49 protein-coding genes (2 of these 49 running past the window's edge) are annotated in these 57,671 nt (G+C 40.7%); 19 read left to right on the plus strand and 30 right to left on the minus strand.

Features of this window, described 5'->3' with window-relative positions; all coding sequences use genetic code 11:
* The 7 genes from MHM87_RS04770 to MHM87_RS04800 form a co-directional block, all read left to right on the plus strand.
* Positions 1-410 carry the end of a DegT/DnrJ/EryC1/StrS family aminotransferase gene (locus MHM87_RS04770; RefSeq protein ID WP_239257898.1) on the plus strand. Its footprint begins 673 nt before the window's first position, so 410 of the gene's 1,083 nt are visible here — the last part of the coding sequence; its start codon lies beyond the left edge, outside the window; it ends in the stop codon at positions 408-410.
* A gap of 59 nt (positions 411-469) precedes the next feature.
* On the plus strand, positions 470-1,159 hold the full coding sequence (locus MHM87_RS04775; protein ID WP_239257899.1) for a WbqC family protein: 690 nt from the start codon (positions 470-472) through the stop codon (positions 1,157-1,159).
* The gene (locus MHM87_RS04780; protein WP_239257900.1) at positions 1,160-2,134 is read left to right on the plus strand and encodes a hypothetical protein; all 975 of its coding nucleotides are present in this window, start codon (positions 1,160-1,162) and stop codon (positions 2,132-2,134) included.
* Positions 2,131-3,096, plus strand: coding sequence for a sulfotransferase (locus MHM87_RS04785; protein WP_239257901.1), 966 nt, complete (start codon positions 2,131-2,133; stop codon positions 3,094-3,096). Before MHM87_RS04780 ends, MHM87_RS04785 begins: the two co-directional genes overlap by 4 nt.
* Before the next feature lie 224 nt (positions 3,097-3,320).
* Positions 3,321-4,766, plus strand: coding sequence for a lipopolysaccharide biosynthesis protein (locus MHM87_RS04790; protein ID WP_239257902.1), 1,446 nt, complete (start codon positions 3,321-3,323; stop codon positions 4,764-4,766).
* Positions 4,767-4,770: 4 nt separating this feature from the next.
* A complete protein-coding gene (locus MHM87_RS04795) occupies positions 4,771-5,823 on the plus strand; it encodes a glycosyltransferase (RefSeq protein WP_239257903.1) in 1,053 nt (350 codons plus the stop codon).
* A gap of 179 nt (positions 5,824-6,002) precedes the next feature.
* Positions 6,003-7,949 (plus strand): acyltransferase family protein, encoded by a 1,947-nt coding sequence (locus MHM87_RS04800; RefSeq protein WP_239257904.1) that lies wholly within the window; start codon positions 6,003-6,005, stop codon positions 7,947-7,949.
* Between the two features lie 356 nt (positions 7,950-8,305).
* Here MHM87_RS04800 and MHM87_RS04805 read toward each other — a convergent pair whose 3' ends face one another.
* The 3 genes from MHM87_RS04805 to MHM87_RS04815 are packed head-to-tail and all read right to left on the minus strand — an operon-like array spanning position 8,306 to position 11,758.
* Positions 8,306-9,349 carry a hypothetical protein gene (locus tag MHM87_RS04805; RefSeq protein ID WP_239257905.1) on the minus strand — a complete coding sequence of 348 codons (1,044 nt, stop codon included), beginning with the start codon at positions 9,347-9,349 and terminating at the stop codon, positions 8,306-8,308.
* Complete coding sequence (locus tag MHM87_RS04810; protein ID WP_239257906.1) at positions 9,346-10,398, minus strand: hypothetical protein; 1,053 nt, start codon at positions 10,396-10,398, stop codon at positions 9,346-9,348. Before MHM87_RS04810 ends, MHM87_RS04805 begins: the two co-directional genes overlap by 4 nt.
* 1 nt (position 10,399) lies before the next feature.
* The gene (locus tag MHM87_RS04815) at positions 10,400-11,758 is read right to left on the minus strand and encodes an MBOAT family O-acyltransferase (protein WP_239257907.1); all 1,359 of its coding nucleotides are present in this window, start codon (positions 11,756-11,758) and stop codon (positions 10,400-10,402) included.
* A 202-nt stretch (positions 11,759-11,960) separates the two neighbouring features.
* Here MHM87_RS04815 and MHM87_RS04820 point away from each other — a divergent pair, with 202 nt between their 5' ends.
* The 6 genes from MHM87_RS04820 (at position 11,961) to MHM87_RS04845 (ending at position 21,644) form a co-directional block, all read left to right on the plus strand.
* Positions 11,961-14,513, plus strand: a complete 2,553-nt coding sequence (locus MHM87_RS04820) for a PHP domain-containing protein (RefSeq protein WP_239257908.1) — start codon at positions 11,961-11,963, stop codon at positions 14,511-14,513.
* A gap of 731 nt (positions 14,514-15,244) precedes the next feature.
* The gene (locus MHM87_RS04825) at positions 15,245-16,933 is read left to right on the plus strand and encodes a hypothetical protein (protein WP_239257909.1); all 1,689 of its coding nucleotides are present in this window, start codon (positions 15,245-15,247) and stop codon (positions 16,931-16,933) included.
* 248 nt (positions 16,934-17,181) lie between these two features.
* Positions 17,182-17,715, plus strand: coding sequence for a hypothetical protein (locus MHM87_RS04830; protein ID WP_239257910.1), 534 nt, complete (start codon positions 17,182-17,184; stop codon positions 17,713-17,715).
* Positions 17,712-19,589, plus strand: a complete 1,878-nt coding sequence (locus MHM87_RS04835) for an acyltransferase family protein (RefSeq protein ID WP_239257911.1) — start codon at positions 17,712-17,714, stop codon at positions 19,587-19,589. Before MHM87_RS04830 ends, MHM87_RS04835 begins: the two co-directional genes overlap by 4 nt.
* A 17-nt stretch (positions 19,590-19,606) precedes the next feature.
* A complete protein-coding gene (locus MHM87_RS04840; RefSeq protein WP_239257912.1) occupies positions 19,607-20,758 on the plus strand; it encodes a glycosyltransferase in 1,152 nt (383 codons plus the stop codon).
* 25 nt (positions 20,759-20,783) lie between these two features.
* Positions 20,784-21,644: a hypothetical protein gene (locus tag MHM87_RS04845; protein WP_239257913.1), complete on the plus strand. Its 861-nt coding sequence runs from the start codon at positions 20,784-20,786 to the stop codon at positions 21,642-21,644.
* On the opposite strand, the gene MHM87_RS04850 is transcribed toward MHM87_RS04845, so the two are convergent.
* The 20 genes from MHM87_RS04850 to MHM87_RS04945 form a co-directional block, all read right to left on the minus strand.
* Positions 21,641-22,657, minus strand: a complete 1,017-nt coding sequence (locus MHM87_RS04850) for an acyltransferase (protein WP_239257914.1) — start codon at positions 22,655-22,657, stop codon at positions 21,641-21,643. The genes MHM87_RS04845 and MHM87_RS04850 overlap by 4 nt on opposite strands.
* Positions 22,657-23,331, minus strand: a complete 675-nt coding sequence (locus MHM87_RS04855) for a GDSL-type esterase/lipase family protein (protein WP_239257915.1) — start codon at positions 23,329-23,331, stop codon at positions 22,657-22,659. Before MHM87_RS04855 ends, MHM87_RS04850 begins: the two co-directional genes overlap by 1 nt.
* Positions 23,324-24,802: a lipopolysaccharide biosynthesis protein gene (locus tag MHM87_RS04860; protein WP_239257916.1), complete on the minus strand. Its 1,479-nt coding sequence runs from the start codon at positions 24,800-24,802 to the stop codon at positions 23,324-23,326. The genes MHM87_RS04855 and MHM87_RS04860 overlap by 8 nt, the downstream gene beginning before the upstream one ends.
* Positions 24,802-25,692 carry a glycosyltransferase family 2 protein gene (locus MHM87_RS04865; RefSeq protein ID WP_239257917.1) on the minus strand — a complete coding sequence of 297 codons (891 nt, stop codon included), beginning with the start codon at positions 25,690-25,692 and terminating at the stop codon, positions 24,802-24,804. Before MHM87_RS04865 ends, MHM87_RS04860 begins: the two co-directional genes overlap by 1 nt.
* A gap of 2 nt (positions 25,693-25,694) precedes the next feature.
* Positions 25,695-26,780 carry a glycosyltransferase family 4 protein gene (locus MHM87_RS04870; protein WP_343213313.1) on the minus strand — a complete coding sequence of 362 codons (1,086 nt, stop codon included), beginning with the start codon at positions 26,778-26,780 and terminating at the stop codon, positions 25,695-25,697.
* Positions 26,755-28,107 (minus strand): putative O-glycosylation ligase, exosortase A system-associated, encoded by a 1,353-nt coding sequence (locus MHM87_RS04875; RefSeq protein WP_239257918.1) that lies wholly within the window; start codon positions 28,105-28,107, stop codon positions 26,755-26,757. Before MHM87_RS04875 ends, MHM87_RS04870 begins: the two co-directional genes overlap by 26 nt.
* Positions 28,108-28,197: 90 nt before the next feature.
* On the minus strand, positions 28,198-29,142 hold the full coding sequence (locus tag MHM87_RS04880) for a hypothetical protein (protein ID WP_239257919.1): 945 nt from the start codon (positions 29,140-29,142) through the stop codon (positions 28,198-28,200).
* A complete protein-coding gene (locus MHM87_RS04885; RefSeq protein WP_239257920.1) occupies positions 29,139-30,290 on the minus strand; it encodes a glycosyltransferase family 4 protein in 1,152 nt (383 codons plus the stop codon). Before MHM87_RS04885 ends, MHM87_RS04880 begins: the two co-directional genes overlap by 4 nt.
* A complete protein-coding gene (locus MHM87_RS04890) occupies positions 30,287-31,489 on the minus strand; it encodes a hypothetical protein (RefSeq protein WP_239257921.1) in 1,203 nt (400 codons plus the stop codon). The genes MHM87_RS04885 and MHM87_RS04890 overlap by 4 nt, the downstream gene beginning before the upstream one ends.
* The gene (locus tag MHM87_RS04895) at positions 31,486-32,679 is read right to left on the minus strand and encodes a glycosyltransferase family 4 protein (protein WP_239257922.1); all 1,194 of its coding nucleotides are present in this window, start codon (positions 32,677-32,679) and stop codon (positions 31,486-31,488) included. Before MHM87_RS04895 ends, MHM87_RS04890 begins: the two co-directional genes overlap by 4 nt.
* Before the next feature lie 11 nt (positions 32,680-32,690).
* Positions 32,691-33,413, minus strand: a complete 723-nt coding sequence (locus MHM87_RS04900; protein WP_239257923.1) for a sugar phosphate nucleotidyltransferase — start codon at positions 33,411-33,413, stop codon at positions 32,691-32,693.
* A gap of 2 nt (positions 33,414-33,415) precedes the next feature.
* Positions 33,416-34,012, minus strand: coding sequence for a D-sedoheptulose 7-phosphate isomerase (locus MHM87_RS04905; protein WP_239257924.1), 597 nt, complete (start codon positions 34,010-34,012; stop codon positions 33,416-33,418).
* On the minus strand, positions 33,991-35,025 hold the full coding sequence (locus MHM87_RS04910) for a dehydrogenase (protein WP_239257925.1): 1,035 nt from the start codon (positions 35,023-35,025) through the stop codon (positions 33,991-33,993). The genes MHM87_RS04905 and MHM87_RS04910 overlap by 22 nt, the downstream gene beginning before the upstream one ends.
* Positions 35,022-36,248, minus strand: coding sequence for a TIGR03087 family PEP-CTERM/XrtA system glycosyltransferase (locus MHM87_RS04915; protein ID WP_239257926.1), 1,227 nt, complete (start codon positions 36,246-36,248; stop codon positions 35,022-35,024). The genes MHM87_RS04910 and MHM87_RS04915 overlap by 4 nt, the downstream gene beginning before the upstream one ends.
* An 11-nt stretch (positions 36,249-36,259) precedes the next feature.
* Positions 36,260-38,149, minus strand: a complete 1,890-nt coding sequence (locus tag MHM87_RS04920) for an XrtA/PEP-CTERM system amidotransferase (RefSeq protein ID WP_275443161.1) — start codon at positions 38,147-38,149, stop codon at positions 36,260-36,262.
* A 9-nt stretch (positions 38,150-38,158) separates the two neighbouring features.
* On the minus strand, positions 38,159-39,244 hold the full coding sequence (locus MHM87_RS04925; protein ID WP_239257928.1) for a glycosyltransferase: 1,086 nt from the start codon (positions 39,242-39,244) through the stop codon (positions 38,159-38,161).
* Entirely contained in the window at positions 39,237-40,721 is a 1,485-nt protein-coding gene (xrtA, locus tag MHM87_RS04930) for an exosortase A (protein WP_239257929.1), read from the minus strand. Before xrtA ends, MHM87_RS04925 begins: the two co-directional genes overlap by 8 nt.
* Before the next feature lie 4 nt (positions 40,722-40,725).
* Positions 40,726-41,769: a FemAB family XrtA/PEP-CTERM system-associated protein gene (locus MHM87_RS04935; RefSeq protein WP_239257930.1), complete on the minus strand. Its 1,044-nt coding sequence runs from the start codon at positions 41,767-41,769 to the stop codon at positions 40,726-40,728.
* Positions 41,745-42,590: an XrtA system polysaccharide deacetylase gene (locus MHM87_RS04940; protein WP_239257931.1), complete on the minus strand. Its 846-nt coding sequence runs from the start codon at positions 42,588-42,590 to the stop codon at positions 41,745-41,747. The genes MHM87_RS04935 and MHM87_RS04940 overlap by 25 nt, the downstream gene beginning before the upstream one ends.
* A 36-nt stretch (positions 42,591-42,626) precedes the next feature.
* On the minus strand, positions 42,627-44,039 hold the full coding sequence (locus MHM87_RS04945; RefSeq protein WP_239257932.1) for a TIGR03013 family XrtA/PEP-CTERM system glycosyltransferase: 1,413 nt from the start codon (positions 44,037-44,039) through the stop codon (positions 42,627-42,629).
* A gap of 299 nt (positions 44,040-44,338) precedes the next feature.
* On the opposite strand from MHM87_RS04945, the gene MHM87_RS04950 reads away from it, so the two are divergent.
* From MHM87_RS04950 to MHM87_RS04965, 4 genes are read left to right on the plus strand one after another with little or no spacing between them, the layout of a single operon-like run.
* On the plus strand, positions 44,339-44,917 hold the full coding sequence (locus MHM87_RS04950; protein ID WP_239257992.1) for an XrtA/PEP-CTERM system exopolysaccharide export protein: 579 nt from the start codon (positions 44,339-44,341) through the stop codon (positions 44,915-44,917).
* 15 nt (positions 44,918-44,932) lie between these two features.
* On the plus strand, positions 44,933-46,480 hold the full coding sequence (locus MHM87_RS04955) for an XrtA system polysaccharide chain length determinant (RefSeq protein ID WP_239257933.1): 1,548 nt from the start codon (positions 44,933-44,935) through the stop codon (positions 46,478-46,480).
* Positions 46,477-47,382 (plus strand): XrtA-associated tyrosine autokinase, encoded by a 906-nt coding sequence (locus MHM87_RS04960; RefSeq protein WP_239257934.1) that lies wholly within the window; start codon positions 46,477-46,479, stop codon positions 47,380-47,382. The genes MHM87_RS04955 and MHM87_RS04960 overlap by 4 nt, the downstream gene beginning before the upstream one ends.
* A 3-nt stretch (positions 47,383-47,385) precedes the next feature.
* Entirely contained in the window at positions 47,386-49,002 is a 1,617-nt protein-coding gene (locus tag MHM87_RS04965) for a hypothetical protein (RefSeq protein ID WP_239257935.1), read from the plus strand.
* Positions 49,003-49,104: 102 nt separating this feature from the next.
* Here the strand turns inward: MHM87_RS04965 and MHM87_RS04970 are convergent, their stop codons facing one another.
* Complete coding sequence (locus tag MHM87_RS04970) at positions 49,105-50,169, minus strand: XrtA/PEP-CTERM system-associated ATPase (RefSeq protein ID WP_014999112.1); 1,065 nt, start codon at positions 50,167-50,169, stop codon at positions 49,105-49,107.
* A 188-nt stretch (positions 50,170-50,357) separates the two neighbouring features.
* Between MHM87_RS04970 and MHM87_RS04975 the strand changes: the two genes are divergently transcribed.
* Positions 50,358-50,705, plus strand: a complete 348-nt coding sequence (locus MHM87_RS04975; RefSeq protein ID WP_014999113.1) for a GIY-YIG nuclease family protein — start codon at positions 50,358-50,360, stop codon at positions 50,703-50,705.
* Positions 50,706-50,740: 35 nt separating this feature from the next.
* Here MHM87_RS04975 and MHM87_RS04980 read toward each other — a convergent pair whose 3' ends face one another.
* Positions 50,741-51,646: a DUF350 domain-containing protein gene (locus MHM87_RS04980; protein WP_014999114.1), complete on the minus strand. Its 906-nt coding sequence runs from the start codon at positions 51,644-51,646 to the stop codon at positions 50,741-50,743.
* Positions 51,647-51,960: 314 nt separating this feature from the next.
* Here MHM87_RS04980 and glnE point away from each other — a divergent pair, with 314 nt between their 5' ends.
* Positions 51,961-54,894, plus strand: coding sequence for a bifunctional [glutamate--ammonia ligase]-adenylyl-L-tyrosine phosphorylase/[glutamate--ammonia-ligase] adenylyltransferase (gene glnE / locus MHM87_RS04985; RefSeq protein ID WP_239257936.1), 2,934 nt, complete (start codon positions 51,961-51,963; stop codon positions 54,892-54,894).
* 10 nt (positions 54,895-54,904) lie between these two features.
* Here the strand turns inward: glnE and MHM87_RS04990 are convergent, their stop codons facing one another.
* The 5 genes from MHM87_RS04990 to MHM87_RS05010 form a co-directional block, all read right to left on the minus strand.
* Positions 54,905-55,522: a TcpQ domain-containing protein gene (locus tag MHM87_RS04990; protein WP_014999116.1), complete on the minus strand. Its 618-nt coding sequence runs from the start codon at positions 55,520-55,522 to the stop codon at positions 54,905-54,907.
* Positions 55,523-55,675: 153 nt separating this feature from the next.
* Positions 55,676-56,611: an LpxL/LpxP family Kdo(2)-lipid IV(A) lauroyl/palmitoleoyl acyltransferase gene (gene lpxL / locus MHM87_RS04995; protein WP_239257937.1), complete on the minus strand. Its 936-nt coding sequence runs from the start codon at positions 56,609-56,611 to the stop codon at positions 55,676-55,678.
* A gap of 173 nt (positions 56,612-56,784) precedes the next feature.
* Positions 56,785-57,042 carry a DUF3081 domain-containing protein gene (locus MHM87_RS05000; protein ID WP_014999118.1) on the minus strand — a complete coding sequence of 86 codons (258 nt, stop codon included), beginning with the start codon at positions 57,040-57,042 and terminating at the stop codon, positions 56,785-56,787.
* Between the two features lie 72 nt (positions 57,043-57,114).
* Positions 57,115-57,645 carry a hypothetical protein gene (locus MHM87_RS05005; RefSeq protein ID WP_239257938.1) on the minus strand — a complete coding sequence of 177 codons (531 nt, stop codon included), beginning with the start codon at positions 57,643-57,645 and terminating at the stop codon, positions 57,115-57,117.
* Positions 57,646-57,658: 13 nt separating this feature from the next.
* On the minus strand, positions 57,659-57,671 hold the 3' end of the coding sequence (locus MHM87_RS05010; protein WP_239257939.1) for a hypothetical protein. Its footprint extends 1,172 nt past the window's final position; 13 of the gene's 1,185 nt are visible here — the last part of the coding sequence; the start codon falls outside the window, past its right edge — the gene reads right to left on this strand; it ends in the stop codon at positions 57,659-57,661.

Consider the following 57,671-nt stretch of genomic DNA (forward strand, 5'->3'; position numbering starts at 1 on the left):
AGCTAAGTGAATACCAAGCCGCTGTAGGTTTAGTAAACTTAGATAAAATGGACAATGTTTTGGAGCATAGGGCCGAGCTTTTTCAGCTATACTCCTTTGGCTTGAAAGACTTGATGGAATTACCAACATGGCATTCTAATGCTAACTTTAACGGCGCTTACATGCCTGTGAAACTAGAAAATCGCAAGAAAGCCAAGCAGCTAATTAGCAAATTAGCAGAGGAAGGTATTCAAAGCAGAGCGTATTTTTCACCTTCCTTGGATTCTGTTTTTTCTAATTGCAAAAATCACGGCACCGAGAATTCAGATGAAGTTGTAAATGGTATTCTTTGTTTACCCTTACATTTTCACATGACTAAAAAAAACATCAGCAGTGTAATTGAAGCTATTAAACGGTCAGGGACCATATAGGCCGCTGGAACGATGATTACATACAAACCCGCTTTTAGTTTAGAGATGTTGATAGCTTTATGATACTAGCAGTTATGCAACCCTACCTTTTTCCTTACTTGGGATATTACCAACTCACGAAACATTGCGATAAATTTGTTTTCTACGATGATGTCAATTTTATAAAAGGTGGATACATTAATCGAAACAACATACTAGCCAATAATAAGAAACAGCTATTTACTATCCCCGTAGAGAAAGCGTCGAGCAATAGTAAAATTAAAGATTTACACTTTGTAACTAATCGCAAGAAAATAATTAAGACCATTGAGCAAAATTACAGCAAAGCTCCCCTCTTCTCAGAGGTTATGCCAATTTTGGACAATGTATTTAACTCTCAAGAAACCCATGTTGCAAGACTATGCATGGCCTCAGTAACAAGCGTGTTTGACTATCTTGGCATAGAATTAGACTGCTGTTTATCTAGCGAATTGGATTACAATAAACACGTAAACGCTGCCGAAAAACTCTATTCCATGTGTGATTTTTTTGGTGCTGGTACATACTGCAATATGGAAAATGGCAGAGCTTTATACAGTAAAAATGAATTTAAGCGTCGTAACATAGATTTGCAGTTCTTAGCCATGGAGGAATTTAGCTATCCTCAAGGCACTCATGATTTCGTTAGCCATCTTTCAATAATAGACGTCCTGATGTGGAATTCAAAAAAAGATATTCTCAGATTATTAGATAGGTACCGGATTTCCTGAATGACTCAGTTCGCAAATGGCATAGGTGGTTATGGAGAACTTGAATTACCTTTCTATAATCACCCCTTACACGAAGAAGCTTATTCATTTCAATCAGCAAGAGCAGCTCTATTTTGTTTTCTTAAGCACACCCCTGTTGAAACAGTGCTGTTACCTGATTACATCTGTGACAGTCTTTACCCAATATTTGAGAATTTACAAATCAAAGTAAATTCCTATGCTATCAATGAAGCGCTTACCGCCCCTACTAACATCTCAGTAGGTTCTAATGAAATGATGCTAATTGTTAACTATTTTGGTATTTGTAGAGAGGCCATAAATAGGTTTCTGAGAGATAGCGGAATTCCTACAGAAAAAATAATAGTTGATAATTCGCAAGCTCTATTTGAGCCCGTTGGAAGATGTGCCGCGACAATTTATTCACCGCGTAAGTTTTTAGGTATCCCTGACGGCGCTTTTTTATATACAGATTCAGATATAACAACTCCAAGTGAGACTTTCCAAGCAACGGATTATGTAGGTCACCTTTTAGAGAGGAGCGCTGGAAAAATATATTCGGGTTATCAAAAATTTCTTGAAGCTGAACATTCTTTGACCGACTTTTTACCCAAAAAAATGTCTGATGTTTCAAAAAGGCTTATTCAATCTTATGACTTAGAGAGCGTTAAGGCGAAAAGGTTGCATCACTTCAATCAACTACAATGTGCCTTTCAAGATATTAACTTAAATCCAGTTTTCAAACTAGAAAGCGAAATTCCGTTGTGTTTTCCACTTAAAATCGACAAATGCGTAACAAGAATGTGCCAAGAGCTCATTAAATCTAACATCTATTTACCTAGATATTGGCCCAACTTGAACGCCAAGGCTCAGGCAAGCCTATGGTTTTCAAACACTTTATTTTTACCTGTAGACCACAGATTAGATGAGACTAAGCTAAACTTCCTTATTCTGAAAGTACGTGAATTACTAAAATGAAATTGACAGAACTAGAACTAATTACAGAATTAAACAGGGTGCTGGAAAAGGTACAAATTGATATCAACAAAGAATCTCCCACCTCGTGCTTGCCTAAAACCTTCATAGTCGGTTGCCCTCGAAGTGGCACAACTGCTCTACTGCAGTATCTAGCAAACACCGGCACATGGACTTATCCCACCAATTTTCTAACGAGATTCGTCCACTCGACATACGTAGGTTCGCTTGTTCAAGAGGTGTTATTTAACTCCAAACATGGCCTTATTGAACAAGACAAAGCTATCGATTTTAAGTCAGACTATGGAAGGAGTTCGGGTGTATTAAATGCAAATGAGTTTTTTCATTTCTTTAGGCGATTTTTCCCAACAATCGAAATACGACACTTAGACGAAGAAAATTTACGACAGGTTGATATAAACTCGTTAACAAACGAAATAGAAACTCTTTGCCAGCTAACTCAGAAGCCGTTTCTCGCTAAGGGGCTAATGTTTCAGTACAATTTGTCATACTTTCACCAGTACCTTCCAAATAGTGTATTTGTTTACGTTAAGAGAGAAGATGAGTTTGTAATGCAATCAATATACAAAGCCCGTGTTCAAGAGTTGGGAAACCTCAACCAGTGGTGGTCAGCAAAACCGGCAGAATACGCTTGGCTAAAGAATAAAACCCCTGAAGAACAGATCGCAGGTCAGGTTCACTTTACAAATCAAGCTATTGAAATGGGGCTGAAAGATATTCCATTGGCCAACAAGCTAGAAATTAAATATGAAGACTTTGTATCAAACCCGCGTCAAGTATATGTCAATTTACTGAGTAAATACCACGCACTGGGGAATCCAATTACAGAAAGCGACTTGCCACAAGGTTCTTCGCTAGTCAATGCAAACAAAAGGTCGTTGAGTAAAGAAACATTAGACAAAATGCTAGGGTATCTAGAGTTGTTTAAGGGCTTAAATGTGTAGAAATATATTAGGAAATGAAAACAAAAACTCTTTACAAAAAAGCATACTGCTTTGCAACGACCCAAGCGTTTATAAGCTTCGTTGCATAAATTTACTGCGCGCGTCCAATGACTAACTAAAACGTTAAATTAACTGATATTGCCGTCTTGATGAAGCTCAACTATAGAACTTCCATGTTTTTAGATTAAGTCAGGATTTCCATAGTTTGGTACACAGGAGTTAAATTGAGCAACCTTAAAAAGCAAGGACTCAGAGCACTAATTTGGGACTTAGTGGGAAAGCTTTCTAGTCAGGGCGTGAGTTTTATAGTTACTATTGTGCTCGCGCGTCTATTAGATCCAAGTGATTTTGGTTTGATAGCAATGATTATGGTAGTTGTGGGCATGGCGCAAGTGTTCACTGATATAGGGCTAGGGGGAGCACTAATACAGAAAAATGATGTCAGCCAGACGCATTATTCATCAGTATTTTTTTTCAATTTATCTGTCGCAAGCCTTCTCTCGCTATTAATGTTCATATTTGCCGAGAACATTGCAACCTTCTATAATTTAGAGCAATTGCTAACACTAATTAAAGTTGTTTGCGTTATTTTCATCTTTAACGCACTAGGCAGTGTACAAATAGCAAGACTACGAAAACAACTTAATTATGCTTTGATAGCTAAAGCAGGTGTTATTTCATCAGTTTTTAGCGGTTTCGTGGGCATAGCAATGGCTACCTACGAGTTTGGGGTTTGGAGTTTGGTTGCTCAAATCCTTTCCCAAAGTTTGCTTAACAGTATGTTGCTTTGGTTATTTTCACGTTGGCGCCCTGCATATAGTTTTTCGATTCAAAGTCTGAAAGAGCTTTGGACCTTTGGATTCAGGATGTTCTTATCAGGCCTGCTAGATGCTATCTATAGTCGCCTTGATTACTTAATTATTGGTAAGATATTTCCCCCAGTAACATTAGGCTATTTTCAGCGCGCTAAGCAATTCAATTCATTAATAATTCAATACACTTCCGGAAGCTTAATGTCTGTTTTGTTTCCTGTTTTAAGTCAAATTAAGAATAACTTACCTAGATTTCAGGTCGTTATTTTGAATGCACTGCACGTACTAAGCTTTGTTACTTTTCTTTTGTTGGGTGGCCTATATTTATTAGCTGAAGAAGTAGTTTTGTTTTTATTTACAGAGAAGTGGCTCCCCACAGTTCATTACATGAAACTTTTACTACTTAGTGGCTTTGGATACCCTTTGGGCGCTTTGCTGGTCAACATACTTAGCAGTAGAGGAAACTCAAAAGCATTTTTGAAGCTGGAACTTATAAAAAAAGCAGTGCACACAATTAACTTTATCAACGCAATTTACTTCGGTTTAAATTCTTATTTATATGGACTTGTCATAACAACCATCATTGGTATTTCACTGAATGTGACATTTGCGGCACGCGAGATCCAGCTGCCAAGCCTAAGCTTTTTTAAACCCATAATAGTTCAAATGGCGGTATGCTGTGTGGGAGTAACTGCCACGCTTTTTGTCAACGATTTTGTTGCCAAGGGGTATTTAATAGCATTTTTTTTAAAGGGCTTTACATTTTTCATACTGTTCTTGGGGTTAAACTTTATTTTTAGGACTAAAAGCTATGAAGTCATTTGTGAAAAAGTTTCAACAATTATCATAAGGAACTAAAACGTTGTTAGACATCAACACCGTAAAGCTTCGTAAAGAAAGCGAAATCATTGCGAGCTGGGAAAACAAGGACAACCCATTAGTTTCCATCGTTTGCCATTCATTCCAACATGAGCCTTACATCGAAACTGCGATCATTGGCTTTTTAATGCAAGAAACTACATTTGCATTTGAGATAATCATTCATGATGACGCCTCGACTGACGACTCGCCAAACATCATCCAAAAGTACAAGAGTCTATATCCCAATATTGTTTTTCCAATACTGCAGAGCGAGAACCAATACAGCAAAAACAGAAAACCATCAAGTTTTACATTTAGAAGGGCAAATGGCAGATATGTTGCTCTTTGTGAAGGCGACGACTACTGGATCGACCCAAATAAACTACAGAGCCAATACGAAGCACTTGAAAAAAATAATCAAGTTAATCTGAGCATACATGACGCATTTTCTATAAACCAGGAGAGTGGGGGGTTGGTAAATAAGTTCCCTTCACGTAAAGCCGAAGAGTACATAATCCCTTTTAAGGATGTATTCACTACAACAGGGCAATTCTCACCAACAGCTTCAATGATGATGAGAACCGAGTTTGTAAAAAACCTTCCAGATTTCTTTTTTGAGGCACCGATTGGAGACTTTTTTCTTGAAGTGTTATGCGGCCGAGAAGGCATTCTTTATCTACCTCAAAAAATGAGCGTATACAGGTGCGCTGCTGTTGGTTCTTGGTCCAATAATGTACTAGAGATTGTCGACAAAAGAATAAACATGTATAAAAAGTATCTGCAATCATTACAAGCATTAGAGGCATATTTAAGTGAAAGCGAGAGAAAATTAGTGAAGTATAAAAAGCAAATAATCTATCACAACTTAGCTTTATCTTATGCGAACAGGAAGAACACAGGCTTAGCAATACAGTGCTTTGTCAAATCATTTCAAGGCCAGACTCGAATTAGCTTTAAGTTTTTCTTTATACTTGAGTTACTCGGCCTTGGTAAAGATAAGAGAAAAGCTACAAGGGGACATCTAAATTCGTTGCTCAAACGTCTAAAAAAATGACTCTTATAACAAAAAGGCCGCTGTTATTAGCTGGTGTTCATACAGAAAAACTCTTTCAGTAACCAGCTTGAAAAAACTTGTTAGGTATTCAGAATACTCTTGAAATTTAGATTGTATGAACATCGATCATAAAAAATACAAAGTCCATCATTACTTATAGAAACAAAACAGGAATTAAATTGAAGTACCGAGCTGAAATAGATGGTTTACGCGCCATCGCGGTAATACCGGTTATTCTTTTTCACGCTGGACTACATACATTCAGCGGAGGGTTTGTAGGCGTTGATGTTTTCTTTGTAATTAGCGGCTATCTCATTACTACCATCATTCTTTCAGAAAAAGACAAAAACTGTTTTAGCATAGTCAATTTTTACGAGCGCAGAGCAAGGCGTATTTTACCCGCCATTTTTTTTGTGATTGCACTCAGTCTTCCATTTGCTTACTTCTTACTCCTTCCTGAAGACCTTAAAGATTTTTCGCAAAGTTTAATGTCAATCGCGTTATTTTCATCGAACATTCTTTTTTGGCAGGAAACTGGCTACTGGGGCACTGAGAATGAGCTAAAACCCATGTTGCACACATGGAGCCTGGCCGTAGAAGAACAATATTATGTCGTTTTTCCATTACTACTTGCCGCTTTAGGTAGGTTCAGACAAGTGCTTCTATTGCCCATGTTGCTAGCATTAATAGCGCTAAGTTTTTTTGCTAGTATCATTCTGACCGAAAAAGCGCCAAGTGCGAACTTTTTTCTTCTACCAACACGGGCATGGGAGCTGGGAATTGGTGCCATTATTGCGTATGTGTGTCTATACCACTCATCAAACATAAACAAAACCATTAAGCCAATAATCGCTCAATTATTTAGTATTGTTGGGTTATTTCTGATAGCACTTAGCGTTTTTGGCTTCAATGAGTCCACGCCGTTTCCTGGTATTTACGCCCTTGTCCCCACACTGGGGACCGCTTTGATAATTTTGTGTGCGTCACCCAAGAACGCAGTCGGAAAGCTGTTAAGTTCTCGCGTGCTGGTGGGAATTGGACTTATTAGTTACAGCGCTTACCTTTGGCACCAGCCACTTTTCGCATTTGCGCGACATTACAGTTTAAAAGGTTTATCTATTAACGTCTATCTGGCGCTATCAATGTTGAGCTTAGTTCTAGCATATCTCACATGGAAATATGTGGAGGTACCTTTTAGGAGTCGCGCTAGGGTCAAAAGGCAAAAGGTTTTTCTGTTTGCCGTTATTGGTACATCGCTCCTACTGTTGATTGGAACTGCAGGCCATATAACCTTCGGTTTTACAACCAAACCTAATGAGTCCACCGAAAAGTTCTTCGAAGCTAAAAACCGGCTAGCACCTAATACAGGGTTAAATGAAGAATGCGAAGGTACTTTTACTTTAACAAGTAAATGTAGAACAGGTAATAAACCAATTGTTGTACTTTGGGGCGATTCGTACGCAATGCACTTGGCCGGTGCTATTCAGTTTCCATCTCAAGATATAGGGATGATCCAATTTACAAAATCTACATGTGGTCCTTTTTTAGGCATTGCTCCGTTTAACGCAAAATACTCGCAAACATGGGCTCAGAGCTGCATTACGTTTAACAAAAAAGTGGCTGAGTGGTTAAAGAACAACAGAACAGTAAAACATGTAGTAATGGCATCACCCTTCGAAAAATATTTAGATGAAGGCAATAGTTTGCTTTTTGAAAACGGTAACGTTGTAAGAGCAAACAAACAAAAAGCATTAGAAGCATTTCAATCAACGTTAGCGTTTATAGAGCGGTTAGGCATTAAGCCAATCATTGTCGCCCCACCTCCCTCAGATGGCAGTAACCTGGGCAGGTGTTTAGCCAAAGCCAGTCACCGAAACCTACCTCTTTCTGTTTGCGATTACAAAGTTGAAGAGATCGCAAAAAAGAAAGTTCAGGCCTACGAATTTTTGTCTGAATTAGAAACGCAATATAAAGTAATTAGGCTTGACGACTACCTATGTAAAGAGAACATATGTATCACTTCACTCAATAACAAGTGGCTTTACAGAGATAGTGGCCACCTCTCAAAAGAAGGGTCCCATGCATTAGGCAAGCATTTAAACTTCTATCAATTATTGATTGACTAGCAGCGTTGGCAGATAGGCATCAATGTTTAGTCACCTTTATCATTGCCTCCTTAAATATCGGGGTAAGATACTTATTACCAAATTCGCTTAAATGATTATCGTCAAAGTAAAGCGGCCCCCGTTTTCAGAGCCTTTACAAGCGCCTTCTGTGCAGAGCATCTTTTCTATGTTAAGAACATGAGCATTACATTGTCTTGCACTTTCATTGATTAGTTTGATTGCATAAGCATTCCGCTCTAAGTGGGCCGATAATGGAACAGAGTAATCACTAAAGTCTCGATAAATGAGCCCTTCAATAGTTTTTTATGTTATTTGTACCACTCATTACAATTACTATCGCCTATTACATGTGTTAATTAGTAAGAATCTTCGCCATTATTAAGCTCATGAACCGAGTAACAGTTTTTGTTTTCCAATATACACGCGAGCTCTCCCCCGACAAACTCAGACATTAATCTTGCTCCCTCGGCATTGAGATGCCCAAGATCATTAAAGTAAGCGGGGTTTTGATAAAACTGAAAATCCGGATAAATCATATCTTCCCAGTTCTCTATGTAGATATTTCTAAGTGGAAATTCTTTAGTTCCATAATCAGGCAAATACAAGTAAAAAACATCAACACCCTTTTGGGCAGCTAAATTTTGAATGCGTTTAACATAGGTATTGTTAGCATTAAAAAATAGCAGCGATTTCAAGTCTGAAACTTCGTTGTATTTGTAAGGTGCCGCCCTGTTTTCATTTTGTCGCTCTTCATCAAGTTTTTGCTTGCCTGGAGAGAGTGGTCTGGTTCGATCGTCAGGAAAATCCAACGCATAGTTTTTGTGGTTAGGCACCGCGCTCGCGTCTTTTTCAAACTCAAATGGAGACAACCACGGAAATAATGAGTTTAGCGCTACTTTAAAGTTACGGCTTGGTTGACGAATTAAATTTCCGGCATAACGCAAGTTCACCAAAAGTGGCGCATAAATTAGCGAAGATGAGTCAGCTATGTAATGCGTGCCCGGGTGCATATCTCTTGCTTCCGACTCTCTTACTTCTAATATTATGGCCTGCGGCTTGTGTTCAGATAACAGCATATCTATAAGGGTGTAGTGCATATCTCTGCCAAGGTGTGGAATTGCAAAGTTTACCACATGGCGCTTTGTGTTAGCGTTATCGTTTAAACGGCGCTGCACTAATTCACTGTCTATACCGTTTAATGTATGAGAAGTGCCAATAAAAGCAATATCGATGGGCGTGTTGCTGAAGTGCGCACGTTCGTAAATCCATTTAGCCTTTGCATAAACACCTATATCAAGCAGCTGATAGCGAACATATTTATTGTGCGGTAAAAAGAAAAACAACATTAAACATGTGATGGCAGTAAATAACGCCACCTGCCAAAACCGAGCCAGTGTCATGGCGCTACCTCTTTCGTTGTTATACGTGCTATTTCTTGAGCAATAGCACGTTGGCCTGCTGCGCCAATGTGCCCATTGTAATCATAAAAATAAATAGGTTGTTCTTGGGCAGCAGCTTTCAAAGCAGGAAGCGTATCTATAACGGTTATACCAACGTGTTTAAGCTGGCTCTTCAAATAGCTGCTGAGTGTTTTTTCTAGTTGAATACTGTGCTGCCATGCTCTAACTGCTGCATTTTCGTCATTGTTGTCATCATGGCGCTCTGACGTATCATTCTTAGGAATATAGGCTTGCAGTACAGCGGCTTTGGTGGGTATTAGCACCACTGTTAGTTTCACCCTTTTAGAAGCACTCACTATATTTTCAAGCAACTGCTCAACACCTTGCTTTACGTTTGGTCTATTGATGTCTAAAAGCGTATCTCTTGCGCCAACTAGAATAGACGTGCAAGTTTTTAAATTACATAACTCTAACGTTACTTGCTTTGCTGTATTTAGGGAAAGGGAAGTTTTAACTTTGCGCACTATATCGCCTGGCCAATGATAAAATAGCCAGTTAAACAAGAAGCTATTTGCTTCCATCCATGTTTTAAAATCAGCTTCTAATGGTTGATATTCATTTGTTGAATAAGGCGCTGCATCATCGCCAAGAAATACTCCCCAAAGAACATGCTTTGCGCCTAATTCGTTAATCGCTTTACCAGTGAGTGCCTTGTACTGCTGGCTCCCGTAACCGCCTATTGCCATATTGTATACTGACTTAGAAAGCTCGCCCTCCAACTGAGCAGGCCAACTGTCTCCTCGCGGGGTGATAATGCTATAGGTTTGAGAGTCTCCTATGGCCACTATCGGTATTTTCTTGAACTCGCGATTTCTAAAACCTAAAGCGTCGTGGCCCGATGCATTTGGTGCTATCGCGTATTGCAACTCTGCGTCTGCAATAAAGCTGGGACGCAGCAGATCCACTCTATGGTAAAAAATGCGTAACGTTCCTTCGAAAAGAAATATTGGCGCAATTATTACAACAACACTAATCCATGCTTTTTTCATATTAGAAATTGAAGTAGATAAAAACCGTAGGCTCAGGCATAAACATAATAGCTAGCCCGATGCTTAAGCCAATAAGCAATGCGCTTATACGGCTTACCTGTATTGCGCTCCAACGTGCTGATATTTGTTCATCTGCAGTCTCTGGTCCCTGATAATTAAGCAACTGGCTAACATTTGGCAATGCAAATACGACGAACAAACCTATTGCAATAAAAACCCAGTGATACAGTTGAGCAAACTTATTAGGTTCTGTACCTGATAAAGCAAACATGCCGCTCAGCACGTTAAACGCCCCTTCAATTGATACTGCTCTAAAAAACACCCACGCGCAAACCACAGCAAAGAAAGTAATCGCTACACTTACCGCTTTTGGCATGGCGCGGGTAACCCCTAAAAAGCGGAAAAAATGATTAATAATAAGGTAAAGCCCGTGCAGTGCGCCCCATATGATAAAGCCCCACCCTGCACCGTGCCACAAACCACCAAGCAGCATGGTGATGAACAAGTTCACATACTTCAATAATTTGCCTTTGCGATTGCCGCCAAGCGCAATGTAAAGGTAGTCTCTTAAAAACGTAGAAAGGGTGATATGCCATCGACGCCAAAACTCCACAATAGAGGGCGCTTTGTAAGGTGAGAAAAAATTTAAGGGTAGCTTTACGCCAAACATGAACGCTAACCCTATTGCCATTTCGGAATACGCTGAAAAATCAAAATACAGCTGTAATGTATACCCTAGTGAACCAGACCAGCTATCAGCCAACGATAATGCAAAACCTTTGTCTGCATGATTAAAAACAGGGTTGGCAATTTTGGCAAAGTTGTCAGCAAGAATAATCTTCTTAAAAACGCCTACAACCAGCCATACAAGACCAATATTAAACAAGCTCCAGTTGAATGGCTTTTTATGTATAGCCTCTATCTGGGGCATTACCTGACTGTGATGTACTATCGGCCCCGCGATAAGTTGCGGGAAAAAAGTAACAAATAACGCATAATCTTTTAGGCGATAAGCCGTATTTCGATAACGGAATGTATCAACAAGAAAAGCGATTTGCTGAAAAGTATAAAACGAGATGCCAACAGGCAAAACGTGTTGGCTGAACGAAAGCTGAGTATCCAGAAGTCCATTTAAAACCTGGGTTCCAAAAAAAGCATATTTGTAATAGCCAATAACACCCAGATTGAATGTTACGCCAACAGTAAGTAGCCACCTCCCAGTGCCCTGTGGTAATCGTAACAGCCAGCGCGCAATAAAAAAATTTACTAGCACGGAACTTACAATAATGTAAGCGTGCTCCCAATTTGGCAGTAAATAAAAAACGAGTGATGCGGTGAGTAACACGGCAACTTGCGACACCCACCCTCTTTTAATTGTGAGCCAGAAAAATATGACAAACGTGAGCGGCAGGAAAACAAACAGGAAACTAAATGTAGGGAAGAGCATTCCGTTTACTCTAAATAAATCACTTCGATAATATTGTGATAAGCTAACGTAAACCGTTACCTGAGTAAAGCGGCAACACTTACCCGTCCGCAGTCAGCACATAAGAGCACGTTTCATGAAATGGGTGTCTAAGCTAATTAAAAAACTACTTATCCGCTTTGGGGTTATTGCGATTATTTGCGTATTACTTTTTTCACTAACACCTATTGTCGCGCCAAAAGGAAACGTGTCTCCACAGCAAGTCCAAAGTGCAAAAAACGTGGTGAAAAAAGTGTGGGAGCAGTTGGCTTCAAATCAAACACAAGCTAAATTCACACTCAACCAAGAAGAGCTTAACGATTTAACCGCTATTGCAGGGCATACACTAAAAGGCTCGTCTTTTGCTATTAATGTAAGCAGTTTCGGGGTGAATATTGCCAGCAGCTTACGTATTCCCATATTGTCCAACGCGCTTTTTATCAACGGCTATTGCCTTTATGGCAACGAGCTTTCCGGTTTTGCTATGGTTGGGTGTAAACTTGGTAAAGTGCCTATCCCTGCTTTTATCGCAGAGCTAATACTAAACGCTGGGTTGTGGTTAGTTTTTGGCGATGAAATAAAGCAGAATGTGAACGCACTTATTGCCTCTGCAAAACCAAATGGCGATACCATTTCATTTGATGCAAAGAAGAGCGCCAATTTTAAAGATGCTGTTAAAGCTTCTTTATCAACCGCATCTCAACTTGCTAGTGCCGTGACCCCATCTCAAACGGCTAAGCCAGTGCTTGTAAAAGCTTACATCGATCATATTCTTGCAACGTCGCAAACTAATAAATCATTAAGCTTCTTCATAGGCCAAGTTTTTGCAAAAGCCCAGCTAGCGTCGTTAGATGGCGCCGACCCCGTTGAGGAAAACCGCGCTGCCCTATGGGCGCTTGCTATTGTTTTTGGCAGCGAGCGTTTTGCCGTTCTATCAGATATCGATATATCAATTAATGCCAATTATAGAGCTGTTACAACCTTAAATGGGAGAGGAGATTTAAGCCTTCACTTCTTGTATTCTTCAATACTAGAACAAGTCGGAAAAGAAAATATCGGGCTAAGCATAGGTGAATTAAAAGAGCTGCTTGATTCTAACGAAGGGGGCAGCGGCTATAGTTTCGCTGACTTAGCAGCCGACAAAGCGGGTATGGCATTTTCCAAGTTCGTTACCAGCAACGATGAATCAGCAATTTACGCACAGGACTTGCTGGCATACCAAACAAAAGAAGAACTGTTTTTACCTGCTATTCACGATTTACCAGAGGGCTTTCGAGGCGAGGAATTTAATGAGATAATTGGTTACGTTGGCTCGAGTGTTTATAACGAAATCGAGTCGCGAATAGATAAACGAATTATATCACTACCACTGTATTCTTCGGGTGAAAACAAGCGCCGTTTAAGTAATGAAAAACACCATATTCCCAAACAAAATATAAACGGTAGCTATGCAAACGGTATTTGGCTAAATATAGATACGCATATCCATACTCGCTATTCTGATGGAAACAAAAGCGTATCTGAAATAGCAGAAAGAGCAAGCCAATTTGGTTGCGATGCCATTGCTATTACTGACCATGGCGACTACAACTTGAAAGACGTTGCCTCAACAACCTATTTTGATGATATTACACAGGTAAACGACCTATATCCTCATCTAACAGTAATGCCAGGGTTGGAATGGAATGTCCCCCCTTTTATGGGGCGAGAACACGCTACCGTGTTGCTACCAGAATCTCCAGATTTGCAAACAAACCTTGAGGAATTCAAATCTCGTTTCGATAGTTACGGTAGACGAAAAAAAGAGCAGCTTTCGATATCATCCGCAGCCGAGTGGCTAAACAATATTGGGCATTACGGAACAGTTAACCCCGTGGTCATTTATAACCATCCAAACAGAAAAGACGTTTTGCAAAATGAGAATACCTATGACTTGGCTGAGTGGATGGATAGAAGCGATAGCTTTATTGGTTTTGCTGGCGCTCCCGGTCATCAGAAAATGGCTGGCACAAATAACGGGGCCTATTCATTCCGACAAAAAACGATTCATAGGTGGGATCCAGCAGTTCAACCCGGCAATACGTGGGACACCTTACTACAACAAGGATATGATGTATGGGGAGCTCGCGCAGGTTCAGACTTTCATAGCACTGATGGAGACTATTGGCCGTGTGAGTTTTCCACAACCCATTTATTTAGCCGTTCAAACAGTCACAACGACATATTACAGGCCCTTAGAAGTGGAAACACTTGGGCACAGCATGGAAAGTTTGTTAACCAGCTAAATTTTTATATAAAAATACCTGATAAGACAGCCACAATGGGCGAGACTGTCGCTGTAGACGCTAAAGACGCCATTGAAATTAATGCGTTAATAACGTTAAACGAAAAAGATTGGCAAGGGTATTCCGCTAGGCTAGATGAGCTTGAACTTATAATCATTGAACAAAATGATATACAGGTTGTTCCGTTTGAGCCTGCTCTTTTGAAGTCAGAAGTTGTAGGGCAACTTACACAGCTTCACATGCAATACCGCTACAGAACGCAATCAAAAAACACTGTCTTTAGGTTAAGAGGCAGGAGTATTCAACCTGAACAGCATCACTATATGTTTTACTCAAATCCGATAAGAGTGATGCCACTTGATTAAATCAAAGTCATGAAAATTTTAGCTTAAACTTCACTTTCTTTTTTAAGCAAGCAATTGTTAAGAGAAGTTATTTTTAGTTATATATTAAATTGTAAAGCGACATGGTTCGCTATTACAAACAAAAACATCAAATGATGAATGGTTAACTAAAGAGCTAGCATAATGCAGATAGGAGCCCCTCTCTTTGTTAATTGTGCGATTGTGCAGCGTAGAAGAGACTAATAGAGTAAGAGTGTTCGCCAAGCCTAAGCAATATCTAATTTTCCATTTAATTTTATATCATTTATTTGTAAGCTTAGGAGAATAAAATTACAAACGGACTTACTTTATCAATGTCAGCCAGCAAGTACGGCACACAGTTGTTTGAATTCACATTTACTTTTTTATTTTTTCTTGTGTCTTTTACGAGTTTTGTTCTGTGGCCACTTCAAAATATTGGCATTTCTTTTTATGAATTTACTCTAATATTTCCAGTTATCACTTTAGCTTCTTTGTTCCTGATTTTTCCCTTTAAGTTATACCTTTTTCGCTGCTCATTGATGTATTCTGCTCCATCAAGCCCTCATGTTAAAGCTTGCACAAAAAGCCCCTTATTTGGGCTTGCTTTAGTTACTTTTACTTTTGTTCTAGTCAGTATACTTTTGAAGCTCGATGAAAGTTTTAGTTATGCTTGGCTACTTGGTGCTTTCGGTTGTTCAGGGCTTTTGTTTTTTACTGAAAAAAAAATAAAAGTGCAGGAATTAAAAACTAAGGAAATGCCCCCCGCCCACGTATTTGCGCTTTCGGTAACGAGCGCAACACTCATCCTTCTATATTTATTAAGTACCGCCACCAATGCCGACGATACCCATTTTGTGTCTTACATTGCAGGGCTACTAAAGCACCCAGACGCGCCACTTTTTTCTGTTGATGTGATTTTTAATCAGTCGCTTCCAAACCACATATTCTCGCTAAACCTTGGGCAGAGCTGGGAACTAATCATTGCCACTATGTCGTATTACACTGGCACCAATCACCTCTTTTGGTACTACACCCTAGCCCCTTGTGTATTAATAGCGTTCGTGCCATGGGTAACGTACGCCTTTATTAGCCAGTTGTCTCCTCGATATGCACTTATCGGCACCCTCTTCTCATTGTGTTTTTTAGTGTTGTGGTCCACTCACAACCACATGCATGGCTTTTTCTTTATCCCCAGATTTTTTCAAGGTAAGGCGTTGCTTTTAATGTTGTTTGTTCCACTTACATGCTATTTGGTGTTTTTGTGGTGCAGAACAAATCTCCTTCGTTACTTGCTGGCAACTGGTACAGCCATGATCGCGTGTGGCGGTGTATCTAGCACAGGTTTCTACATAAGCGGGATAGCTGCAGGTGTATCAGTTCTCGCCTTTAGCTCTTGGCGAATTCAAACAGTAATTAAAAATCTCACTTTACTCGCCATCGTGAGTTTACCCAACTTAACAATGTTAATTGTGGTAAAAAATGCCATCGCAAATGTTGAAGCATATTCGCCCACTCTTTCAATTGAAGGTCTGAACTATTTAAGCAACAACCTCTCATATCTTAACCAAATTCCCCTATCCGAACCTGTGAAGCGCCCAATTTCTTCAATGTATTGGCTTTTTGGTGATCATTACTCGTTATTTATTATATTGGTCTTACTCTTTAGCGCTCTTTTGTTCACCTACACGTCGAAAAGCTCAACACGCCAGCTGTCTCTTCGCTGGCTATGTCTTATTTTTATACTGTGCTTTAGTCATCCTTTAGCAAGCTTCTTAGGTAGTACCGTTGGCCCTGGAAATTTAATTTGGCGTTTCCATTGGAGTATTCCGTTGTCTCTAGTCCTCGGAGTAAGTGCAGCACTTATAATTCAACATTCCAGCGCATTCTTTAATTTTATATTTTCTTCTGACTTAATCGCCAAAAAATATGCAAAAGTGCTTTCATATACGGTACTTCTTGGCATTACCGCCCTCATGATGGTTTTAAACAGTGGTTTACTTCAACAAAAGTACTCCACGAGAGTTTCGCCGCAAAAAGTGCCTTCTTATGCCATGAATGCCGCAAGCGAAGCGGTAAAAATGACGTCGCCGAATGACATTATTATTGCATCTTATCTTGTCGCACAAATGCTACCCATGCTGCCGAGAGAGGCGACATTGATAGCATCGAGACCCTTGTATTGGCAACAACCTTATTTCACTTCAGACGAGACTATGTTTAGGAAACAGCTTCAGGCTCTCACAGACAACATTCAACTGCTAACTCCTGAACAGCTTAATGATTACAAAACGTCGCTCAAGTTAGCTGGTGTTACGGTACTAATTACAACACCTTTATCTAAAGAAACTGAGGAACTTCTTTCACTGAAAGCATTGCGTTCGCTAGAAGCCTATACAATTTATAAAGTAACGGAATATTAAAAGTTATGTCGTATGTTCAAGCGCTTAAGTCTGCAATACGGTCACCTTCCATTCTTTGCACAAAAAAGCATGTTTTTCTGCTGAGCCACATGCGTGCAAATACTAGTTTAGTGGGGCATGTACTGGGTAGTCATCCTCAAATAAACGGATACTATGAGATGCACATAGGATACTACAGTGAAAGGAGTTTGTTGCGTCAAAAAATGTTGTACTGCCAACATCACAGTCTTAAAAAACATAGTAATTACATGTTCGACAAGTTGCTTCACAATGAACATCACATTAGTGACATCATCCTCGAACATCCAAATACTCTGCTCATAATGGGTATTCGGGCGCCGGAATACACTATTCCAAGCATAGTATCACTGTATAAAAAAGCGCACCCTGAGCATGAGTTTACGCAACCTCAAAAGGCAGCTGCCTATTATTGTCAACGTTTAAACTTACTAGCAAAAATCGCATTGATGGGTACCGTCACCTATCTGTATTTTGATGCTGATGCAGTTAAAGTGACCCCTTCGTCTACACTCAATACCTTTTCAAAATTTCTTGAACTGCAAACTCCGCTATCACCACAATATGAAAAAATGCGCAACACAGGTAAGGCAAAAGCGGGAGACTCGTCAAGTTCCTTAATGAAAGGGGAGATAATTCAATCACAACTCACGTCAACTAACTTGCCTTACCAGCGCTCAGAGTTTTTTAAAGAATGTGAGAAAACTTATCAAAATGTGCGCAGCATTTTGATAGCGAACGCGAAAGAAAGCGTAATTTTATGACATCCTTTCACCTCCCCCATTACAGGCACGACATAACTGGTTTAAGAGCCATTGCCGCGCTAGCAATTCTCATATTCCATATTGACCCACGATTTAGTGGTGGTTTTATAGGGGTCGATATTTTTTTTGTTATTTCGGGCTATTTAATAACTCGCAATATATGGCCTGCACTAGCAAATAAAAACTTCGAATTTTCTTCATTTTATGCAAAACGTTTCAGAAGGCTGTTTCCTGCCTATGCATCTGTGTTGGCGTGTAGCTTCATAGCAATTGTATTTTTTGGTTTAAATACCGAAATTACACACTTTGGCGTAAGCGCAATTAGTTCACTATTTTACATTTCTAATATCTATTTCTATTCTGTAAGTGATTATTTCGCACCACAAATGCAGCTTAACCCGTTGCTACATACTTGGTCTTTATCCGTCGAAGAGCAGTTTTACCTAGTATTTCCAGCTTTTCTTTTAGTTTGCTCCAAATTAAAAAATAAAGGCGTTCATCTTTTCCTAGCAGTAGCAGCAGTCTCTTTTTTGCTTAGTCAGCTTTTGCTCGAACACTTTCCCTCAGCATCTTTTTACATGTCTCCAAGCCGCTTTTGGCAATTTATGGCAGGAGGTATACTAGCCATTGTGCATTTTAAAATTTCTAGTGCTATCGGTGCGGCGATAATTGCCTTTTCAAGTTATTTAATTTTGTTTCTATGCTTTGTGTTTTTCACAGAGCAGACTGTGTTCCCAGGTTTTTATGCACTGTTCCCGACTATTGCTACTATGGGGCTATTACTCTCAGGTAACACACAAAATAGCTTAACGTGGTTGCTTTCAAACCCATTATGCAGATTTTTTGGAAACATTTCGTACTCTCTCTATTTAGTTCACTGGCCAATCATCGTTTTCTACAAACTTCTTATTTCACCAACGCTTACTGCAAGCGATAAAATTATACTGTTTGGCGCTTCTGTCTGTTTAGGCTACCTCAATTGGTTGCTCGTGGAGCAAAAATGTCTAAAAATATCTTTAGAAAATCGTAACAAGCAAACTGCTTGGGTAGCTGGGTGCAGCATGACCGTCCTTTCATTCCCTCTAATTTTAGCTGCCTACACCACGTTTTTTCATTCTAAATCTCAAACAAACATGGATTCATGGCTGAATTACGATATGCAAGCGCGTGCTGGTCAATGCTTCATTACTTCCGCTTCACTTAGAAAAGAAGAGCAATTCAACGAAACGTTGTGCGCACCAGAAGAACAAGATACTTCACCAAAAATATTGTTAATGGGCGATAGTCATTCTGCTCAGTACTACTCCGCCCTCAAAAAGCTTCTACCTAGCCACGATGTTCATCAGTATACTGCTACCGGCTGCCGCCCTGTATATGACATAGATAACGAAGAATATTGTTATCAAATAATGGCTAAAGCTTACAGCCGCTTACAAAGTGATAAACAGTACGACGCAGTCATCATCGCAGGCCGCTGGTGGGACGTCGATGTACCAAAGATAGACCGTTCACTCCATGCAATTAAGCCTTATGCAGCTAACTTATTTCTTATTGGGCCGGTACCCGAATACAAACAGGCATTGCCGAAGCTCCTTAGTCGCTTTGGTGAAAAAAGTAAAACCATTGACAAAGTAAGTAAGCTCTCTGAGCGAAGAAAAATAGAAGATAAACTGGCTTCGCTCGCTAAAAAGCACAACGTTAATTACGTTTCTGTGATTGATGCTATGTGCAGCAATGACCAATGTATAAAAACCCTTGGTGCAAACGAGCCGATTCAATTTGATTATGGGCATCTTACTCATAATGGTGCAATGTACGTTTTGCAAAAAACATTATTTGCTCAGCAAAATCAACAGAAGATAAAATTACAGTGATACCAAAAGAAATTATATTGATTGACATGGTTAGTCATAGTGAGATGCACCTTCCATTTAACGAAGGGTATGTAAAAGCTGTGTCGTTAGCTTTTCCTTCAAGGCGCATCGTGTTTGCAGCATGTAGTGGACATGTTAAAAACCTCAAAAGAACGATAGAGCACCTTCCAAATGTTGAATTTAAAGTTGTTCCTCAATTTGATGAATTGCTTGAAGGCCACTCTCACCACCATCCTATTTATGGAAGAAAGGCAGCAAAATTCTACACAAACTGGATCAAAGAGAATTTTGACCTCGAAAATATCGGCCTGATCACGATACTTGGCGCCAGAGCACCAATGATTAATGTGATGAAACGTTTTTGGAAGAAAATGCCTGGCGAATGCCATTATCTGCAGCACAATCAACTTGGTATAAGTATGGATTGGCGATCGCGAAATCCTATAGAGCGGTACTTCGACTATATTTCTGTGCTTAAACGGGGCCTCCCAAAAAATCAAAAGTTAATTGTTTTGGAGCTAGGCCTTGACGAAGTTATTGTTGATATAGCACCTGCTATGAAGGGCTCCGTGGAAGTTATTGAACACCCTGTACTTCAAACTGAATGGTTACCACCAACAAGCCCAAACTTAGAGGGCCCAATAAAAGTAGCCTTTCTGGGCCACTGCGGGCGCGGTAAAGGGTTCGATACCTTTTGCGATATTGCCAAAAAATTCAGTAGCTCAAGATTGGAGTTTTATGCAATTGGTAAGGAAAATTCATCTCAAGCCGCTGACTTCGACACAAGTTCTCTCTGCATAGCACCGAGTAAAACACATTTGGCAAGAGAGAAATTTGTAGAACTTCTTCGACAAATAGATCTGGTCTGCCTTCCTTTGCCATCCTCAGTTTCTTACGTATCAAGTGGTAGTATTATAGATGCTTTTGCGGCGGCAAAGCCTTTAATAACGTCAACTAACCAGTCGCATAGAGCAATCAAAGAAAAGTACGGTGAATTTGGAGTATTAGCATCAGAGAAAACTGATTTTTATGACTTTTTTGAGGAACTAGCCAATAACCCGGAGCGCGCTTTAGAATACTATGAGAAGTGGAAAGAAACCACTATCAAAATAAGAGAAAGTAGATCTGAGTCTTCTATAGCCTGTCTTTTCACTAGACTAATGAAATGAAATTTACAGCAGCCGAGAGAACTGAATGAGCGTACTTCGTATTCCTACAAGAATAAAATTTTTCCCAAATTTTATGAAAGATTACTTTTCAAGGAAAAGAGTAATCTCCGCGTATCAATCAAACAACAAAGCTGTTATACGCCTCTGCTTTTTTAGCTGTGAATCTTACTTTTCGTACCTCTACTGTTCATGCCATAGCCTTAAAGACGTTTTACACGATATAGATTTTAAAGTATTCATTTTCAGTGACAATGAAATGCCACTTACAGAAAAACAAATTAACGCTCTCAAGGAATTAATACCCCAAACAGAGGTACTTTCGTGGCCTAAAAGTATGGGCTGGGGGAAGGAGCAAATTAGTAACATATGGAAAGCGTACAGTTATGTAGCTAAAACAGCCTCACCTCAAGATATAATTGCTCGCGTAGACTCAGATGTATTTTTCTTCAACGACAGAATTTTTAAGTATGTGCTTGCAAGTGACGCCGATTTGATAGGCGATGGTCACTTTGTCGAGTTTAAATATGTGCAGGGAGGATGCTATTTTTTTAAAGCTTCAGCGGTGACTCACATATCAAATAATATAGAAAAGTATGGCATCGAATGTATGTTAAAAGATTGCCCTATAGAAGTAGAGGATGTAGCAGCCGACCATATGGCGAAAAAATTGCATTTACATGTCAATCAAACTTGGTTTATGGCTTTTCCCCAAGAGATTATCAACGCTGGTGGAATTAAGCGTTGGATACAGTTTAAATTCAGTTGCGCTCACTTTGTCATGAAAAACAAAGATAAAATGCTCGATGCATACAGAGATTACGTTGTAACCAAACCTGAGTATAACTCAATGCTAGAGGAAATTAATAAAGCTAACGAGCCGGTTTAATCATTACTGTTTTTTATAAACATTCTTATTTTCTCGACAGGCCCATGTATGCAAAAAACAGTGAGCTGACCGAATATAAGCATAAATGGTATTGAAACAATGGCGAAAACCTCACTTCGCTTCGTAAGCTCTAAACCCAATCTTGCTGCGCCGTAGAATACAAGCACACCCACCGTCCAATGAATTAAATAGATGGGATAGCTCAGGTCTCCCATTCGCTTGTCGAAGGCCTTTAGCTGCCTATTACTTATTTTGACATGCGTTAACACCGCTAACAGAATACAGTTAATAACAAAATTTAGATAAAACCCGTAAGTCAGGCCTGTACCGTTTTTATAGTGCCAATACCAATTAAAAATAACTAGTGCATATAACAGAATGGCTACATCGAGGCGTGCCATGCGGCCTAAAACGCGTTTTATTTGTGCGTTGTAGTGGTACATAAGAGCGCCAGTTGCAAAAGGCAGCGAAGCTGCAGCCGGGTGAAAATACCCGTAATCCCACCATGGTAAATCAGTAATCAAAATTGCTATGGTGTACACCAGCCCTAGGCCAAACCACCCCCAAGTTCTAGCTGGTGTTTTTGACAATCCTAAACCGATCAATGCGTAGTAAATAATTTCAACGGTAAGCGCCCAGGACGGAGGCACTAAAGCAGGAGATTTATGGTCGAAGTTCATTAAAAATATATTCGACAGCGTATTAAAAGTACCGTCGGGCCAGCGAAGGTTAAAGATTACTGCCCTAGTTGCATCTTCCCCTAAAGCAAAAATAGTCACAATACTTAGAAGGCAAGCCGCGATATAAAGGGGGTAAATTCGAAGAGCACGTGCAATAGCGTATTTCTTTACTCCTTGCCCATCATACCCATAATTTTGCTGCATAATATAGGTCATTAAATAACCGCTCAAACAAAAAAAGGTAAAGACAGCATATTCACCGAACCCTGGCCAGCCTGCTAGATGTAAAAACACCACCATAAACGCTAATAAAAGTCTGTATGTTCCAAACACTAATAGTTCCTGCAGTCGTTCATTGTCATTGATACATAAGGCTGTATTTGTTGCTTTAGTGCGTTAACTAATACTTCGTACCCCTCGTTGTTTAAATGTAAGCCGTCTCGGCTATACTCCGATAGAAGTTTTTTCTCTGAACTCAATAAATGGTTAGCGCTTGCAAACTTAATATTTTCTCGCTTAGCAATGTTTCGGAGCAGCATGTTCAAGCTATCTATATACGCGGCGTCATCCTCGTTCTCTGTGTACATTACCTCTAAAACAACGGGCGCTTTACCTCTCTTTTTTGCAAGAGTGACTAATTTATCTAAAGCCCTAGCGGCGTCCTCTGGTGAGTCACCTGATATACGGTTTATACCAGCCATAACAACTACTACACAGTGGTTATCATTTGCTACTTGATCTCGATATTGAGTAAATACCTGACGCGCTTGATAGCCATCAACGGCAATATTTCTCAACTGCCAAGGCATTAACGACCAAACACTTGCCCAATCACTATATCTAGCAAGATGAGAGTCGCCCATCATAAGCACGATTGGCTGAGAAAGATGTAGAGATAAATAATTCATGACTGCACGCTTTGCATTATCGATATTGAGAATTAAAACAGCCGCGACGACAGCACCAATAATCAATAAGCATGTGGTTATTAAAGCGTTTTTAAGCATGTTTGACACCTATCCTTTGTTTCAGCATAGTGAAAAGGCTTTGGGCTTTTTGCCACCAAAACTGCCATGTAGAATCGAAGAGTGCACATAAAGGAAGGAGAACACACAGGGCAATACCATAGGCTGTAGCACCAATGACTATGTTACCTAGCAGTGCCACAAGCGTTAGTTCATCGAAATGATAGCCATATTCTAATACTCCCCACATTATTGAAGCTGAGACGACAGGCAATAACAAAACGCTTCCCATCTTTTTAAGAGACAAACCAATAGTCAAATGAGCAAAACAAACAATACTAAAGAATGCTAGAAACGCCCCCCCCCCTCTAACCCAAGCAAACTCTGCTATGTCTTTAAATGTTAGAGTCCAGAAAGCAATTAAGAGGAGGGCTATTCCGATGGTGTCGCTAAACAAGCTAAGCTGTGTTTTATTGAGATAGTCGAAAAGATTGTTAGTAATGGCTGTTAACGGATAGGGAAGCATTACTAGAGTTAGCGCCGCCATAACAGGCGCTGTATCTGCCCACTTAGGCCCTAAAATCACTTCACAAAATTGGGGCGCAACAAACCAAATACCTACAATACATGGCATTACAAAACCATAAACAAGTCCGAAATATTTATAGGTTTTATCGAATAGCTCTTGTTTTTTATCTTTAAACTGTGCCAGTGCGGGGAACATAGCCGTTGAAGCGGGCGTTATCACCTCTGCAAGTGGTAAAACTGCAAACTCTAGACCAATGCTATATTTCCCCACTGCGCTATTATCAAATAAACGCCCCACTAAAAATGTATCTAGCTTGTTCCGTGAATAGCCCAATATTGCACGTGCCATTATTTTACTGGAAAAAGACAATTGTCCGGGGGCTATTTGAAAATTAAGTTTTGGGCGATAAGAACATATAACGTACGAGCCCGTGCAGTAAACTAAAGCATTACATACACCGCCAGCCACCAATGCCCAATAGTTTTGAAGCCAAAACGCAAATACAAGCATTACTGCAGTAGAAACAAGCTTAGCTGTTAATAACAAAGCAGAAATGCGTTTGTAGTCCAACGCTTTTTCAAACTGCACTAAACCTATATTGTTGAGTGCAGAAAAAATACCAGAGCAGGCCACCACCACAATAATAAGCTGTATATCTGGTGCATTCATAAAATCGGCTAAAAGACCAGAGGTGAGAATAAGTATAACAATTAGCACTATCTTAAGCAGTAAAGATAAAGTCCAACTGGTATCCATAGCGCGTTTATTTAGGTGGGTTTGAGAAATTAAATACCTGTTAATTCCAATGTCGGTAAGAGTCTCAAAAAAACCTATACAAATAGTAGCAAGGGCTACCAATCCGAATGCAGACGGGTCTAGTAATCGAACAAGAATGAGTGTACTGCCAATTCCTATGAAACGAACACCCCACTTGCCAAACAAATTCCAAAAGTAAGCTATTGTCAGCTTTTTTTGAATGCTCATTACTTACCGCTAGCGTTTGAAATTACTTTAGACGTACGATTATCTAAAAAATTGTTTAACCGACTATCTGTGCGAATATGATTGAGAGAATGAAAAGTGTACAAGGCTTCGATATTATCAGGCAATGATGCAAATTCATCATTTTCCAAGGTTAAATACTCTTTAATACAGCACTGTTGAAGATGCCTCAAGCTGTAGCGCTGTAGCCTTCGCCAATACATACGGACATTTTTAAACGAATTAGGCACAAGACGGTGGTAACCGAAGCGCGCGTTCTCGACCCCCACAAGTAAACCGTGCTTCACTCCTTTGCTAAGCTTAAAGTCACATTGTGCAGCCCAAGCTAACAAGCTGTCATCGCCTATTAAGCCAACAGGAAGAGTAAATTGGGTTTGTTTTAGCTTTTGATGAAACAAGGGCGTAATTGCGTAGAAATTACCACTTAACGCCCTGCCCTGTAGCGTATTTTTAGTTATTATTTCGCTATAGCGTCCTATAGGCTCGGGTATGGCAGCAAGTAAATAGGCATTCGGGTTTCTAATTGCAGCGTCAATTATTGCAGAGAAACTTTCAGGGTTAACTGTACAGTCGCCATCTACAAATATTATCAAACTGTCTTCAAACTGCACTCGCTCATAAAGTGCAACATTCCACGCGTTCGACTTGTCGCCTAGGGCAATATGTACCGCATCGTAAGCATCGTTTTTTGTACTACAAAACTTATCAATAATGATGTCTGAGTTGTCTGTACTGCCGTTATTAACAATATGCACGCGACTTAGAATTTCACTGGGTAACTGGCCTAAGGCCGACTCTATACTTACCAAGCAAGTGTCTATAAATTCTGCCTCATTGTGTGCAACAACACACACCTCAACATGCCGGATCATAATTAACTTTTTCCTGTTCGACCGAGAGCGTCTAACATCTTTTCCCACAACATTAGCGTGACTTCTGGGGTAAAATCAGCGGCACGCTTAAAAGATTTGTCGGAGTAATATCGCCTCTCGTCTGCACTACCTATCATTACAGCAAGCTGTTTAGATAAAGCGTCTATATTACCAACTGGCACCACTTTGCCGTGGTCATTACCCACTATCTCTGCTGGTCCCATTGCGCAATCAAAAACGATAACGGGTATTCCATGTGTCATCGCCTCAACAATAGTTAACCCGAACCCTTCGTAACGTGAGCTACATACAAATATGCCGCTATCTAAATAGCAATTAGCCATATTTTCTGAAGGCCCATCTATTTGTATACTACTGTCGTTTGCCGCTAAAGAGACAATATCTGATTTTGCACTCCCGTTAGGTCCCACTATTCGTAAAATCCATCCTTTTCGCTGCTGCGCTGATAACATCCGCCATGCTTTAACCAGATAATCAAAGCCTTTCTGTTCGGTATAGCGCCCTGCGGCTAAGACTACCGGTACATTGTTGTATGGGTTGCTAGCGGGCTTTGGCAATGCGCAAGGGTTTGGAAATACGACTAAGGGTGACTTACATTGGAATTTTTTTAACCAGGTGACTCTATCTTGCTCAGTAAGCACAACTATTTTATCTGCAAACATTGACGCTAAGCGCCTAGCAAACCAGCGACTTCCGAAGCGCGTCTCTATGCTTGCATTAAAGTGTTCCCAAATAACATTGTGACAAGATAAGCCAACGCTTGCTGGCAAACTTAATAATGCCATTTGCGAGTCTGAAGAAATAACAACATCAGGGTGAGTTTTCTTTAAGTCATCTCTTAACGCTTTTATCTTTTGCGGCAGAGTTTTTATCATGCTTTTAACGCTGTTCCCTAAAAACACTATATCTACGTTGGAGCAAACAGGAAAAGCGGGTTCAAAGTCAGTTCGCTGCACTGAAATTAAAGTTACGCTATGTCTAAGAGCTAGCTGGTTGCAAAGCTGTATTGTTACTCTCTCAGTTCCGCCCATGGCAGTATAGTCATGTATTAATATGGCGATTTTCATTTGCAAACCTAGCTGGTTGTACCGTTTTAATTCTGGCTAGTGCCCGCTCTTGCTCATCTTTTTTTACTGCTGCAGCTAAAGCCACTGTCATACCAACAAGGGCAAAAAACAAGTCATTATATGCTGAGCTCAATGCTGCGCCCGTGGTTAAGAATGCGATCAAAGAGAGTCTTATCATTTCGGCCAAGTTTACTTGCCAGAAGACGCTACTCGTTTTTGCAATAATGCCTAGCGTTTTTAAACTGATCAATATCATAAAACCGTACCACATAGCCCCAAGAAAACCATGGTCTGCCAGCACTTGGAAATAAATACTGTGCGCAACGAATACGGTGTCGCCAACGTTCAGCGTTGCGCTTGGGATCCATGACAAAGTATCCCATTCAGCAATAAGGCTATTAATTGTGCTTATGTTAGTAAATGTGGAGTCAAACCCTCCACCAAAAAATGGATGACGAATAGCCATAAGCATGGCTAACTTCCATGATTTAAGTCGCCCCTGGAACGACCCATCTTCATTTGCATCGCCAATGGTTTCCATTCGGTTGAACCATTCGTCAGACAAAATAGCTAACGCGACCAGCCCACCCAATGACATAAAGAAACCATCTCGCATTTTGTTTTTCGATTTCACCCAATATGCTAAGCAAAATACCGCGAGCCCTAGAAACGCGCCGCGTGAGTCGGTGCCTAAAACAAACATTACATTTAAAAACGCTAAGCCATATAGACCGTTCCTAAAATAAAAATTCTCTTTGTATTGGCGAGCTAAAAAAATGGCTACCGGAATGCACATCAGTGAAGCCAGCGCAGATAGATTGTTGTCATTGAAAGCAGGTGTTAACCCAAAAATATTGTGGCCGCCAAAAGATACTATAAATTTTGCCCCCTCGATCATGGCTAATGCACCAAAAGACAGCGTAATTCCCCACGCAACTGCTTCAAAGTGAATTTCCTTTCGAATTACCACGGCGATAAAGAAAAATAATAGTAACGTGCGCCAAAATAAATCAAACCGAAACCAGACATAGGGGCCATAACCGTTGTTGAGCATAGAGCTAATAACACAATGCACAAAGAAAATCACAGCAAGAATGAAAATTCCGTTACTAGGTGGTTTCTTATTGCACTTATTAATTGCAAAACTGGCAATAGTAACTGCCGCGAACAAAAAGTTCCAACGCACAGATGTTGATATCCCCCCATAAGCCCATAGAAATGGGGGGACTAATGCAGACCATATCCAAAAAGATATTGAAAGAAACGGCTTTCTAATGGCCGCATAGAGTAATAGTGGAAGGATTAAGACTAATAGATAATCGCGCATTTTAGTCCTTATCTTTATTATCTAACTTGATGGCTTTCACCGTAAGATAAACAAGGAGCGCTATTTCCAGCAAGAATACCGTATTGTCAATCAACTCGCTTTCCTCAATAAGTTTTCAAGCAGGTTGTTAGCTAAATATTCGTAGCAACGAGTCGTAAACCTATGGCTTCCAATGAAATGTAAGACAGAGCATTTTCCTAAAAATGTCTCTGGTGCACCATCATTTCCTTGGGATGGAAAACCGTAATTTGTATACTTCGGCCATGGCAATATATCTTTTTCTGAATACAAAGAAATCATGACGTTGCTTGCGGCTTGTTCAGAACCCCATTGATTCCATTTTTCTTTTCCAAGTAAAGCCTGCATTTGTTGCGAGAAACATTCTAATTCTGCGAAAGAGTTAGGCTTAATGGGAAACCCAGCAAAAGCTGCACATCCTCGGCAATATTCTTTTAATCCTTGCAATGAAACCCGGCTCAAATTCCGTTCTATTTCTACTTGAATGTGATTACCTTTCCACTGGCTGGCAATATGTGAAATGTAGTCGATATTTACCGGTGAGTTAAATATTGGGTTTCCTATAGTAAAAGCGCGTTGTTGTTTTACTGCTGCCACTATTTCTGGGATTGCTGCGATTGTGAGAGTATCTGTATCTACCTGTATCACATATCGACTCTGACAAAGTTGCAGTATTCTAACAAGTCTCTCCCAACAGTTTCCTTTTGGGCAACTCCCTGTGTCAACATCAGACATATTCGTTATTCTTACGCCCTGAAGTTGTGACTTAATAATTGACTTATCTTCGTCCGTAAGAGAGCCATCATCGAGCACCTCGATATCACAGTCACCAAAATGCGTTACAAAGCTCTTTAATGCAAGCAGAGACATGTCTAATGCATCATGGTATACCTGCGATATTATGACAACGTCTGACTCTTTTTTTGCGTACACCGGCTTGCACTCTCTAACGCCCTTAGCAACGTTATCAAACAGTTTTTTATTACGTTTTTTTTGCAGATTACTCAAAAAATTCATTTCATAGGCTCTTTGCAAACGTTATTGTGAAGAGCCACTATTTTTTCGGCGTTGCTCCTCCAAGTAAGAGAATTATCAGATATAGATTTTGCTGAGTTTTTTGATAGTTCAAACACTCTTTTACTATCAACTACCAGCTCTACTAATTTATTCGACATATCATCTAAATTGCCGCTCTCAAACAGAACCGCATTATAATCATCTATTAGTAGTTCCTTTATATTAGCGCTATCGTCCGCCAACACTGCCTTTCCCATTGCCAAATATTCAAGTAATTTAAGAGGTGAAGCCCATGGCGTCACTGCAGGCTGTAAAGCAATATCAATTTGGCTGATCCAATATGGCATCTCTTTCCTGCTCACTAGGCCCGTAGATATGAATTGTTTCTCAAACTTTAGCTCTTTGGCAAGTTCTTTTAGGTCAGACAAAACGGGACCGTCGCCTACAAGCAAAAAAATAATGTCATCGCGTTTGAGTGATGACAATGAAGACATTACCTTATCTAAGTGATGCCACTCTCTGCAAAAACCGACAAAGCCTATCACACACTTCCCTTTCAGCTCTGGTAGCCTCTCTGTAAATAAGGCTGGATTAAAGCGCGAGGTATCCACGCCGTTAGGGATTACTGAAATTCGTTTGTCAGGCACACCAGCACGCTTTATAAATTCAGCGAGAACGTGCGTAACGGGCAAAACAACATCAGCATTTCGCCACGCATAGTATTCGGACCATCTTGCCAAACGCTTAAGTGCAATACCACCATACTCCTCACGCTCTTCATACAGTGGGGAATTAACTTCAAGCAGAATTGGAATTTTACATAACTTCGCTGCCCATATGCCGCCAGTAAATAGCAAGTTGTATCGTTCGTAAACAACATCTGGTCTGAACACCCAAATAGCCCACAGCACTTTAACGAACGCAAAAAAACTGTAAGAATATTCAATGATTTCATAAAGCGCCTTTGGAAGATGTGCTTTGAGCTTACTAACCACTCCACCGGAACTACCAAAAGCAGACAACTCAGTCATTCTTGGCGCTACCATATGAATTTCATGTCCTAAGCTGGTCAACGCATCAACTATCTCTTCAATATGAACATACTGCCCATCTTTACTGGCAACTCTGTGGTGATAAAGTATTTTCATTGAAGAATGCCCTTAATCTGACACTCGCTTGGCTCAGTACACCAAGCAGTGGGAAGATATGGATACGGTGGAAACCCAACTGTACTTCTGTCTTTGTAGACCAAATTTGAAACATCAATGTCGGCCATTCGCACATCGCCAATCAATACATTGCGAGATATCATTGTATCTACGTACTGCTCATCTGACGCCAACATTGTGTTGTAACCGATTCTGTCGAATATAAATACGTTTTCGGCTAATCGAATACTGTTATCTGCGTGTTTACGCCCCTCCAGCGCATAACCTATCACTTGCCCATTCGATGACACTGCCCCCTGCTGAAGAAGTGATTTACTCACAACAAGTCTGCCACCATTCGAAATATCAAGCAGCCGGCTATCTACTCCAGACAACGACGCTAGAATACTACCGTGAATTTCAGTTACCGCCCCCCTACTTTTAATTTCATGCCCTTCGCTCTTAGAGGCTATAAACATACTGTCGTAAATATAGAGCTCGGCGGTATTGGTATAAATACCATGCGCTCGGCCCAATCTGCCTAATTGTTCAAAGCGGCTATTATAAATTAGGATTTTGCTTGGTTTGTTAGAGGCTTCTAAAACGCCATTCTCACTACTATGGAAATAAACATGCTCTAAAGTGAGGTTAGAGCCTTCTTGACGAATACATGCCCCATTTCGATCACTTACGATTATGTCTCTACACTCTATATTTTTTACAGTTAAATCATCAGCATAATTGACGATGTATGCTTTGTCTCGAATTGCTGCCTTTTCAAAAACAACATGTCCACGGCCTATTATGGTAACGCGGTCTCTATGTATTTCGAATGGTTCAGAATAAACGCCTTCAGCTATTTCTAACGTATCATCATCGGAAAGGCTTTTGAGCGCTTCTTGCAAAGACTCATAAGGTTTCCCGTTAACATAATGTAGGTTCGAAGGAAGAAACTCGCTGCTTGGCCGCCAAGGAAATAAAACTGCTTCTATTTCTTCACTTACACTGGGGAATTTCAACATTTCCCCAGGCTCAGAACCTATTGCAGCGGAGTAGAACTCGTCTTGCACTTTATTTATTACTTTATCGAATATTTCTGGGCGCAGAAGGATAAAGGCCAGAACAGCAATATGCCCCAAGATACCGGAAAGAAAAAAATATCGCCTCAATAGTCCCGCGAAGCGTTGTTTAGTTTTCATGCGCGAATATTCCTATTGTCCTTTATCGCTTCAAAAATTTTGTACAAACCATCGCACGTTTCATTCCACGAAAATTGCTCTGCGTACCGGCGGGTATCATCTCGTGATGTTTTATTTTGAAGCAAACTGGTTATCCCTTGTGCAATTGCACTCGACGTTCGCTCTACCAAAACTCCAGCTGCTCTTGTCTTAACCACTTCGGGGGTTCCCCAAACTTTGGTGGCAACTACGGGAGTGCCGGAGGCCATGGATTCTAACAAAACGTTTGCCCATCCCTCTCGGCTTGACGCTAGTACAGATAAGTCCGCACAGCGAAACCATGAATTTAATTCTGGTTGCGAAACAGCACCTAAAAACTGTACTCGCGCATCTACACCTAATTCTCTTGCTAGTTTTTTTAATCCTTCTAAGTCAGGACCACTACCCGCAATGACTAATGTTACCGTTGGGAGTTCTTTCAACGCCTCTATTATTAGGTGATGTCCTTTGCGCTCTATCAACCACCCAACCGATACGATTAGATGCGGTGTGGATAAACCTAACGCCTGCTTCATCGCATATTGTTCATCGTCGTCACTCGGACTAAAAAGCGAAAGATCTACGCCATTGCGCATAACTGACACTCGTTCTCTATCTACCCCTATCTCGACCATTTCATCTTTCAACGCTTGGCAAACACTCATCATGTGCGCAGCATTGTCAAATACCGACTGAAGCATTCTACGCGCCTTTGGAAACGTTGGAATTAAATTAATATCTGTCCCTCTGGCTGTACAAGTGAAAGGAATATTGAATTGCGCGGCGACTCTTTCAATAGCCACACCATCTGGATAAAAGTAATGTCCGTCAATAACGTCGATAGGTTGGGTATCAACAAGAGTCATGACCACGCGCTTTATCGATCGGTACAAGAAAAATGGCGTTATATACATGCCAACTTTTGGAATTACTATATATTTGGGATGATATACCGTGATGCCGTCTATATTTTCTTTTGAAGGAACATGAGCGTATTTTGCATATTCACCAAACTTTTTCCCTGAAAAAGGAAACCAAGGTACAGGAGCTATAACCGTGGCTTTAATATCTGGATATGCATTTAATAAGTGCTTTAACCTAGTATGAACAAAAATACCGTGCTTTGGGTCATTTTTGTTGGGATATAAAGTACTTATAGTAACGAGATTCATCTAATTTTTTCTCATTTTTTGGCATTCGAGGATGTCGCAAATAACCCTTTGTGCAGTTCAACAAGCTTTTGAGCCCCTGTAAAATCATCGGGTGTGCCTATGTCAAAAAACAAGCCCTGAGTTTTGAAAGCATTTACGCTTAGTTTACTATTCGCCAAAATTTCAGTTTCAAAACTAAATTTTATTGGCTGATTTGCAAAAGCAGGGTGAAACGTATCAATCCAGTATACACCTGCATTTATAAACCCTTTTCCCGTTTTTCCTTTTTCCGAAAAACTGATCAATTTATTATTTTCTATGTTTGCCGCGCCAAACCGTGAAAGGTCACTTACCTCGGTACAAACTAATCCTAGGCCAACCTTTGCGTTACGCATTTCTGACGTAAAGTCTGCTAGTGAAAATTCCACAAAAGAGTCCGCGTTTGCAACAAGTGCATAGTCGCCACGACACATTTCCAACGCCTGCTTAATGGCTCCACCAGTTCCTAACGGCTCACTCTCTATTGAGAAAACGATATCCCAATCAGCAAAATGCAGTTTCACTTCATCTATCACCATATCCGATAGATGAGATATCGCTAGGACGAAACGATCAACCCCCTGATTGCGAAAGTTCCAAAGCACGTAGTGTAAAAACGGAATTCCATTCACTTTTGCCAAGCACTTTGGATAATTATCTCCGGTGACACTGTGTAATCGAGTGCCCAGTCCACCTGCAAGAAGGACAGCTTCCACAATTACTCCTTGGGCTTATATTCAGCAAATAGCGTTTCTTCTACAATGGCGCAAATGATGTGACCAATACTAATGTGAGACTCTTGAATGTAGGGTGTTGATGTTGATGGTACGTCAAGTGTAATGTCACACATTTTCGGTAACTTCCCCGCATTCCCGCACATCGCCACCGTATGAATTCCCATTTTCTGTGCCTGTTCTACGGCCTTCACCACATTTGCCGAATTACCAGATGTACTAATTCCAACAAAAACATCGCCTTCCCTGCCATTAGCTTGGACTTGACGAGAAAATAGTTGCTCAAAACCGTAATCGTTTCCAATGGCGGTTAACATAGACGTATCTGTCGTTAAAGCGATAGAAGGAAGCCCTGGTCGATCAAAATTAAATCGACTTACAAATTCAGCGGCTAAATGCTGAGAGTCTGCTGCACTGCCTCCATTACCGGCAAACATAACCTTATTTCCGCGTTTCAAAGCGTCTACACACAATTCGCCTACTTGAACAATTCTTTCTATAAGCGCTTTGTCTTTCAGTATTGCCTGTTTTACTCGAATACTCTTTTCAAAGTGCTCAACTATGTACTTTGTACCGTCCATGCTTTTACTCCAAAATTGGTAAATTGAAAATTGTGTACCTGGCCACTGGTTTGCTTCAACTTTTTAATCAGAGGTTGCTTTTGTACTGGGTCGACAAAAAGCATCATGAAACCGCCACCGCCAGCACCTGATAACTTTAATGACTTTGCGCCATTTTCAATGGCCATAGCCGCAACTTCTTCAATATAGGGGTTAGAAATGGATGCCGATGTCGATTTTTTAGCTAGCCAAGATGCTTTTAGTACTTTTGACATCCCCTCTATATCGTTTCTTAAAAGACACTCTTTCATCTCAAATGCACTTTGTTTAACCATGTGAAGTGCCTCCAAAGACTTGTCGCTATCTTTTTTGGTCGATGCTTTAATCTGGTCGTCAATAATCTTGCCAGAATCTCTCGACAGACCAGTGAAATATAGAATGATTTGGCTTTCTAATTCATTTTGAATATCGTTGCGAATTCTAAGTGGATTTACCAGAACTCGGTCTTGGTAAAACTCCATAAAATTAAATCCGCCGAAAGTTGCAGCATATTGGTCCTGCTTCCCTCCTGACAGTTTACAGTCTTCACGCTCAATTTCGTAAGCAAGATGCGCAAGATCGTATTCACCTAAGGGTAACTTTAGAAGCTCTCTGAATGCAGCGAGAATGGTAACAACCATTGTTGAAGAAGAACCCAAACCGCTACCTGGGGGGGCATCGGAAAAAGTTATGATATCTAAACCAATAGGAACATCATTATTAAACTCTTTTACTATGCGTCGATAAATGGCTTTATGAAGGATGAGTTCACCCGCTATTTCAACATCGTCGTACATACTTTGCGTATACGTTTGCTCAATATCTTGCGCAAAAAAACAAATTTTATCGTCGTTTCTTAATTGTATTGTGGCGTGAGCAAACATGTCTAATGTGACATTGAGAATAAAGCCACCGTACTTATCACTGTATGGTGAAACGTCTGTACCTCCACCAGCCAAGCCTATTCTAAGCGGTGCCTTAGCACGAACTATCATTTGAGTATTTCCCTTGGGTAAAGTTGGTCTAATGGGCTTAGTGCACCATTCCAGCTATAGCGTTTTATTATCCAATCACGATTTTGATTCCCAATAGTCTGCAGTTGCTCGCTATTGTTAATCAAATTTAAAATGCATGATGCCATTTTTTCTTCGTTATCAAGAACCAAAGGCTGTTGTGAAAGTGGAAGGCCGATGCCCTCTTGAGCCATCGACGTCATAACTACAGGTTTCGCCATAGACATAGCCTCTAGGACTTTATTTTGAACGCCACGCGCTATTCTAAGTGTTGCTATTGCCAATGCAGAATGCATAACAAAGGGGCGCACATCAACGACTCTTCCTGTCACAACTACCCCTGAATTCAAACTCAGCTTTTTGACTTTTTCTGACGGTTTACCACCGACGATATAAAACGTAAGCTCTGGACACTTCTCTTTTATTTGCGGCCAAACTTTTTCACAAAACCACACTACAGCATCTTCGTTCGCCCAATAATCCATTGCACCGGTGAAACAAATTGATGGACCATCGACAGCGGGTCTATCTGTGTAATCAAAGCTAGCGGAAGGGTCGAAATAATCGGTATCTACACCGTTACTTAACGTGATTATTTTTTCACTAAATACCTTTGGAGAAATAGACCTGAAAAGGTCTCGCTCTTCATCAGTAATTAACGTAACTGCATCGAAATCACGTAGCACACGCTGCTCAAGTGCTTTGAGCAATTTATACTCTCTTGCGTAGATTACTTTTGAATAAAAAGGTTTATTTTCACAGTACTGACGCCATTTGTCTGAGTCGACATCGGCCATATCTAAAACACGCTTCTTGCTTGTGTATTCAGGGAAATCAACGAATTGTGACATTCCTGAGGAATATACAAATAAGTAGTTAATGTTGTACTTTTCTATGGTGTCATGCACCCAACGCTGTAACTCATTACTGCGATAATGCACTGTGGACACAGGCTCTCTGATGAATAAAGATTTAATACCACTTGCCACGTGACGTCTTTGAGTAATATCGATGAACTTTACATCTTTGCAATATGCCTTTATATCATTGACGTATTGATTATCAAACTCGTCATCAATAAAGCTACCTAAATAAAGCTCAAAGCGTTCACTGAGATATTTCATAAGATTGAATGTGGTAATTTTATCGCCTTTATTAGGCGGATACGGCATCCTGTGACACAGGAAGAGCAAAGGGGGCTTCATTGATAGCTCTCTTATTTTTCTTTTACTAAAAACTGGCACAACATCATAATTGTCCATAATGCAGCTGCGTGATCATATTTGCCACTAATATGCTCTTGCGCTTTTTTCATTAATTCTTTTTGGTCGAAAATAGCATGCTTCGCGACGTGCTCGGAAGAAAACAGAGCGAGCATTTTTTCTTTTAGAGGTCCCCGCAGCCATTCGGCCATGGGAACACTAAATCCCATTTTCTTTCTATAAAGCGTATCATTGGATAAGAAAGGCTCTAAAGCTTTTTTGAAGCTAAACTTTCCCTCTCCATGATTGAGATTCAAATTGGATGGTAGCCTAAAAGCCCATTCCACAAACTTGTGATCAAAAATAGGAACTCTTACTTCCAAACCATGAGCCATACTCGCTCGGTCTACTTTTGTATGAATATCACCGGTCACCCACGTCTTATAATCTAGGTATTGCGCTTCTTTAAGTTTGTCACGAAATTGCTTGCCTTTAAGCGCGTTGTCAAAGACTGAACTTGAGCTGTATGTTCCTATTTTTTGGCTAAAAGTTGGGTGATACAGCGATTGCCGCTCGTCTTTACGAAGCTTACTCATGCTATTTAGATATGCGTGAGACGATGAGAGGGATAAAGATTGAAGCGTTGTTTTTGCTCTTAGAAACTGTGGAGCCCAATCGAGTTTTGGATACACTTTTCCGAGGAAACCGAAAACATATTGCCTAATCCATGCTGGAATGGCATCCCTCACTTTCTGCTCATTAATATGAAGCCTGTACCTTCTATATCCAGCAAAGAGCTCATCCCCACCGTCACCAGACAGTGAGACTGTTACATGCTTTTTCGCTAACTCACACACTTTGTATGTAGGTAATGCTGATGAGTCTGCGAATGGTTCGTCGTAAAGATCAGTCATTTTATCAATAAGATCAAAATCTTCATGGTTAACGACTTCTGTAAAATGTGATGTCTGGTAGCGTTCAGCAACCAAAGCCGCAAAATCAGATTCGTTATATTCAGGAACATCGAAACCAATTGAACACGTTGTCACTGGTTCCCTTTTTAAACCTGCCATCATTGCCACAACAGCGCTTGAATCGACACCGCCAGATAGAAATGCGCCCAAAGGTACCTCGGATTCAAGTCGAATATCTACAGCTTCACTAAAGCGCTCGATCAATACCTTATTATCGACTTCTTCATGAAGAGGCAAATCCCACGGTAAATCCCAATATTGCACCGATTGAGGTATTGTTTGCACATGCCCTTGCTCAAACAACAAATAATGCCCAGCTTCTAACTTTTTGACAGAAGCGTAAATACATTTAGGGTCTGGCACATACCCGAACGTGAGGTAATCTTCAATCGCTGAATGATCTAGTACTCTATCGAGATTTGGGTGAGCTTTTAACACTTTCAATTCAGAGCCAAAAATAACGCACCCGTCATTTAACAAAGCATAATACAGAGGTTTTATACCTAATCTGTCGCGAGCCACGAAAAGTGTTTTTTTACTATCATCCCAGATAAGAAAAACAAACATACCTCTTAATTTATCCAGGCATTTTGTGCCCCACTCTCTCCAAGCATGCAAAATAGTTTCAGTATCACTATGCGTTTGATATTTATAGCCTTTAGCTCTTAATTCATCACCAATTTCTTGGTGGTTAAATATTTCACCATTGAAAACGACAACAGACTTTTTATCTTCGCTATACATAGGTTGGCCACCACCCGACACATCGATTATCGACAACCGTCGGTGTCCTAAAGCTATTCCATCTCCAAAGTAATATCCTTCTGCGTCAGGCCCTCTGTGTGCCTGGGCTGTATTCATGTTTTTTAATATCTCAGGAGATATAGACATAGTACTGTCAAAACTAAAGATTCCGCTTACTCCACACATGCCTTTCTCTCAATATCTGTATAAGGATAGATAATCAGAAACCATTTTTTCTTCATCAAAATTTTTCTGGATTAGTTCTCGAGATGCTTTCACCATTGCGTCATGTAAGCTTGTCTCTTGATAGAGTTGAATAAAAGCATTGGCCATTGCGAGGGCGTTCTTCGATGGAACGATTATTCCCGCTTGCTTAGCAACGACTTCGGGCATCCCTCCTACATCTGTCACTATTGGGGGTATTCCACAGGACATTGCCTCAAGTAATGTCATTGGTATACCTTCTCCTAGTGACGACATAACAAAAATAGAAAACTCTTGATATACTCTAGGCATATCTTCGCGAGGACCAGCTAATTCTATAGCACTCCGAACCTCTGACTTGTTTATGCATTCTTCAAGTATTTTTCTCGACTCGCCTTCGCCAACAATACGAAGCTTTGCATTATTTGCAAAGTTATTGTCTTGTTTGCAAGCAAGAGTAAATGCCTCAATGAGTAGCGTTTGATTTTTTATCGGGCTAAGTCTACCAACGTGACCAATAATGAACGCCTTGTCAGTTTTTGATTTAGGTTGAAAAACCGCTGTATTGATACCGTTACGAATCAACTTAGTTTTCTTAACCGGTATTTTGACTATCTGCTGAAGCCAAAGGTGCAACTCCTCAGAAACAGATACCCATACATTTATAAATGGTGATACAACTCTTCGTAGCCATTGATATTTTTTATTGCTTCCGGTGGGGTCATAGATATCGCGCCCATGCTCTGCGTGAATACGAATTGGCACCCTAAGAAAGCCGGAGATCACTTGTAGTTCTAGTGTCGCTAAATTATATGTATGAACAATGTGGGGCTTATATTTCCTAATTAGCTTAAAGAATTTGAGGTATAAACCAAAGTCTTGTCCCTCTCTTTTTGATAGCGCAATTAATTCTGTATTTTCAGGGAGCAAAGAAGCAAAGCTCTCTGAATAAGACGTTAAACAAATAACGATATGCTGATAATTTCGCGGCATCCTTGAAATAGTATTCACTAACACCCTTTCAAGCCCACCTATGTGCAGAGCATAAACAACATGAAACACAACCGTTCTAGTCATGTTGTTCCTCTTTTATTATTTTTGGTAGCGCTAAGTGACGAAGAGTTGATATGACTTCCTTTACCGTTTTATCCGCCTCTACTTCTGCTACAACGTAATATCCGTCGGTACGCTGACCTTGAAGTCTAAATAGAAACTGCTGCCACTTTGTCTCCAATGGACCTGCAATCGCGGCATCTCGAAGTTGATACCAAATTAGTAGGACCTTTCTCTCGCCGTAGACATTTTGTATTACAACTCTCTTATAACTATTTTTGCCAACCGATACCTCACCTTCAACTGATAATAAACTAAAGTCGTCATTATTGAACGGACGGTGTAATGAACTAACAAGCTCTTGATCTCTTTTGTTTTTTCGATAAGTAATCCTAATTGGCACTCCATCTATCAAGCCTGACCACGATGGTTTAATAGCGCTTTCTTTACTATCCATCCATCCCCGAGACGTGGCCTCTAGCGTATTGAACTGCTGAAACAATGCATACTCTATTTTTTCTACATTTAATTTTTGGTCTTGTTTTAACCAGTTATTCGTCAGCATTGGAGCTATAAGAATCACGAGGAGGAAAAGATTGACTTCTGTTCGCTTGTTTATCGAGTAACAAATGCCCTGCGATGTGGATTTAGGCACCGAATCGTTACCGACATTTCCTAATAAAAACAATAATATGAGCACAAATAAAAAGAAAAACCAGCCATAGACTAAATGATCTGCACCTACAGCATGCTTCATGTCTGTAGAATAACCAATGACCATAATGCCGAAAGCACGGATACCGTTTGCAATGATAGGCAAGATGGCACACACGACCGCATACAAAGCTCTCTTCCACCAATACTGATAGTTCAAGTAGGCGAGAAGTATTCCTAAAGCAAAAGTACCAATAAGAAAGCGAATACCTGCGCATGCCTCAGCCACGTGAAATGTGCCGTTGGGTAAATATAGATAGAGACCTTCGCGATAAACGGGAATTCCTACCAATTGGAGTAATACGCAACTTATATCAGCTGTAATAATTTGCAGATATGGAACAAACTCTTCACCAAAGGGAACACAGAAATATAAGTACATCACTGGGAACAGAATTATGCGAAACGCTTGATGACCCAAATAGCCCCACAATAGAAGGGCTAAAGTGGTTACCGCACTGAAATGTGCGAATAATTGAATGCTAAATTGGTCTGCCAATACAAATAGTATTTGGGTAAGAATTAGGGGAACAGCTACGACCCAAGTAGGTCTATAACGGACGCCTTTCAATTCGACTCTTTTCTCATATATCAAATATAAAGAAATAGGAATTATGAAGAAACAGTGTTTAAATGTTTCGGAATCGCTCCATACTTGAGCCATATGTGCTAAAGCTTGAAAGTAGACACTAAACCAAACTAAGAGCAGTGCCACCCCAAAAGCCATATATAACTTTAATGAATTTTGGTTCAACATACTACTTCCCTGCTCTGCTGTAATTTTCACTAGGCTAGCCCAAATACTTACTTAAATAAGGCCCAATGCGTTCGGAGATAAATAGCGGAAGCTTTTTCCAAACTTGAATAAAATATTTGTATTTAGGGTTGTCTGGACTTAGGTTTGGCAATGCATCTGCTTCGATCAATTGACAATAGTAATAAAGAGGCTGTGGTTCTATTCCCCACGTTTTTTTGTAATTACCAGAACCCGACTCGTTTTTACTGCGACCGAAATCAAATATTTTGCTACCTCTTTCCTGTTTTGCCCTACACATAAGCGTATAGTACATGAAGTCATTACTTTTTAACTTTCTTGCGTAAGGAGTACCGCCGCCATAATACGGCAGCACTGTGTCTTTGTAATAGAAAGAAAGCACGGCGGACACCGGTACGTCATTTTTCTTAACGCGCATCAAATCTACATCGTCACCAAATGTGCTTTTTAATGAGGCAAAGAACTTTTTCGGAAACACTGGTGTTCCAAGATTTCTCACACTTTCTGAATAAATGCGATGTACGGAATCGGTATCTGTTGTTTTCTCGGCAACCAAGTTATTTTTCAATGACTGTCGAACATTAGCCCTCTGCTTTTTCTTTATTGACAGAAGGACTTCCTGCTCGCTCTCAGCAATTGGCATGCGATAAGTAGAGTGATGGCAGTTTAAGGTTAAATCAGGATTATTCTCGCGGGGCACAGCATATCTGAACTCAATGTAATCCACTTTTAGCTGCTTCCCTAGAGCAGCTGCTGCTTGCTCGAGTAGCAATAAACCCGCATCATCTTCAGCAATCGCTCCGCCGTTTACGCAAAAGGGCGTAGAAATTAATGTATGCCCAAAGACTAAACTCCGTTGTTCGAAGAGTGGTAAAACACCCACGATAACACCATCTCTTTCTAGATAAAGATAATGTGGTAAGTGATGATACGTCTCGTAGATAACTTTTTTCCACCCTGAAAGGTGAAAAAAAGACCCGTCTTTGTGGCTTTTGACATACGCGTCCCAGCGTTCGTGGTCAGGACCGTTTTTTTCTAGTCTATGAACTCTTTCTGACATTCTTTCTGTTCCTTCAGCCCATATACGTTTGCCATCGTGCCCCAGCGATAATCTGTCATCAACTCACGAAGTTTCCCTTCCATATGACGCAAGTTTACATAATGTCGGAAGCGAGATTTTAGCGGTATACTATTTATTCTTGGTTGCTCCGCATCGATTTCCCACGGATGGAAATAAAAACTAAAGGGATGCTTCTCATCAGCCAAATAGCGATTAATTCTGCGTTTCGACAGCCAATAGGGTAGCAATCGAAAATAGCCCCCTCCTCCGATGCCTTTATTCCTACCTCTGATACTTAGTGTAGGAACCGGAATTTCTGTTATTCCTTCGGGGCGATCATGTTTGAACCGAGGCCAAGTTGGTACGCCGTAAAGATCGTGGGCAATAGGATAAGTGCTAGATGAATAAACAAAGCCAAGCTTAGCCAAAGCTTCATAAGCCCATTGTGTTTTCTCATTAATAGAAAAACTAGGGGCTCTATAACCAATAACCGCAGAGCCACTTACATCCTCAAGAATTCGCTTACTTTTACTCACGTCCTGCAAAAAGCTCTCACGATCTAAAAAATGTAATCGCGTGTGGTCATAACCATGGCTGGCGAGTTCGTGACCTTCGTCAACTATTCTTCGTATAACATTAGGACACTTTTCAGCCACCCACCCCAAGCAAAAAAAGGTTGATTTAACATCGTGTTCAGCAAACAAATCGAGCAAACGGTTAGTGTTATCCTCAACTCTTAATGGAAGCTTTGACCATTCATTTTGGGTGATAGATTTTTCAAACGCCGAGACTTGAAAGTAATCTTCGACATCTACCGTCATTGCATTTCTCAATGGAGAGTTCTCGTAAATAGTGCGTTATCTTCCGCGTCCAAACAAAACAACCTCTGTTGTTCTAATCAGAATTAACAGGTCAAGTAACAAGCTTTGATGTTTTACATAATATAAGTCGAATTTGAGCTTCTCCATTGAATCAGACACTGAAGAGCCGTAAGGATAATTCAACTGCGCCCACCCCGTTAATCCAGGTTTAACATTATGGCGTTGGTTATAATACGGTATTTCTCTTACCAGCTGCTCTACAAACTCAGGCCTTTCGGGCCTTGGGCCTATGAAAGCCATTTCGCCTTTAAACACATTAAATAATTGGGGAAGTTCGTCTATTCTATACTTTCTTATAAACTGACCTATGCGAGTCACTCTATCATCGTTTTTACTGGCCCACTTCGCGCCATCAATCTCCGCGTCCGGGCGCATGCTTCTAAACTTCATTATCTCAAAGAGTTTACCATTGAGACCAACTCTTTCTTGTTTATACAATACAGAAGTACCGGTCCTAAAGCCATCGTCAATATATATCATTAACGCAGTTAGTAACATAAATGGCCAAGCGAGTAACAGTACGACGAATGCAAGAGTCGCATTGACAAAGTAATCAATAGAATCTCGCAGGTAATTTTGCGTTGAGAATCCATTTGAATAAATAACCCAAGATGGATACATAAGATTCACCACGATTTGACCTGTTTCACGCTCCATAAAGTCTAAAAGCTCTGTTACCTCTACGCCTCTAAGCTTACATTCGAACAGCGCCTCTAAGGGCAAAGTTCCTCGCCTTTGGTCACAAGCAATGACTATCTCTTCAATATCATTGCCCATGATAAACTGCCGCAGGTTATTCTCTAATTTGATGTGAACGATTTTTTCGGACTTTATACCCTCCTCTCGATTGTCACCAGGGACAGGAATAAAGCCTACGATTTCAAATCCTATGCGGTCGACATCCCTTCGCATTCTTTTTTCAATAATAGATGCTCTTTCCCCTGCACCTATTATAAGAGTTCGAGTTTTACCGAGCCCCATCAAACCTAGGCGGGTGGTAAAATAACGAAAAACAACCAATGTAAGGATGGAGACAGCTGCAGAAGCTGGTAGAAAGTAGTCGTGAACTTTTAAAAATTCACCAAACGCGGCGCTAGCAATTTCAATACAAAAATAAGCAATGCCAACACTGACAAAGATGCGTCTAATGATTCCGCGAAAAGTTTCCCTAAGTTTGCTTTCATATAAGCCAACGGAAAGCGAAGTAATGACAATAAGAAGAGTAAACAAGAAAGTTGTCGTAAGCACTTGTATCGTGCTAACCGGTGTTTGTACGTAATATGTGTCAAGAATCACATACATCAGATACGTAATGTAGCTAACTAGAATAAAGTCACTTATAACGAGCGCGTTTGAGCGTTTATTCTGTTTCTTGTTATTAAAAGCCATCCACTGAAATCCTTGGCATTCGTTATTAAGACACAACAGCGATAAATGGTACCCCAATTCATCATACTAAAACAATTAATATGAAATCGTGACTGAAGAGTCAACACAAAATAACTTTGGTTATGCGCGTCACATTTTAAGAACTTGCCTAATTTATTAAATCAGTTAACAATGAGTGTCATTGTGTTTTATAAGCAAGCAAAATGTTCGCTTTCAAAAGGATTTAACAAGGGCTCGCAAAGATGAAGTTAAAAATGTTAGATTTAAAACTCTTGTGTTTCGTAACAGTATTGTCATTTATGTGTGGGTGCTCAACAAAAAGCGTACTACCTAGAGCCACACTCCACCCATCCTTTACGACGGATATAAACGACTACAAATATCTTATAGGCCCTGGCGACTCGGTGAATATATTTGTGTGGCGAAACCCAGAGCTTTCTGGCTCATTCAGTGTTCGTCCAGATGGAATGATAACGACGCGACTTATCGAAGATATAGAAGTTACCGGCCGCACGCCTACACAGTTAGCAAGAGAGCTGGAAGAAAAACTCAGCGTATATATTAACAACCCTAGAGTTTCTGTGACTATAGGTGGTTATGTAGGGCCATTTAGTGAACAAGTTCGAGTAATAGGTGAAGCAACGAGTCCGCAGGCAGTTAATTACAAAGAAAATATGACCCTTCTCGACCTTATGATTACAGTGGGTGGTATTACAGAGTTTGCAGATGGCAACAACACTCAGCTGATACGGATTGAAAATGGTGAACAAAAAGTGTATCGCTTATTTGTTGATGACCTTATCCGTGATGGAGACATTGAAAAAAACGTAGATATGCTGCCAGGTGATATTCTGATAGTTCCAGAAGCTTGGTTTTAGAAATTAGGGAAGTAGATGTTTGACTTACAGCAGTTGTATGCGCAGGTATTGGATTACCTAAAAGGCATATGGATAAAAAAACGTTATATTCTCATTGTCAGTTGGTTGGTTTGTCCTATCGGTTTTGTTTACATTCTCACGTTACCGGATACCTATTCAAGTTCAGCAAGAGTGCACGTAGATACTCGCTCTATGCTTGCCCCTTTGCTTAGAGGGTTGGTTATAAACCCGAATCAAGCTCAAGAAGTCAGTCTCATTGCAAAGACACTGAAAAGCAGAGAAAACCTCGAACGTATAGCCAGAGAAACAGATTTAGATATCAAAGCGATTGGACCGGGCGCTTTTGACCAATTAATAAAAGAACTTGAAAGAGATATCAAGATTAGTTCTGGTGGCAGAAGTAATATTTATAATATCTCATACATGAACCAAGTACCGAGCACAGCTCGCGATGTCGTTCAAGAAACACTAAACCTATTGATAGAAGGTAGCTTGGGACAAAACAGGGTTCAGTCAGATTCGGCCTATCAGTTTCTTCAACAGCAGATTGACGAATATGAACAAAGACTCATTGAAGCCGAGATGCGTGTTGCCGATTTCAAAAGAAAGTATTCGGATATATTACCTGAAACAGGATCGTACTATTCTCGCCTAAAAACTGCTGAGTCAAACTTATTAACAACTCGAAGAACAATAGAAGAAATTCAACAGCAAATTGAGTCTCTGAAGAAAAATATAAAACTTATGCAAAATGCTGATTCTGGAGATGGGAGTCTCATACCGACTCGCTACGATTCAAGGATAGCATCGCTAGAGAGTAAGCTCGACGAGTTAAGACTCAGATTCACCGACGAATATCCAGATGTTATAGAGACAAAGAACCTGATAGCCAAATTGTCTGAACTAAGAAGAAATGAGGTAGAAAGCTATATCGCCAGTATCGAAAACATTTCATCTATGAGCGCAGATAACCCTCTATCTATTGATATCAGCCAACTTGAGAGTCAATTGGCCTCATTGAAGGTCCGAGAGAGCAATTTCGAGTCAAGTATCGCAGAACTCCAAGCTAAGATTGATTTTGTGCCACAGCTCGAGTTAGAACAAAAAGCGCTAAATAGAGATTACGGCATTATAAAAAGTAAATATGAGCAGTTATTGCAAAGACAAGATTCCGCTCAACTAGGCAAAAAAGCTGACATTTCTGATGATGACCTAAAATTTAGAGTTATTTCTCCTCCGGTTCTCCCGCGACAACCCTCTGGGCCCAATAGGATTCTGCTGTACACAGCGACTCTAGTAGTGGGGTTTGCTGGCGGCTTGGGGTTGGCATTTTTAGTATCTCAATTTTCGCCTGTCTTGATGAGAGCCGAGCAATTGAACTCTCTCGTTTCACTGCCGATATACGGCACGGTAACTGATTTAGGCATTAATACCGTAAAGAGAAAACAGCGTAAGCATTTGTATATTTTTCTTATTTTGTCATCTATTCTGATTGCAATTTATGGTGCTTTGGTTTTACTTTCAATGATGAATATTAATTTGTATGAGCGGTTTGTCCTATGAGCACTATAGAAAAAGCGCTGGCTAAAAATAAGAAGTCGAAAGTTGACAATAATGAAGCGACAGAACAACAAAGCCTTAATGATAGGGTTCCCCCAGACCCCAAAAAGTCTTCCTGCTCAGTTGAAGTGCAATCAAATAACTCAGATTATGAGAGTAGTTCATTAAATAAAGAGTTAGAGCTCGACTTAAGCCTGCTGAGCCAAAAAGGGATGGTCGATAACAGCGTTGAAAGACGACTTATTAACGAAGAGTATCGAGCAATAAAACGAAAGATTCTATCAAATGCCTTCGGCCCTCTTTCAAAAACAATAGAGCGTAGTAATGTCGTTATGGTAACTAGCTCAAAGCCAGGAGAGGGAAAAACATTTACTGCGGTAAATTTAGCATTGAGTATTGCCTCTGAACAAGATAAAACAGTACTGCTTGTGGATGCGGATGTTTTGCGTCCTAACGTAATGAAAACCTTGGGTGCTCAGAACAGAGAAGGGTTGATAGAGTATCTTTTGGGAGAAAAAAAGGAGATATCTGATGTTATGTTATCAACAAACATTCCCAAACTTAAACTTATCGCTGCAGGTAAGTCCCACAACTTGTCGAATGAGCTGTTAGCCAGCGAAGTAATGAGTAATACGGTTGATGAGTTTTCTACCCGCTATAAAGATCGCATAGTTATTATTGACACCCCCCCTCTTTTGGGTATCAATGAAACTTCAGTTCTCGCTAACTTAGCGGGTCAAGCTATTATTGTTTGCGATGAGGGTCGCAGCAAAATCCATGACATTAAAAACGCCGTAGCACATTTGAACCCAGAGATGGCTATCGGCTTTGTAGTTAATAAATCTCTAAGAGAAGATAATGGCCCTGGTTATTACGGGTATTACTATGGAAGTAACGGAAGTTAGCAAATGAAAGACAAAGGACTGGTTTTTACCTCAACATTGTTTTGCATCTATCTATTAAGTTTTACTTCTTTAAGTTTGCGCTCTGCTGAGTTTGATATAATCCCGTCTGCGTTTAGCTCCCTTAATTACGTTGAAAGGGTTGCAGATAGCCGAGAAAGCTTCTTCGCCTCTGAGGTAAGCCCTCGTGTTCTTTTGACATATCGTAGCAGCAAACTCCAAGCTTCAGCATCAGTTAACAGTAGAAATATTTACAGAGATACATCTTCCTACTCATTTGAAAGTTATTTAACAACGAGTTACAACGGAAGGTATGAGCTTTATAACCAACGCATATTTTTATTTGGAAATGGTTCTCAGCAGTTTAACTCTGTAAATGCCAACAACTTGCTTATCGATGATTTGGTCACGAACCCGAACAACCTTGCTAAAACTCGCAATAATACCGCTGGTATTCAAGCTATACGACTAGGCAATTCTTGGTTCAATCTCTCGGGTAATGCATCTGCGTCATTGTTTGAGAGTGAACGGAGCAGCAACAGCGAAACAGCATTTGAAACAACGAGCTACCAAACAAGCATTAATTTCACAAGTGGAGAACGCTTCACATTCTTTCGCTGGAACATATCCAGTAATTATCGTGAGGCTCAGAGACAAGATAGCTTCGACACTAAGCGACGCAATTCTAGTGCAGATTTGAACTTTGCTCTTAACAACCACCTCTTTCTTACAGCGGGTGCACGCGAATCCAAACAAGATTTAAATAATACAGCAGGTGTTGATACATTTCGGACCTACAGTGCTGGATTACTATATCAAAATCGCCGAAACTTGCTGCGAATTGCCTACAATACTGTTGACCAACAAAGCCAGTTATCAAATAGCGACGATAGCGGATTTTATTCTATAGATTTTCGTTTGGAACTGAGCCCAAGAACAAATATATCTGGGAGTAAGGGTGTTGCGTTTTTTGGAGATACAGAATCATTTGCCTTCAACTATGCGAACCGTAAACTTAGGGCAAGTGCTACCTATACAGAAAGTGTAACAGCAAGCTCATCTGTTTTTGAAGAAAACAGTGATGGTGTATTTGTCTGCCCTGATACATTTTTTTCACTAGAAGATTGTTTTGTACCCGATACTCTAAATTACGAATTGCAGCCAGGTGAACAGTTTACTGACCTTTCGACTTTTCAAGATAATATAAACGATAGCGAACGAATTAGAAAAAATTGGATCTTTAACACAGGTTATCAATTCAATAGAATTACAGTTTCAGTAAGAGGAAGCCGTTTACAGTCATTATTTTTTGATGACACGCCTGACTCAATTCAACATTCAATATCTACTTCACTCATAGCAAGGTTAGGCGTGCGAACATCACTTAATGCCAGTCTTTCATACATTAAAACCGAATTCGACAGTGAAGAGCCGAGAGATTCAGATAGTTATTTTGGAAGCGTTGGAGCAAACTTCAGTATAAGAGAAAGTTTTATATTGGGGTTACAGGGGCAGTATCGCTCTCTCGACTCTGTAAGTCAGTTTGGTGACTATCAAGAAAGAAGGCTTTTGTTAACGTTAACATATTCACCTCGTGGCAGGGGCCGCGGAGCACAACGCTAAATTTACCGAGTATTGAAGGCGGAAATTGGGTAAGCCAAATTGATAATTTTTCTGTTCCCGCTCCCTCTTATTCTACAAACTAAATGATGTTAGGTATTGGAATTACTCTTTCTTATCATCACTCTTAAGCCGCACATACGTCTTAAACTTCTTCTTCATCAGTTTATCCACGTACTGGGTCATTTTCACTTTCTGTGAAATAGCATCATCTAAGGCGTCGACTAACTCAGCTAGCATATCTAAATAGTATTTAGAGTCACGAATAACGTTGCCTTTAGGCGTCATGATGGTTTGGCTTTCAGGGTGGTCAGCAAAGCCCATGTGCTCTGTCACTTCTGCGCCAGTTTTTTCCGGTTCAAACATTTCGGCTTTAACTTCTTCAATCACCTCATTAACTGCAACAGCATCGAAGTTATCTAACTCTTCTAAGAAGCCATAGAGCATTACTCTGTCCATTAGCGTATTAATTTTTCGTGGGATACCGCGAGAGAACATGTGAATTCTTTCAAATGCCTCATCACTAAATAACTGTGAACCGTTCCACCCTGCATGGTGCAAACGGTACTCAATATATTCTTTGCACTCTTCCAACGAAAGCGGAGCAAGATGGCAAGACGCCACAATTCGCTGTCTAAATTGCTCCATATTTGGCGCTCGCAGAATGGGTTGAAGCTCTTCCTGCCCCAGTAAGAAACTTTGAATTAGCGGCTTACCGTTTAGCTGAAAGTTACTTAGCATTCTCAACTCTTCGATAGTCTCAAGCGGTAGGTTTTGTGCTTCATCCACAAGTAACAACGCACGTCGACCTGCTTTATTTAGATCGTACAAGAAGATTTCGAGTGCTTTTAATATATCGGCTTTTGAACGCCCTTCCGTAGGGATATCAAATTTAGATGCGACCATTTTTACCAGTTCATCTGGCGACAGCTTAGGCGTTACTATCTGAGCAGCTGCGATGTCGTCTTCAATTTCTTCAAGCAGGCTGTTTGCAACGGTAGTTTTTCCGGTTCCTATTCCACCGGTGATAACAATAAAACCTTCAGCTTGGGAAAGACCGTACTGCAGATAGGACATGGCGCGTTTGTGCCACTTACTTGCGAAGAAAAACTCTGGATCTGGGGTTAACTGAAACGGTTTCGAGTTAAGTCCATAATAACTTTCGTACATGCAATTTACCGTTTTTCCATTAAAAATGTGCGTTCGAAACTATAAGCGTAAATACCTATTATCGATACAGCGCGCTGATTCTCTATGGTAACCAACATTACGCAATTATCGAAGTATTATATTTACGCCTAGCCTTTGGATAATTCTGCTAACATTAGGCTAAGAGTAATAATTTACATTGAATTACATTGTCACAAAGTATATCAGTCAACGACGACAATACCCACCGGGGAACCTCAAGACCACCTTGGTATCTTTACTTAGTCGAAAACAAGCTCGGGCACATTTATACAGGGATTACCACAGACCCCAAGCGCCGTATCGCCCAGCATAGAGGAGAGTTAAAAGGTGGCGCAAAAGCCTTAAAAGGCAAAGCACCACTGAGTTTTAAAGCGGTATTCGAAGTTACTGATAAATCCCACGCTTCAAAGCTTGAGTATGAAGTAAAAAGAATGAGTCGCCCTCAGAAAAATCGAATTATTCATAAAGGGCAACTCCATGAATTATTGTGTATTCGAGCCCAATTCGAAGATTAGTATAATTCATCAATTCTTTATAAAACGGTTTTCCCCTACCCGCCTAGCACACCATTGATGATCATAGCGTTACCAATGCTGAGCGTGAACCCGAGTGCAGCTACGCCAACGTTATGCTGTTGATCAACTTCCTGACGGAAATTCATGCCAAATAAGATAATTTTTTTGCTCGCTAGTACCAGAATGTGAAGTGCAATCGCCAGACCTACACTGACAATCAACCAGCCCGTTACGTTGCTCACGTAGCCGGACGGGTTGTAAATGAGCAAATTCTTGGCCGCAGATACAATCATTGCTGTACCAAGTAAGTTACCGGTATGCTCGATAGCAAGTGCTAACTGCCCTTTTTCCAGCGCCCCTTGGAATGAATCGTTCTGATTGTCTCTCGCATACCTAAATTCTAAAATTCGCGTCATGACAAGCAGCATAGTTAAGACAACAGTAAACCCCGTTACAATTGCTATAAGCGCATTCATATCACTGCCATCTACCCACACCATGATGTTGCGCAAAACGATTGCACTCGCAACAAGACTTGCAGCATCAACCAGTGCAACACTAACGCTTCTATCGGCTATCATGGCATGGGTATCTACTTTATTGAGTACCAGTTTATCGTGAGCGAAACGCCCAAATTTCACTAGTATAATGCCCACAATACCGAAGGTTACCATTCCAATCGCCGCTTCTTTGTAACCCATACCAATATGACGTCCAACAACAGAGCTTAATACGATGCACAGCGACAGCATGCCGCCTGCAATACTAATCCCAAATGCGAAGTTATCTTTTACACCTAGCTCTTCTGTTACTGAGTATTTTCTAAATGCGCCCGTCAGCCACTTCATAATCATTAGCAGTACTAACGCTATCGCTACATCCATAGCGAGGTAAATCAACAGTTCTTGCGTTAGGGGTACTAGTTTTACTAAGGCTTCCACGTTATCTTTGCTCCTTGAACACACAAAGTTCGTCTGATTATTTTCACATTTACATCGAAATATCAGTGACAGCTAAATGAATAGCATTCATCCGATACAAATTTGTACAACGATGACATCGAACTTGTTCAGATTTATTTTAGTCAGGGCCTAACAACCTATGTATTACACCCAGGGTTAGCAGGCACTTGCCGACAGTGAATTTTGGGCCATATATTCATGGGTCCAGCAACACTTAGCCTTGAGTACTTGCAATTACAATTGTGAGTATTCATCCGTTTAACACGAGTGATATCTCATAAGACGCGAGCATTATGCCAATAGACAACGAAAATAGCATGACAAACGCAGAACTTGCTGAAAAGTTTTGGCAGCAGTTGTTAACAGCACCGGTAATGAGTGAAAATGACAAAGTGATTGTTGAAGCCCATAGTGAAACGCTAAAACAAGCGTTTTCCCGTTCAGCATTCTTAGCAGAAACACTGATTCAAAAGCCCTCGTTTGTTTCTCGAATCGTTGAACATTATCGCCCCTTAGAAAACAGTGAAGAACTCCAGTCCGTTGGCACTACCATATCTTCTGACTACCACACAGCCCTCGACGATAAATTGCAAGGCGTTGTTAGCGAAGATGATCTAATGCAAGTATTGAGGGAGTTCAGAAACAAAGAGATGGCACGAATTGCTTTCCTCGACGTTCTCAACAAGCAACCCATAGATACATCACTTATACATGTTTCTGCATTAGCCGATGTACTCATTAGCGGTGCATACCACTGGCTTTATCAACACTTAGCAGCGCGCTATGGAAAACCACAAAGTCACGGCAAAGATATGCACATGTATATCCTAGGAATGGGGAAATTAGGAGGGAAAGAGCTCAACTTTTCTTCTGATATCGATTTAATCTTTGCGTACCCTGAAAAAGGCGAAACCCAAGGAGGGCGAAAAAGCTTAGAGCACCAGCAGTTTTTTACCAAGGTCGCGCAAAAGCTCATCCAAGCATTGAATAAAGTAACTAATGATGGCCAAGTCTATCGCGTTGATATGCGTTTACGCCCTTTTGGCGATTCCGGACCGCTCGTAATGCATTTCGCCGCACTTGAAGACTATTACCAAGACCAAGGTCGCCATTGGGAGCGCTTTGCCATGGTAAAAGCGCGGGTGATTAACGATGATAATTCGCAAGATGTGAAATGGTTAAACAGCATTTTACACCCTTTTACCTTCCGCCGTTACTTAGACTTCACCACGCTGGATGCTCTCCGTAACATGAAAAAGCTGATCGCCACAGAAATACGCAGACGCAGACTGAGTAACAATATAAAACTCGGCGCTGGTGGCATTCGGGAAGTGGAGTTTTTTGCTCAGAGCTTTCAGTTGATCCATGGAGGACGAGAGCCAGAATTACAGAGTAAGTCATTACTTCGCACTTTAGACGCTCTAACCGAGCTCGATATTGTCGAAAGTGAAGTAACACAACAACTTAAGCAGGACTATCTGTTCCTAAGAAAAGTAGAACATACGCTTCAACAAGCTCAAGACCAGCAGACCCAGACCCTTCCTGAATTACCTTGGCAACAAAACGCACTAATAGGAGTAATGGGGTTTGAATCTTACCGTGACTTTTTAGCACATTTAGATGCTGCCATGGCACGTGTTCACACACACTTCAATGAATTAGTTGAGGAATCCCATGATACGCACTCAGAAGAAGACCAGCTTTTCACTGCCTGCCAAGATGCATGGCGTTTAGCGCTGCAAGAAGATGAGTTTACTGAAACCTTTAGCGAACACCTTTCTTCTAGTGATATTAAAGGCATATTTTCTATTCTTATTGCCTTCAAAGATAAGCAGCGCAATTATCGTATTGGTCAAAAGGGCGAAGACACATTAAATAAGCTACTCCCTGAAATCTTGTATGTGCTTATTAACCAACACCCAAATTACATCCCACAGGTACTCGACCGTTTACTTGGCGTAATAGAAGCGATTACTGGCCGTACTACCTATCTTGACCTATTGCTCGAAAACCCGGACGTACTCAAGCAGTTAGTAAGGCTATGTGAGCGCAGTGACTGGATTGCCCAAGAAATTAAGCGCTTTCCCTTATTGTTGGATGAATTACTCACGCCGTTATATCTCGGTCAGCAGAACACTGATATTCATACCAGCAAACAGGAATATCAGCTGGAGCTGCGTGAAACCATGCTTCGTATTGAACAAGATGATGTTGAAATGCTTATGGATGGCTGGAGGCAGTTTAAGCTTTGCCAGCAGCTACGTATCGCCGCCAGCGACATCAGTGAATCACTGCCCATAAACAACGTGAGCGATAAGCTTACGGTACTGGCTGAAGTAATATTGGAAAACGTGGTAGACGCAGCGTGGATGCAAATGCAGCAGCGCTATGGCGTTCCAGCACACTTAGAAGGAACCGACAAAGGGTTTGCAGTTATTGGCTATGGAAAACTAGGCGGGTATGAACTCGGATATGGCTCTGACTTAGATTTGGTCTTTTTACATAGCGCCCCTCGCGGGGTAAGTACAGACGGCAAGAAGTCTATTGAGGCACAGCAATTTTACATTAAGCTGGCGCAACGCATTATGCACCTTCTCAATACTAAGACCTTGTTTGGCCAATTATATGAAACAGACCTCCGCTTGCGCCCTTCTGGAAATGCAGGACTGTTGTGCTGTCATATTGACGGTTTTGAAAAATATCAGACAGAAGAAGCGTGGACGTGGGAACATCAAGCGTTGGTGCGTGCCAGAGCTATTTGTGGAGACCCTCTTCTATTAAGCGATTTTACACGTGTAAGAAATACCGTATTAGGAAGGGAAAGAGACGTGAACGCGCTGGCTGAAGACGTATGCAAAATGCGCTTAAAAATGCGCGAACATCTGCTTTCAAAGAACAACGATAAGGTTGATTTAAAGCAGTGTGTCGGTGGTATTACCGACATCGAGTTCATGGCTCAATATCTTGTGTTGGCTAATGCGCACTTACATTCAGCCATGATGGAGTACCCGGACAATCTGCGCATTTTCGACGCAGCGGTTAAGAGTGACATCATTGATGCGACCACTGCACACAAATTACAAAAAGCGTACTTAAAACTGCGTGAACAATATCATCACTTAACGTTAGCGGATACTAAGTATGCAGATCAAAGTGAAGAGCTAGACGCCATCCGAGAACAAGTAACCCAACATTGGGATACACTGTTTGGAACGTGTAACGATTAACCGAGAACGATTAACCTCTAACTATACGGCAGTTGGTGGTGAGGAACTCCGTTTCTTCGGCCGTCACCACCAGCGAACGCTGTTCTGCGCACAAATAAGCTTTTACCTGCCCCTCGAAACTACTATCTATGGCGCTGGCAATCTTAGCCAACGAACCCGCTACAGTGTTGTCTAATTGGAACTGGTGCTTAATAACAAAATCTTGTTCGAGGTTCCATATCACCTGCATCCCCTCGGCCTGTGCATACTGCGAAATTGCTTCGCGTAATGTATTTCCTTCCTGGAACGTGCGGTATTTATGCTCACCGGTCCAGTTCTTTTCAACTGGGCGGGTTTGGCTAGACATTTGCGCAAGCTTATTGTCTAAATTTGGATCGACGCCCGCAACATCCAGTACGAAATCCCCCTGTTCGTCCTCCACCGGGTCGGTAGCCGACATTCGAAAGTCTCGATAGAATTCACTTAAACCACGTGAGACAGACTTCTCTTCCGCCTGCCCTTGAGGAACAGGCTCTTGGTCCTGAGTTTGAAGCATATAGATGAGCACGCCCGCAATGATAACAAGCACTGCCGCTATGCCAATTTGCTTTGCCCAAAACGATGAACTTGAATAACTTGTCTGTCCCATAACTTACCAATGTGTAGCCACTTTTAATCGAAAATCAGCTTATGCTATGTGTATGAAGTTAAGCATAATTCTTCTATTTTAGTCTACCTCTAGACGATAAGCCTATTATTCTATTTATCTAATTTTCATCGCTAGGTGTTTATTCATACCCAACTATAGTGATTTATACAGAGACTCTGGGTTAGATGCGGGTCTGGTTTTGAACCTTTTGTGCATCCACAAGTAGCTTTCTGGTTGCTCTTTCACTGCCGCATCTACATGTTGATTGAGCAATGTTAATGCTTCAGCATCTTCCATATCGCCTAATTCAGAAAGCGGTGGATATATTTTAATTTTGTAACCGCGCTTCGTGTATTGCGACGTTATAAGCATGGGTTCAGAGTGGCTCCGCCTAATAAACATGAGCGTTGCCGTTGTGGTCGCGGTCTCTTTTACCCCACCAAATGGGACAAATATACTTTGCTTCGGACCGTAGTCTTGGTCAGGCAAATACAAACACAATTCTTTGTCATCAAGCGCCGCAAGTAATGCCTTAGCATTGCGTTTATCAATCATGTATTTATTTGAGCGATTTCGCCCGTGATACTGAAGGTAATCAACTAACGGATTGTTGTGCTTGCGATAAAACGCAATACTGGGATGAAAAAAGCCAATTCCCCGACACGCAAACTCTAAGTTCATGTTGTGAAGGGCCATGCCGAATACGCCTTTGCCGCTGGCTAATGCCGCTTCAACATGTTCGGTGCCTTCAATTTCAATGGCGCGTTTTACACGCCAGCTAGGCCACCACCATCCCATGGCGGTTTCGTATAACGCCATACCTGTACGTCGAATGTTTTCTTTGTAAAGCGCGTCTACTTCACCAGGTGTAAGCGTGGGGTCCCACAGTGCCAAGTTTCGCTTTGCGACTTTAGCGCGTTTAGGCACTATTAATGCGATAAGTTTACCGGTACCGCCACCAATAGCGCGGATTACAGGTAAGGGCAGCCATGTAATGGCATAGAGGACGAAAACACCTAACCATACAGGCCAAAATTTAGGGCCTAAAAAGGCTAGTTTAAATTTAGGAGCTTTTATTGCCGCCGCCAATGTCTATTTCCTTTAAAACGAAGTGGCGGCATTGTAACAGAAGGTTTTTTATGGGGCTAATTAGGACAGACCGCTCACACGGAGTTTGCGGTCAAAAGATAGCTTAAGCTCGTCCAACATTCGTCTTTAATGGCCACGGCCTGCTTTCTCTTATGAAAACGTAAGCCTGACCATTAGTATTCTTTATCTATTTGCTTTAACTTTTTCTCAAACGATTCATATTGCTCTTTTGAGTCATAGTCAAAATGGTATTGGTTGTGAAAGCCGAACTGCAGCTTCACATTAACATCTTCAATGTAAAGCGTGTAACCGTCGTGGTCTGTAAACGCTGTTATCCCATTAAGTTTGTACTGTTCATTTTCTTTCGCGCCATGTTGGCGAATCTTATCGAAAACCTGAAGTAAGAACTTGCTGTCTAATTCGTTTTTCATTGTAAATCCATTGTTGAGAATTTATCTATTTTTACACCACCAAACGATATTTGGATTCAAACCTATTAGGGGTCAGTTGAAGTTATACCTAAAGCCGACATTAAACATATTTGTCGAAAAGCTATCTTCCCCCGACATATGGATATATTCAATGCGTACCATTGATCTAAGACCTACATAATAGTCATAGCCTAAACCTACAACTCCAGCTGCCAGACTGTTTTGTTGACTACATACCATTGAGGCGTCTCCATCTCCACACTGCATTGCAATATCGACATCCACCTTAGCAGCCCCGACTTTATAAAATAACTCGCCAGTAGCCCCGCTAGCTTTACCGAGTAAAGATAAATACAGTGCGTCTCCTGTGGCTTCGCCGTTATCATTCGAAAAATCGAAAAGGTTCAAATAACCTAACTCTGCATACCACTGCTTATGTATTTGTTTTCCAAAAGCTGCACTATAAGCAAATTCTTTGTCGCTAACGCCAGACGTGTCAAAATCATTGTAGGCTATTGTGACTAATCCATAGTTTTTTGGTGCAGCATAGGCCTGAGAAAACCCTAAGAATACAACACCAACTATCCATACAAACCGCTTCATTTAATCCCTAACCTCAAAAATAGTAC

The sequence above is a fragment of the Alteromonas sp. Cnat3-28 genome, assembly GCF_022348265.1.
Taxonomy (GTDB): domain Bacteria; phylum Pseudomonadota; class Gammaproteobacteria; order Enterobacterales; family Alteromonadaceae; genus Alteromonas; species Alteromonas macleodii.

What these genes read in the sequence shown, in the direction of transcription:
- MHM87_RS04775 (WP_239257899.1), top strand. Translation starts at nt 470, where the DNA reads ATGATACTAGCAGTTATGCAACCCTACCTTTTTCCTTACTTGGGATAT.
- MHM87_RS04780 (WP_239257900.1), top strand. Translation starts at nt 1,160, where the DNA reads ATGACTCAGTTCGCAAATGGCATAGGTGGTTATGGAGAACTTGAATTA.
- MHM87_RS04785 (WP_239257901.1), top strand. Translation starts at nt 2,131, where the DNA reads ATGAAATTGACAGAACTAGAACTAATTACAGAATTAAACAGGGTGCTG.
- MHM87_RS04805 (WP_239257905.1), bottom strand. Translation starts at nt 9,349, where the DNA reads ATGACACTGGCTCGGTTTTGGCAGGTGGCGTTATTTACTGCCATCACA.
- MHM87_RS04810 (WP_239257906.1), bottom strand. Translation starts at nt 10,398, where the DNA reads ATGAAAAAAGCATGGATTAGTGTTGTTGTAATAATTGCGCCAATATTT.
- MHM87_RS04820 (WP_239257908.1), top strand. Translation starts at nt 11,961, where the DNA reads ATGAAATGGGTGTCTAAGCTAATTAAAAAACTACTTATCCGCTTTGGG.
- MHM87_RS04830 (WP_239257910.1), top strand. Translation starts at nt 17,182, where the DNA reads ATGTTCGACAAGTTGCTTCACAATGAACATCACATTAGTGACATCATC.
- MHM87_RS04835 (WP_239257911.1), top strand. Translation starts at nt 17,712, where the DNA reads ATGACATCCTTTCACCTCCCCCATTACAGGCACGACATAACTGGTTTA.
- MHM87_RS04845 (WP_239257913.1), top strand. Translation starts at nt 20,784, where the DNA reads ATGAGCGTACTTCGTATTCCTACAAGAATAAAATTTTTCCCAAATTTT.
- MHM87_RS04855 (WP_239257915.1), bottom strand. Translation starts at nt 23,331, where the DNA reads ATGCTTAAAAACGCTTTAATAACCACATGCTTATTGATTATTGGTGCT.
- MHM87_RS04860 (WP_239257916.1), bottom strand. Translation starts at nt 24,802, where the DNA reads ATGAGCATTCAAAAAAAGCTGACAATAGCTTACTTTTGGAATTTGTTT.
- MHM87_RS04865 (WP_239257917.1), bottom strand. Translation starts at nt 25,692, where the DNA reads ATGATCCGGCATGTTGAGGTGTGTGTTGTTGCACACAATGAGGCAGAA.
- MHM87_RS04870 (WP_343213313.1), bottom strand. Translation starts at nt 26,780, where the DNA reads ATGAAAATCGCCATATTAATACATGACTATACTGCCATGGGCGGAACT.
- MHM87_RS04875 (WP_239257918.1), bottom strand. Translation starts at nt 28,107, where the DNA reads ATGCGCGATTATCTATTAGTCTTAATCCTTCCACTATTACTCTATGCG.
- MHM87_RS04880 (WP_239257919.1), bottom strand. Translation starts at nt 29,142, where the DNA reads ATGAATTTTTTGAGTAATCTGCAAAAAAAACGTAATAAAAAACTGTTT.
- MHM87_RS04885 (WP_239257920.1), bottom strand. Translation starts at nt 30,290, where the DNA reads ATGAAAATACTTTATCACCACAGAGTTGCCAGTAAAGATGGGCAGTAT.
- MHM87_RS04890 (WP_239257921.1), bottom strand. Translation starts at nt 31,489, where the DNA reads ATGAAAACTAAACAACGCTTCGCGGGACTATTGAGGCGATATTTTTTT.
- MHM87_RS04895 (WP_239257922.1), bottom strand. Translation starts at nt 32,679, where the DNA reads ATGAATCTCGTTACTATAAGTACTTTATATCCCAACAAAAATGACCCA.
- MHM87_RS04905 (WP_239257924.1), bottom strand. Translation starts at nt 34,012, where the DNA reads ATGGACGGTACAAAGTACATAGTTGAGCACTTTGAAAAGAGTATTCGA.
- MHM87_RS04910 (WP_239257925.1), bottom strand. Translation starts at nt 35,025, where the DNA reads ATGATAGTTCGTGCTAAGGCACCGCTTAGAATAGGCTTGGCTGGTGGA.
- MHM87_RS04915 (WP_239257926.1), bottom strand. Translation starts at nt 36,248, where the DNA reads ATGAAGCCCCCTTTGCTCTTCCTGTGTCACAGGATGCCGTATCCGCCT.
- MHM87_RS04920 (WP_275443161.1), bottom strand. Translation starts at nt 38,149, where the DNA reads ATGTGTGGAGTAAGCGGAATCTTTAGTTTTGACAGTACTATGTCTATA.
- MHM87_RS04925 (WP_239257928.1), bottom strand. Translation starts at nt 39,244, where the DNA reads ATGACTAGAACGGTTGTGTTTCATGTTGTTTATGCTCTGCACATAGGT.
- MHM87_RS04935 (WP_239257930.1), bottom strand. Translation starts at nt 41,769, where the DNA reads ATGTCAGAAAGAGTTCATAGACTAGAAAAAAACGGTCCTGACCACGAA.
- MHM87_RS04940 (WP_239257931.1), bottom strand. Translation starts at nt 42,590, where the DNA reads ATGACGGTAGATGTCGAAGATTACTTTCAAGTCTCGGCGTTTGAAAAA.
- MHM87_RS04945 (WP_239257932.1), bottom strand. Translation starts at nt 44,039, where the DNA reads ATGGCTTTTAATAACAAGAAACAGAATAAACGCTCAAACGCGCTCGTT.
- MHM87_RS04950 (WP_239257992.1), top strand. Translation starts at nt 44,339, where the DNA reads ATGTGTGGGTGCTCAACAAAAAGCGTACTACCTAGAGCCACACTCCAC.
- MHM87_RS04955 (WP_239257933.1), top strand. Translation starts at nt 44,933, where the DNA reads ATGTTTGACTTACAGCAGTTGTATGCGCAGGTATTGGATTACCTAAAA.
- MHM87_RS04960 (WP_239257934.1), top strand. Translation starts at nt 46,477, where the DNA reads ATGAGCACTATAGAAAAAGCGCTGGCTAAAAATAAGAAGTCGAAAGTT.
- MHM87_RS04965 (WP_239257935.1), top strand. Translation starts at nt 47,386, where the DNA reads ATGAAAGACAAAGGACTGGTTTTTACCTCAACATTGTTTTGCATCTAT.
- MHM87_RS04970 (WP_014999112.1), bottom strand. Translation starts at nt 50,169, where the DNA reads ATGTACGAAAGTTATTATGGACTTAACTCGAAACCGTTTCAGTTAACC.
- glnE (WP_239257936.1), top strand. Translation starts at nt 51,961, where the DNA reads ATGCCAATAGACAACGAAAATAGCATGACAAACGCAGAACTTGCTGAA.
- MHM87_RS04990 (WP_014999116.1), bottom strand. Translation starts at nt 55,522, where the DNA reads ATGGGACAGACAAGTTATTCAAGTTCATCGTTTTGGGCAAAGCAAATT.
- MHM87_RS05000 (WP_014999118.1), bottom strand. Translation starts at nt 57,042, where the DNA reads ATGAAAAACGAATTAGACAGCAAGTTCTTACTTCAGGTTTTCGATAAG.
- MHM87_RS05005 (WP_239257938.1), bottom strand. Translation starts at nt 57,645, where the DNA reads ATGAAGCGGTTTGTATGGATAGTTGGTGTTGTATTCTTAGGGTTTTCT.